At 38.6% G+C, this 57,671-nt stretch carries 56 protein-coding genes, 1 rRNA gene, 2 pseudogenes and 1 riboswitch (1 of these 60 running past the window's edge); of the genes and pseudogenes, 36 read left to right on the forward strand and 23 right to left on the reverse strand.

Annotated features, from left to right (window positions below; translation table 11 throughout):
- Positions 1 to 19 precede the first annotated feature (19 nt).
- From rrf to rnd, 6 genes are all read left to right on the forward strand, one after another.
- A 5S ribosomal RNA gene (gene rrf, locus AC979_RS06170) occupies positions 20 to 135 on the forward strand.
- Between the two features lie 122 nt (positions 136 to 257).
- Complete coding sequence (locus tag AC979_RS06175) at positions 258 to 2,180, forward strand: ATP-dependent DNA helicase (protein ID WP_049373390.1); 1,923 nt, start codon at positions 258 to 260, stop codon at positions 2,178 to 2,180.
- A 2-nt stretch (positions 2,181 to 2,182) separates the two neighbouring features.
- The gene (tsaB, locus tag AC979_RS06180) at positions 2,183 to 2,893 is read left to right on the forward strand and encodes a tRNA (adenosine(37)-N6)-threonylcarbamoyltransferase complex dimerization subunit type 1 TsaB (protein ID WP_049373391.1); all 711 of its coding nucleotides are present in this window, start codon (positions 2,183 to 2,185) and stop codon (positions 2,891 to 2,893) included.
- Between the two features lie 20 nt (positions 2,894 to 2,913).
- Positions 2,914 to 3,456 (forward strand): Slp family lipoprotein, encoded by a 543-nt coding sequence (locus AC979_RS06185; RefSeq protein WP_049373392.1) that lies wholly within the window; start codon positions 2,914 to 2,916, stop codon positions 3,454 to 3,456.
- Positions 3,457 to 3,502: 46 nt separating this feature from the next.
- On the forward strand, positions 3,503 to 5,191 hold the full coding sequence (gene fadD / locus AC979_RS06190) for a long-chain-fatty-acid--CoA ligase FadD (RefSeq protein ID WP_049373393.1): 1,689 nt from the start codon (positions 3,503 to 3,505) through the stop codon (positions 5,189 to 5,191).
- Between the two features lie 69 nt (positions 5,192 to 5,260).
- The gene (gene rnd, locus AC979_RS06195) at positions 5,261 to 6,412 is read left to right on the forward strand and encodes a ribonuclease D (protein WP_049373394.1); all 1,152 of its coding nucleotides are present in this window, start codon (positions 5,261 to 5,263) and stop codon (positions 6,410 to 6,412) included.
- 87 nt (positions 6,413 to 6,499) lie between these two features.
- On the opposite strand, the pseudogene pta reads toward rnd, so the two are convergent.
- From pta to AC979_RS06205, 3 genes and pseudogenes are all read right to left on the reverse strand, one after another.
- Positions 6,500 to 7,552, reverse strand: a pseudogene (gene pta, locus AC979_RS06200) (phosphate acetyltransferase); the annotation flags it as partial.
- A 75-nt stretch (positions 7,553 to 7,627) separates the two neighbouring features.
- Positions 7,628 to 7,951 (reverse strand): annotated as a pseudogene (locus tag AC979_RS10640) (AAA family ATPase); the annotation flags it as partial.
- 64 nt (positions 7,952 to 8,015) lie between these two features.
- A complete protein-coding gene (locus AC979_RS06205) occupies positions 8,016 to 9,221 on the reverse strand; it encodes an acetate kinase (protein WP_049373396.1) in 1,206 nt (401 codons plus the stop codon).
- A gap of 221 nt (positions 9,222 to 9,442) precedes the next feature.
- Here AC979_RS06205 and yfbV point away from each other — a divergent pair, with 221 nt between their 5' ends.
- The 3 genes from yfbV (at position 9,443) to purF (ending at position 12,017) form a co-directional block, all read left to right on the forward strand.
- Positions 9,443 to 9,889, forward strand: coding sequence for a terminus macrodomain insulation protein YfbV (gene yfbV, locus AC979_RS06210; RefSeq protein ID WP_049365554.1), 447 nt, complete (start codon positions 9,443 to 9,445; stop codon positions 9,887 to 9,889).
- Positions 9,890 to 9,993: 104 nt separating this feature from the next.
- On the forward strand, positions 9,994 to 10,485 hold the full coding sequence (locus AC979_RS06215; protein ID WP_005696203.1) for a CvpA family protein: 492 nt from the start codon (positions 9,994 to 9,996) through the stop codon (positions 10,483 to 10,485).
- A 14-nt stretch (positions 10,486 to 10,499) separates the two neighbouring features.
- The gene (gene purF, locus AC979_RS06220) at positions 10,500 to 12,017 is read left to right on the forward strand and encodes an amidophosphoribosyltransferase (protein WP_049373397.1); all 1,518 of its coding nucleotides are present in this window, start codon (positions 10,500 to 10,502) and stop codon (positions 12,015 to 12,017) included.
- Positions 12,018 to 12,142: 125 nt separating this feature from the next.
- Here purF and dacB read toward each other — a convergent pair whose 3' ends face one another.
- A complete protein-coding gene (gene dacB / locus AC979_RS06225; RefSeq protein WP_049373398.1) occupies positions 12,143 to 13,582 on the reverse strand; it encodes a serine-type D-Ala-D-Ala carboxypeptidase in 1,440 nt (479 codons plus the stop codon).
- Between the two features lie 152 nt (positions 13,583 to 13,734).
- Between dacB and greA the strand changes: the two genes are divergently transcribed.
- Positions 13,735 to 14,211, forward strand: coding sequence for a transcription elongation factor GreA (gene greA / locus AC979_RS06230; RefSeq protein ID WP_005697514.1), 477 nt, complete (start codon positions 13,735 to 13,737; stop codon positions 14,209 to 14,211).
- A gap of 31 nt (positions 14,212 to 14,242) precedes the next feature.
- On the opposite strand, the gene yhbY is transcribed toward greA, so the two are convergent.
- Positions 14,243 to 14,542 carry a ribosome assembly RNA-binding protein YhbY gene (yhbY, locus tag AC979_RS06235; RefSeq protein ID WP_005696198.1) on the reverse strand — a complete coding sequence of 100 codons (300 nt, stop codon included), beginning with the start codon at positions 14,540 to 14,542 and terminating at the stop codon, positions 14,243 to 14,245.
- A gap of 166 nt (positions 14,543 to 14,708) precedes the next feature.
- Here yhbY and rlmE point away from each other — a divergent pair, with 166 nt between their 5' ends.
- The 9 genes from rlmE (at position 14,709) to bioD (ending at position 23,578) form a co-directional block, all read left to right on the forward strand.
- Positions 14,709 to 15,341: a 23S rRNA (uridine(2552)-2'-O)-methyltransferase RlmE gene (rlmE, locus tag AC979_RS06240; RefSeq protein ID WP_005697532.1), complete on the forward strand. Its 633-nt coding sequence runs from the start codon at positions 14,709 to 14,711 to the stop codon at positions 15,339 to 15,341.
- 96 nt (positions 15,342 to 15,437) lie between these two features.
- A complete protein-coding gene (gene ftsH, locus AC979_RS06245) occupies positions 15,438 to 17,336 on the forward strand; it encodes an ATP-dependent zinc metalloprotease FtsH (RefSeq protein ID WP_049373399.1) in 1,899 nt (632 codons plus the stop codon).
- 114 nt (positions 17,337 to 17,450) lie between these two features.
- On the forward strand, positions 17,451 to 18,278 hold the full coding sequence (gene folP / locus AC979_RS06250; RefSeq protein WP_049373400.1) for a dihydropteroate synthase: 828 nt from the start codon (positions 17,451 to 17,453) through the stop codon (positions 18,276 to 18,278).
- Between the two features lie 76 nt (positions 18,279 to 18,354).
- Positions 18,355 to 19,689 carry a phosphoglucosamine mutase gene (glmM, locus tag AC979_RS06255; RefSeq protein ID WP_049367663.1) on the forward strand — a complete coding sequence of 445 codons (1,335 nt, stop codon included), beginning with the start codon at positions 18,355 to 18,357 and terminating at the stop codon, positions 19,687 to 19,689.
- A gap of 70 nt (positions 19,690 to 19,759) precedes the next feature.
- Entirely contained in the window at positions 19,760 to 20,233 is a 474-nt protein-coding gene (gene sixA / locus AC979_RS06260) for a phosphohistidine phosphatase SixA (protein WP_049373401.1), read from the forward strand.
- Positions 20,234 to 20,413: 180 nt separating this feature from the next.
- Entirely contained in the window at positions 20,414 to 21,559 is a 1,146-nt protein-coding gene (locus tag AC979_RS10395; RefSeq protein WP_053085712.1) for a hypothetical protein, read from the forward strand.
- 300 nt (positions 21,560 to 21,859) lie between these two features.
- Entirely contained in the window at positions 21,860 to 22,405 is a 546-nt protein-coding gene (locus AC979_RS06270) for a histone (RefSeq protein WP_049373402.1), read from the forward strand.
- 69 nt (positions 22,406 to 22,474) lie between these two features.
- Positions 22,475 to 22,741, forward strand: a complete 267-nt coding sequence (locus AC979_RS06275; protein ID WP_049371326.1) for a YcgL domain-containing protein — start codon at positions 22,475 to 22,477, stop codon at positions 22,739 to 22,741.
- A 102-nt stretch (positions 22,742 to 22,843) separates the two neighbouring features.
- On the forward strand, positions 22,844 to 23,578 hold the full coding sequence (gene bioD, locus AC979_RS06280; protein ID WP_049373403.1) for a dethiobiotin synthase: 735 nt from the start codon (positions 22,844 to 22,846) through the stop codon (positions 23,576 to 23,578).
- A 54-nt stretch (positions 23,579 to 23,632) separates the two neighbouring features.
- Here the strand turns inward: bioD and can are convergent, their stop codons facing one another.
- Positions 23,633 to 24,325 carry a carbonate dehydratase gene (gene can, locus AC979_RS06285; RefSeq protein ID WP_049366615.1) on the reverse strand — a complete coding sequence of 231 codons (693 nt, stop codon included), beginning with the start codon at positions 24,323 to 24,325 and terminating at the stop codon, positions 23,633 to 23,635.
- Between the two features lie 128 nt (positions 24,326 to 24,453).
- Positions 24,454 to 25,857, reverse strand: a complete 1,404-nt coding sequence (asnS, locus tag AC979_RS06290) for an asparagine--tRNA ligase (protein WP_049373404.1) — start codon at positions 25,855 to 25,857, stop codon at positions 24,454 to 24,456.
- A gap of 140 nt (positions 25,858 to 25,997) precedes the next feature.
- On the opposite strand from asnS, the gene sohB reads away from it, so the two are divergent.
- Together sohB and AC979_RS06300 are read left to right on the forward strand one after the other, a co-directional pair.
- Entirely contained in the window at positions 25,998 to 27,053 is a 1,056-nt protein-coding gene (gene sohB, locus AC979_RS06295) for a protease SohB (RefSeq protein WP_049373405.1), read from the forward strand.
- 213 nt (positions 27,054 to 27,266) lie between these two features.
- Positions 27,267 to 28,124, forward strand: coding sequence for an OmpA family protein (locus AC979_RS06300; protein ID WP_049373406.1), 858 nt, complete (start codon positions 27,267 to 27,269; stop codon positions 28,122 to 28,124).
- Between the two features lie 65 nt (positions 28,125 to 28,189).
- Here AC979_RS06300 and AC979_RS06305 read toward each other — a convergent pair whose 3' ends face one another.
- Positions 28,190 to 29,053, reverse strand: a complete 864-nt coding sequence (locus AC979_RS06305; RefSeq protein ID WP_049373407.1) for a fructosamine kinase family protein — start codon at positions 29,051 to 29,053, stop codon at positions 28,190 to 28,192.
- Positions 29,054 to 29,252: 199 nt separating this feature from the next.
- On the opposite strand from AC979_RS06305, the gene pheS reads away from it, so the two are divergent.
- The 4 genes from pheS (at position 29,253) to AC979_RS06325 (ending at position 33,554) form a co-directional block, all read left to right on the forward strand.
- A complete protein-coding gene (gene pheS, locus AC979_RS06310; RefSeq protein ID WP_049365446.1) occupies positions 29,253 to 30,242 on the forward strand; it encodes a phenylalanine--tRNA ligase subunit alpha in 990 nt (329 codons plus the stop codon).
- Positions 30,243 to 30,317: 75 nt separating this feature from the next.
- Complete coding sequence (gene pheT, locus AC979_RS06315) at positions 30,318 to 32,708, forward strand: phenylalanine--tRNA ligase subunit beta (protein WP_049373408.1); 2,391 nt, start codon at positions 30,318 to 30,320, stop codon at positions 32,706 to 32,708.
- 13 nt (positions 32,709 to 32,721) lie between these two features.
- Positions 32,722 to 33,021, forward strand: coding sequence for an integration host factor subunit alpha (locus tag AC979_RS06320; protein ID WP_005697518.1), 300 nt, complete (start codon positions 32,722 to 32,724; stop codon positions 33,019 to 33,021).
- A 47-nt stretch (positions 33,022 to 33,068) separates the two neighbouring features.
- Positions 33,069 to 33,554 carry a C40 family peptidase gene (locus AC979_RS06325; RefSeq protein WP_049373409.1) on the forward strand — a complete coding sequence of 162 codons (486 nt, stop codon included), beginning with the start codon at positions 33,069 to 33,071 and terminating at the stop codon, positions 33,552 to 33,554.
- A gap of 42 nt (positions 33,555 to 33,596) precedes the next feature.
- On the opposite strand, the gene metF is transcribed toward AC979_RS06325, so the two are convergent.
- Entirely contained in the window at positions 33,597 to 34,487 is an 891-nt protein-coding gene (gene metF, locus AC979_RS06330) for a methylenetetrahydrofolate reductase (protein WP_049365449.1), read from the reverse strand.
- A 329-nt stretch (positions 34,488 to 34,816) separates the two neighbouring features.
- Between metF and rplM the strand changes: the two genes are divergently transcribed.
- The 4 genes from rplM to AC979_RS06350 all read left to right on the forward strand — a co-directional run bounded on the left by rplM (position 34,817) and on the right by AC979_RS06350 (position 36,968).
- Positions 34,817 to 35,245 carry a 50S ribosomal protein L13 gene (gene rplM, locus AC979_RS06335; protein WP_005628896.1) on the forward strand — a complete coding sequence of 143 codons (429 nt, stop codon included), beginning with the start codon at positions 34,817 to 34,819 and terminating at the stop codon, positions 35,243 to 35,245.
- A 16-nt stretch (positions 35,246 to 35,261) separates the two neighbouring features.
- Positions 35,262 to 35,654 carry a 30S ribosomal protein S9 gene (gene rpsI, locus AC979_RS06340; protein WP_005696173.1) on the forward strand — a complete coding sequence of 131 codons (393 nt, stop codon included), beginning with the start codon at positions 35,262 to 35,264 and terminating at the stop codon, positions 35,652 to 35,654.
- A gap of 229 nt (positions 35,655 to 35,883) precedes the next feature.
- On the forward strand, positions 35,884 to 36,522 hold the full coding sequence (sspA, locus tag AC979_RS06345; RefSeq protein ID WP_005696172.1) for a stringent starvation protein SspA: 639 nt from the start codon (positions 35,884 to 35,886) through the stop codon (positions 36,520 to 36,522).
- Positions 36,522 to 36,968 (forward strand): ClpXP protease specificity-enhancing factor, encoded by a 447-nt coding sequence (locus AC979_RS06350; RefSeq protein ID WP_049373410.1) that lies wholly within the window; start codon positions 36,522 to 36,524, stop codon positions 36,966 to 36,968. Before sspA ends, AC979_RS06350 begins: the two co-directional genes overlap by 1 nt.
- A 49-nt stretch (positions 36,969 to 37,017) precedes the next feature.
- Here the strand turns inward: AC979_RS06350 and trpA are convergent, their stop codons facing one another.
- From trpA to AC979_RS06400, 10 genes are all read right to left on the reverse strand, one after another.
- Positions 37,018 to 37,824: a tryptophan synthase subunit alpha gene (trpA, locus tag AC979_RS06355; RefSeq protein ID WP_049373411.1), complete on the reverse strand. Its 807-nt coding sequence runs from the start codon at positions 37,822 to 37,824 to the stop codon at positions 37,018 to 37,020.
- Entirely contained in the window at positions 37,824 to 39,020 is a 1,197-nt protein-coding gene (gene trpB / locus AC979_RS06360; RefSeq protein WP_049355740.1) for a tryptophan synthase subunit beta, read from the reverse strand. The genes trpA and trpB overlap by 1 nt, the downstream gene beginning before the upstream one ends.
- A 12-nt stretch (positions 39,021 to 39,032) precedes the next feature.
- The gene (locus AC979_RS06365) at positions 39,033 to 39,791 is read right to left on the reverse strand and encodes an SDR family oxidoreductase (protein WP_049373412.1); all 759 of its coding nucleotides are present in this window, start codon (positions 39,789 to 39,791) and stop codon (positions 39,033 to 39,035) included.
- A 23-nt stretch (positions 39,792 to 39,814) separates the two neighbouring features.
- Complete coding sequence (gene trpCF / locus AC979_RS06370; protein ID WP_049373413.1) at positions 39,815 to 41,239, reverse strand: bifunctional indole-3-glycerol-phosphate synthase TrpC/phosphoribosylanthranilate isomerase TrpF; 1,425 nt, start codon at positions 41,237 to 41,239, stop codon at positions 39,815 to 39,817.
- Complete coding sequence (locus AC979_RS06375) at positions 41,217 to 41,645, reverse strand: hypothetical protein (protein ID WP_152670489.1); 429 nt, start codon at positions 41,643 to 41,645, stop codon at positions 41,217 to 41,219. Before AC979_RS06375 ends, trpCF begins: the two co-directional genes overlap by 23 nt.
- A gap of 39 nt (positions 41,646 to 41,684) precedes the next feature.
- Positions 41,685 to 42,686, reverse strand: coding sequence for an anthranilate phosphoribosyltransferase (trpD, locus tag AC979_RS06380; RefSeq protein ID WP_049373415.1), 1,002 nt, complete (start codon positions 42,684 to 42,686; stop codon positions 41,685 to 41,687).
- 11 nt (positions 42,687 to 42,697) lie between these two features.
- Positions 42,698 to 43,084, reverse strand: a complete 387-nt coding sequence (locus AC979_RS06385; RefSeq protein ID WP_005629316.1) for a tautomerase family protein — start codon at positions 43,082 to 43,084, stop codon at positions 42,698 to 42,700.
- Positions 43,085 to 43,093: 9 nt separating this feature from the next.
- Positions 43,094 to 43,678, reverse strand: a complete 585-nt coding sequence (locus tag AC979_RS06390) for an aminodeoxychorismate/anthranilate synthase component II (RefSeq protein WP_005697516.1) — start codon at positions 43,676 to 43,678, stop codon at positions 43,094 to 43,096.
- Positions 43,679 to 43,690: 12 nt separating this feature from the next.
- Positions 43,691 to 45,241, reverse strand: coding sequence for an anthranilate synthase component I (gene trpE, locus AC979_RS06395; RefSeq protein ID WP_049373416.1), 1,551 nt, complete (start codon positions 45,239 to 45,241; stop codon positions 43,691 to 43,693).
- A 203-nt stretch (positions 45,242 to 45,444) separates the two neighbouring features.
- Positions 45,445 to 46,026 carry an FMN-dependent NADH-azoreductase gene (locus AC979_RS06400; protein WP_049373417.1) on the reverse strand — a complete coding sequence of 194 codons (582 nt, stop codon included), beginning with the start codon at positions 46,024 to 46,026 and terminating at the stop codon, positions 45,445 to 45,447.
- 260 nt (positions 46,027 to 46,286) lie between these two features.
- Here AC979_RS06400 and thrS point away from each other — a divergent pair, with 260 nt between their 5' ends.
- From thrS to rplT, 5 genes are all read left to right on the forward strand, one after another.
- Entirely contained in the window at positions 46,287 to 48,218 is a 1,932-nt protein-coding gene (gene thrS / locus AC979_RS06405; RefSeq protein ID WP_049373418.1) for a threonine--tRNA ligase, read from the forward strand.
- A 127-nt stretch (positions 48,219 to 48,345) separates the two neighbouring features.
- Positions 48,346 to 49,164, forward strand: coding sequence for a D-hexose-6-phosphate mutarotase (locus AC979_RS06410; protein WP_049373419.1), 819 nt, complete (start codon positions 48,346 to 48,348; stop codon positions 49,162 to 49,164).
- Between the two features lie 144 nt (positions 49,165 to 49,308).
- A complete protein-coding gene (infC, locus tag AC979_RS06415) occupies positions 49,309 to 49,851 on the forward strand; it encodes a translation initiation factor IF-3 (RefSeq protein ID WP_080351268.1) in 543 nt (180 codons plus the stop codon).
- Between the two features lie 198 nt (positions 49,852 to 50,049).
- Positions 50,050 to 50,247, forward strand: a complete 198-nt coding sequence (gene rpmI, locus AC979_RS06420; protein WP_005596065.1) for a 50S ribosomal protein L35 — start codon at positions 50,050 to 50,052, stop codon at positions 50,245 to 50,247.
- Positions 50,248 to 50,312: 65 nt separating this feature from the next.
- Entirely contained in the window at positions 50,313 to 50,666 is a 354-nt protein-coding gene (rplT, locus tag AC979_RS06425) for a 50S ribosomal protein L20 (protein ID WP_005596075.1), read from the forward strand.
- Between the two features lie 245 nt (positions 50,667 to 50,911).
- Here rplT and dxs read toward each other — a convergent pair whose 3' ends face one another.
- From dxs to xseB, 3 genes are all read right to left on the reverse strand, one after another.
- A complete protein-coding gene (gene dxs / locus AC979_RS06430; protein ID WP_049373420.1) occupies positions 50,912 to 52,765 on the reverse strand; it encodes a 1-deoxy-D-xylulose-5-phosphate synthase in 1,854 nt (617 codons plus the stop codon).
- 69 nt (positions 52,766 to 52,834) lie between these two features.
- Complete coding sequence (gene ispA, locus AC979_RS06435; protein ID WP_049373421.1) at positions 52,835 to 53,728, reverse strand: (2E,6E)-farnesyl diphosphate synthase; 894 nt, start codon at positions 53,726 to 53,728, stop codon at positions 52,835 to 52,837.
- Positions 53,729 to 53,731: 3 nt separating this feature from the next.
- Positions 53,732 to 53,974 carry an exodeoxyribonuclease VII small subunit gene (gene xseB / locus AC979_RS06440; protein WP_005696153.1) on the reverse strand — a complete coding sequence of 81 codons (243 nt, stop codon included), beginning with the start codon at positions 53,972 to 53,974 and terminating at the stop codon, positions 53,732 to 53,734.
- A gap of 167 nt (positions 53,975 to 54,141) precedes the next feature.
- Here xseB and thiI point away from each other — a divergent pair, with 167 nt between their 5' ends.
- Positions 54,142 to 55,593 carry a tRNA uracil 4-sulfurtransferase ThiI gene (gene thiI / locus AC979_RS06445; RefSeq protein ID WP_049373422.1) on the forward strand — a complete coding sequence of 484 codons (1,452 nt, stop codon included), beginning with the start codon at positions 54,142 to 54,144 and terminating at the stop codon, positions 55,591 to 55,593.
- A gap of 35 nt (positions 55,594 to 55,628) precedes the next feature.
- Here the strand turns inward: thiI and AC979_RS06450 are convergent, their stop codons facing one another.
- Positions 55,629 to 56,573 (reverse strand): gluconeogenesis factor YvcK family protein, encoded by a 945-nt coding sequence (locus tag AC979_RS06450; RefSeq protein WP_049373423.1) that lies wholly within the window; start codon positions 56,571 to 56,573, stop codon positions 55,629 to 55,631.
- Between the two features lie 157 nt (positions 56,574 to 56,730).
- Positions 56,731 to 56,872: riboswitch (molybdenum cofactor riboswitch) on the forward strand.
- Here AC979_RS06450 and moaA point away from each other — a divergent pair.
- Positions 56,861 to 57,671 carry the 5' portion of a GTP 3',8-cyclase MoaA gene (gene moaA / locus AC979_RS06455; RefSeq protein WP_049373424.1) on the forward strand. Its footprint extends 203 nt past the window's final position, so the window shows 811 of its 1,014 coding nt (coding positions 1-811); its start codon is at positions 56,861 to 56,863; the stop codon falls past the right edge of the window. It overlaps the preceding riboswitch by 12 nt.

The raw sequence follows: 57,671 nt of genomic DNA on the forward strand, positions 1-57,671 counted from the left end.
AAGTTATTAAAGGAATAATCCTGGCGGCGATAGAGCGGTGGTCCCACCTGACCCCATACCGAACTCAGAAGTGAAACGCCGATGCGCCGATGGTAGTGTGGGGCTTCCCCATGTGAGAGTAGGACACCGCCAGGTACTGAATATAGAACCCCGAGCTGAATGGCTTGGGGTTTTTGTTTTATATAAAACATTAGAATTCATATATAAATGAGTCTAATAATGATAAAATCTTCGCCTATTTCTAGATAGCAAGCATTATGAAAAAACAGATAAGTAAAATTTTTTCCAGTGATGGCGAATTGAGTAAGAATATCAAAGGATTTAACCCACGAGCAGAACAGCTCGAAATGGCTCAATCAGTAGGATATGCTATTCAAAATAAGCAACCACTTGTTGTAGAAGCTGGAACGGGTACAGGAAAGACTTTTGCTTATTTAGCACCGGCACTTATTGCAGGAAAGAAAACGATTATTTCAACCGGCTCTAAAAATCTACAAGATCAACTTTTTTCAAGAGATCTACCTGCCATAAAAAAAGCCTTAAATTATTCTGGAAAAATTGCATTATTGAAAGGGCGATCTAATTACTTATGTTTGGAACGACTGGATCAGGTTATCGCTCAAGGTGTGCTTGGGGATAAATCTGTTTTAGCCGATTTAAGTAAAGTAAGAAAATGGAATAATGCGACGAAAACAGGTGATTTGACCGAATGTATTGAATTGGCTGAAGATAGCCCAATTTTGCCTCAATTGACGAGTACGGCAGAAAGTTGTTTAGGAACAGATTGTCCTAACTACGCTGAATGCTATGTTGCACAAGCTCGTAAAAAAGCGCTAAATGCGGATCTTGTCGTAGTAAATCATCATCTTTTCTTTGCTGATATGGCGGTAAAAGAAAGTGGCTTTGGTGAGCTTATTCCCAATGCAGAAGTCATCATCTTTGACGAAGCACATCAACTTCCCGATATTGCAAGCCAGTATTTTGGTCAATCATTAACTTCTCGCCAGCTATTTGATTTATGTAAAGATATCAATATTGTTTATCGAACAGAATTGAAAGATATGCCGCAGCTTGGCAGTACTGCAGATACATTGCTTAAAGTTATTCAGGATTTTCGCCTTCTTCTTGGGGAAGGTAATCAGCGAGGAAATTGGCGTGAGCTATTTAAGCAAATTGCGGTTAAAAAATCGGTTGAATTATTACAAGAAAAAATTGAGTTTCTTTCTGAAGTTATCAAGATTGCATTAGGTCGCTCTCAGACTTTGGATAGTATTTTTGAACGCACTGAAAGTATCAAGAATCAATTAATTCGTCTTTGTGATACGGCCATTGTTGGCTATTGTTATTGGTACGAAAGTATGGGGCGACAATTTGGTTTGCATATTACGCCACTTACTGTCGCAGATAAATTTGGCGAACAGCTAAATAATAAAGAAGCCGCTTGGATTTTCACCTCAGCGACGCTTGAAGTTGGCGGCACTTTTAATCATTTCTGTCAGCGACTTGGTATTGAGGAAGCAGAACAAAAAATTCTTCACAGCCCTTTTGATTATCCTAATCAATCGCTACTTTGCGTGCCACGTTATTTACCAGCAACGAATCAAAATAATACGTTACAAGCTCTTGGTGAAATGTTGTTGCCTATCATTGAAGCGAATAAGGGGCGATGCTTTGTGCTTTGTACTTCTTATTTAATGATGAGAGGCTTGGCAGAGTATTTTAGAGAAAATAGTGAGCTTTCTATCTTATTACAAGGTGAAATGCCTAAAGCAAAATTACTCGAACAATTTATTCATGAAACCCACAGCGTGCTAGTTGCAACCTCGAGCTTTTGGGAAGGTGTGGATGTCCGTGGTGATGCGCTATCATTAGTCATTATTGATAAATTGCCTTTTACTGCGCCAGATGAACCTTTACTAAAAGCACGCATTGAAGATTGCCGATTGCAAGGAGGCGATCCATTTAATGATATACAGATCCCTGAAGCGGTTATTACGCTGAAACAAGGTGTAGGACGCCTAATTCGAGATGTGACAGATCGTGGTGCGGTAATTATTTGTGATAATCGTCTTGTTATGCGAAATTACGGTGAAACCTTTCTAAAAAGTTTACCTAATTCAACCCGTACCCGAGATCTCAACAAAGTGGTACAATTCTTACAAAATGAGAAAATGGATTAATAATGAAAAATATCACCTTATTAGCACTTGATACTTCAACAGAAGCCTGTTCAGTTGCACTTTGGCATAAAGGCGAAAAAACACATTTAGATGAATTAGCACAACGTACACACACAAAACGTATTCTTCCAATGGTTGATGAGTTGCTCGCTAATTCAGGTATCAATTTGAAGCAAGTAGATGCGTTAGCATTTGGACGCGGTCCTGGTAGTTTTACTGGTGTCCGTGTCGGCGCAGGGATTGCTCAAGGGCTTGCATTTGGTGCTGATTTACCTGTTATTGAGGTATCGAATTTAACAACAATGGCTCAGGCTGCATTTGAATTACATCAAGCTGAAAATGTGGCAGCGGCCATTGATGCGAGAATGAATGAAGTTTATTTTTCTCAAGTAAAACGAGAAAAAGTGTGGTCAGAATTGGGTGAATTTTTCCAATGGAACCCCGTTATTGAAGAACAAGTTTGTCAACCAGAAAAAGTACTTGAACAACTTTCAGATTTAACCGCTTATCGAGTCGGAACAGGTTGGGCTGCGTATCCCCAATTTAAAGACAGTGGTTTAGAAGGGAGTGATATTATTTTACCTTCTGCACAATATATGCTTGAGCTTGCTTTAACAGATTATGCTCAGAATAAAGTCATATCCGCCTTAGAAATTGAACCTGTTTATTTGCGTAATGAAGTAACTTGGAAAAAATTACCTGGGCGTGAATAATTTTCAAAAAGGAGTTGAAGATGAATAAAAAAACGATCTTAGTTTTGACCGCACTTTCGGCCACATTAGTGGGATGTGTCAATGCACCGAAAGGGCTGGAAAAAGAGCAGTTTACTTTAAAATCATTATCTTCAATTCAACAGAGTGATTATAGCTGTCAGTGCAAATCAATACGTTTGGGTGGAAAAGTATTAACCGCACAGGCCTTGCCGAATAAAACTAAAATTGAAGTATTAAGCTATCCAGTTTATGCAACCTCAGCAAAACCTATGATTGATGAACAGCCTAATGGACGTTTTATCACTTATCTTGATGGTTTTGTGGAGCCAGAAAGCTTAAAAGATCAATTTATTACAATTGGTGGTACCTTACTGAAAACAGAACAAGGCAAGGTTGATCAAGCCAACTATATTTATCCGGTTATTAAAACCAATCATTATCGTGTCTGGAAGCTTTCACAAAGTTATTATTATCCAGATGATATGTGGGATGATTGGGGCTTTTTCGGTAGACGACCGTATTATTGGTATGGCGAGCCTGAAATTCGCTATTATCTCTATTAACTACATGATAAAATTAAGAAAATTTTCCAAAGAATAAGGATAAAAAATGGAAAAAGTTTGGTTTCAAAATTATCCAGAAGGTTCACCTACCACGCTGGATACATCCAAGTATGATTCTATTCTCGATATTTTAGATAAAGCAATTCGTGAGCACCCAGACCGTCCCGCCTATATCAACATGGGGCAGGTTTTAACATTTCGTAAATTAGAAGAGCGTAGCCGTGCATTTGCCGCTTATTTACAAAATGAATTGAAGTTAGAACGTGGTGAGCGTGTTGCATTAATGATGCCGAATTTGTTGCAATATCCTATTGCGCTTTTCGGTATTTTACGTGCGGGTTTAGTTGTGGTAAACGTAAATCCACTTTATACCCCACGTGAATTAGAACATCAGTTACAAGATAGCGGCGCAACAGCCATTGTTGTGGTTTCAAACTTTGCTTCAACCTTAGAAAAAATTGTATTTAATACTAAAGTGAAGCACGTTATTTTAACAAGAATGGGCGATCAGCTTTCTTTTGGTAAGCGTAATTTGGTCAATTTTGTGGTGAAATACGTTAAAAAGTTAGTGCCAAAATATAAATTACCGAATGCCGTCACTTTCCGTGAAGTATTGAGTATTGGTAAATTTCGCCAATACGTTCGTCCTCAAGTAGATCGTGAAGATCTAGCTTTCTTACAATATACAGGCGGAACGACAGGTGTTGCTAAGGGCGCTATGCTGACACATGGCAATATTATTACCAATATTTTCCAAGCGAAGTGGATTGCAGAGCCATTTATTGGCGATCATGCTAAGCAACGCGTTGCCGTACTGGCTTTACCGCTTTATCATGTTTTTGCCTTAACGGTAAACTGTTTACTTTTCTTGGAGCTTGGCGTGACTGCGCTCTTAATTACGAATCCACGTGATATTGATGGTTTTGTTAAAGAGCTCAAAAAATATCGTTTTGAAGCGATTACAGGGGTAAATACCTTGTTTAATGCGCTGCTTAATAATGAAAATTTCAAAGAAGTGGATTTTTCACGATTAAAACTTTCTGTTGGCGGCGGTATGGCGATCCAACAATCAGTCGCAACACGTTGGCATGATTTAACCGGCTGTAACATTATTGAAGGTTACGGCATGACAGAATGCTCACCGCTAATTGCCGCTTGTCCGATTAATGTGGTGAAACACAATGGTACAATCGGTGTACCGGTTCCAAATACTGATATTAAAATTATCAAAGATGATGGCTCAGAAGCACAACTTGGTGAAGCCGGAGAGCTTTGGGTTAAAGGTGAACAAGTCATGCGTGGGTATTGGCAACGTCCTGAAGCGACAGCTGAAGTGCTTAAAGATGGCTGGATGGCAACGGGTGACATCGTCATTATGGACGAGAGCTATAGCCTCCGTATTGTTGACCGCAAAAAAGACATGATCTTAGTTTCAGGCTTCAACGTTTATCCAAATGAAATCGAAGATGTGGTGATGCTAAATTATAAAGTCGCTGAAGTGGTCGCTATCGGCGTGCCACACGAAGTGTCAGGAGAAACCATTAAAATCTTCGTTGTGAAGAAAGATGATAGCCTCACGCGTGATGAATTACGCCAGCATTGCAGACAACATCTCACAGGTTATAAAGTCCCGAAAGATATTGAGTTTCGCGATGAATTGCCGAAAAGTAATGTAGGCAAAATTTTACGACGCATACTGCGTGATGAAGAAATAGCAAAACGCGCGCAACATTAATTAAATCAGGGATATGTGTTCATATCCCTGTTTAGTCTGTACCTCTATTTGAAAATACATCCTATTACAATGATAAAAGAATGCCAAAATCAACCGCACTTTACGTTAATTCAAAATAATGAAGAACTGGCTCAGGTTTGTCAGTTAGCTCGTCAGCAAAGTGCGGTCGCTTTAGATACTGAATTTATGCGGGTATCGACCTATTATCCTAAATTAGGATTAATTCAACTTTATGATGGTGAACGTGTTTCATTGATCGATCCTTTATCCATCACTGATTTTTCACCTTTTGTAGAATTATTACGCGATCAGCAGGTGACAAAAATTTTGCATGCTTGTAATGAAGATTTATTGGTTTTCTTGCAAGAGTTTGATGCACTTCCACAACCTATGATGGATACGCAAATTATGGCTCGTTTTCTGGGTTTTGCTAATTCAGCGGGCTTGGCTAAACTTGTGTTGCATTATTTGGGCGTTGAAATGGATAAAGGGGCAACGCGTACAAATTGGCTAAAACGTCCACTTTCCCCCGTACAGCTACAATATGCTGCAGGGGATGTATGGTACTTATTGCCGGTCTATCAAAAAATGCAAATAGAATTAGCGCAATCACCTTGGCTTCAAGCCGTAATTGATGATTGCCAGCTTGCGATCTCGAAAACCAGTCAATTAGATGATCGCGATCCAAACAAAGCCTATTTAGAGATTCCGAATGTTTGGAAATTGAATCCGCTCGAATTAGCGCGTTTACAGCTATTGGCAAAGTGGCGACAAGAAACGGCAATGGCGCGAAACTTAGCCCTTTCTTATGTGGTGAAATCTGACAACCTTTGGAAAGTAGCAAAAAATAATCCTCGTAATACATCAGAAATGCTAGCGCTTGGATTATCTGAAAATGAAGTGCGTGTACGCGGCAAAAAGATGCTTCAATTGTTAGCACAAAGCCGCCGAATTTCCCCTTATGATTACCCTAAACGCTTAGTGCGTATTGTGGATGATCCTCGTTATAAAAAGGCAATTCGATTGTTACAAGAAAAAGCCTATGAACTGACCCCAAAAGGATTAACCCTCGATATTCTGGCGAGTAAACGAAATTTAGAAGATCTCATTAAATGGGTCTGGTTAAAAAATGAAGATATGGCAAAACAGCCCGATTTACTTTTAGGGTGGCGAAGAGAGATTGGCTTGAAGCTGGTTGAATACTTAAAATCCGTAGAGTAGTCATTAAAAACAATCCTAAAAATAACCGCACTTTGAGTTATCAAAAGTGCGGTTATTTTATTTAGTGTTTTACAACAAAGACTTTAATTAAGCTTGAGTTGCTTGGATTGCGGTTAATGCGATGGTGTAGATGATATCATCCACTAATGCACCACGAGATAAGTCATTAACCGGTTTACGCATACCTTGAAGCATTGGGCCTACAGCCACTAAATCTGCAGAACGTTGAACCGCTTTATAGCCGATGTTACCTGCGTTGATATCAGGGAATACAAACACGTTTGCTTGACCTGCTACTTTAGAGTTTGGTGCTTTAGACGCTGCTACATCTTTCATGACAGCTGCATCGTATTGTAATGGACCATCGATTAATAAATCAGGACGTTTTTCTTGTGCAATACGGGTAGCTTCTTTTACTTTCTCTACAGATTGACCTGAACCAGAAGTACCGGTTGAGTAAGAAAGCATTGCGACTTTCGGATTTAAACCAAATGCTTTTGCTGATTCAGCGGATTGAATTGCGATTTCAGCAAGTTGTTCAGCAGTTGGCTCTGGGTTTACTGCACAGTCACCATACACTAATACTTGATCTGGTAATAACATGAAGAATACAGACGAGATAATTGAGCTACCAGGTGCTGTTTTGATGATTTGCATCGGTGGACGAATGGTATTTGCAGTGGTGTGAACGGCACCAGAGACTAAACCATCTACTTCACCCGCTTCTAACATCATGGTACCTAATACAACGGTGTCTTCTAATTGTGCACGAGCTTGTTCTTCAGTTAAACCTTTAGATTTACGTAATTCAACTAAACGAGCAACGTAGTTTTCACGTACGTCAGCTGGATTGATGATTGTTACGTCAGCACCTAAAGTCACGCCTTGTTCTGCCGCAACTTTTTTCACAGATTCAGGATCTGCTAATAATACTGATTTTGCGATACCACGTTCTGCACAGATTGCCGCCGCTTTAACGGTACGAGGTTCATCACCTTCTGGTAATACGATGGTTTTGCCTGCTTTGCGTGCTAAATCAGTTAATTTAAAACGGAATGCTGCTGGAGAAATACGTGCTTCACGAGCAAGTGGTGCCGCGATTGCCGCAGCTAATGCTTGTGCATCTAAAGCTTTAATTTTGCCTGCTTGTGCACCAAATACACCTAAGATGTCAGTGTTATTCACGCCACCAAATTCTGAAGCAACGGCTTCTACTAATGTGCCTTCTTCATTGTTTGCCACTAAGATAATTTGTGCATCTAAGGTTTGCGCAATCGCAAAGTTTAAGCTATTTGCAAAAGGCGCTTGAGCTGAAGGTTGAACACCTTTAACAACCACTAAATTTGAATTTAATGCTTGGAAATCAGCAACGATTTTTTCTAATAACACGTCTTTTTGATTATTTGCGATTAATGCTTGAGCGGCTTTTACATCTTCTACTGCATTGAATACGACAGCGCCTGTTGTTTTAGCTGCATCTAGTGCTGCTGCTAAATTTGCTTCTGCGCTAGTTGGAATAAGAATAACTGCTTTAGTCATTTTGATATACCTTTTAATGAATGAAAAAACCTGCTGATTTCTCAGCAGGTTTGAAGGAAGTTGATTAGCCCGCTAAACGTGCTGTGTCTTGTGCAATTACTAATTCTTCGTTGGTTGGAAGAACGATCGCTTTGAATGCAGAGTCATCAGCAGTGATAACGCCTGATTTACCAAAGCGAGCAGCAAGGTTGCGTTCTTTGTCTAATTTGATGCCGAATAATTTTAAGTGGCCTAACGCTAATTCACGAACGTGAGCAGAGTTTTCACCGATACCACCCGTAAATGCGATGGCATCTAAGTGATCATCACCTAAAACGGCCATGTATGCACCGATGTATTTTGCTAAACGGTAGCTGTAAACATCTAATGCACGTTTTGCTTCTGGTTTAGATACATCGTCGTAGTTATCTTCTGCATAACGGCAGTCACTTGTTACTTCAGTTAAACCTAAAAGACCTGATTTTTTCACTAAAGTCTCTTCGATTTGATCCATTGACATGCCTAAGTTTTTGTATAGGTAGAAAACGATCGCAGGGTCGATGTCACCACAACGAGTTCCCATGACTAAACCTTCTAACGGGGTTAAACCCATAGACGTATCGATACATTTACCATGACGAACCACAGAAACAGAACCTCCGTTACCTAAGTGACAGATAATTGCGTTTACTTGGTCTGCTGGTTTGCCTACGTATTCCGCAACTTCGCGAGAAACGAAGTAGTGGCTGGTACCGTGTGCACCGTAGCGACGTACGCCATGTTCTTTGTAAAGTGAGTATGGAAGTGCATATAAGTATGCTTCTTCAGGCATAGTTTGGTGGAATGCTGTATCAAATACGACAACGTTCTTATCTTTTAAGTGTGGGAATGTTTTGAATGCTTCACGGATACCGATTAAGTGAGCCGGGTTGTGAAGTGGAGCAAATTGTGCTGCATCTTCAATACCTTTAACCACTTCATCTGTTACAACAACAGATTGGGTGTATTTCTCACCACCGTGAACGATACGGTGACCAATCGAGGTGATAGAGTTTTTAAGCTCATCAGTCATAATGTTTGACGCGATGAAGTTAAGTGCTTCTGTGTGCGCTGCACCAGCACCTAAATTTGCGCTACCTTTTTCACCGTTAAGTTTCCATTTAATACGAGCTTCAGGAAGATAAAATGCTTCTGCTAAGCCTGATAATTTTTCTTCACCTGTTGCAGGATCAAGGATTGCAAATTTTAATGAAGAACTACCACAGTTAAGGATGAGAACAAGTTTTGACATAGGAACCCTATTTTTGATTGAGGTTAATAAAAATCCATTCAAAAGAACGGACTACAAATCTTGCATAGAATACACCTTTTGGCGTATAAAATAAATTCACTAGAAGGGAAAAATACGATCTTTTATTAGAAAAGTTGAAAATTTCAACAGTTTCTAGTTAAGGATGACAATTAAACCTAAACTAGAGTATTATAAGTGCGGTTATTTTCTAGGATGTTTTTATGTCATCATTTTTTTCAACCTTAAAACGTGGGCAAATATATTTGCAAACGTGGCCATTAGAAGCGAAACTCGGCATTATTTTTCCCGAAAATCGCATTATTAAAGCCACAAAATTTGCACAGAAGTTTATGCCTTTTATGGCGGTATTTTCGGTGGTTTGGCAACAGCTTTATGCCAAGACGGATCTTACTGCATTAGCGATTGCTATTTTGACCGCACTTTGTGCGTTAGTGATGCCATTACAAGGTTTATACTGGTTGGGAAAACGTGCAAAATCACCGTTAGAACCGCAAAGTTCTCAGTGGTTTTATGAGATTAGTGAACGTTTAAGAAAACAACATGAAAGTTTGCCAACCGTGCAAGATAAACCGACATATCAGCACTTGGCAGAAGTACTACAAAAGGCACAGCAAAAATTAGATAAAGCATTTTGGCAGGAAATCTAGCCAATGGCTCCAAATTTAATTGACGCAAACGTTTTCCTTTTGTTGTTTTTTATGTAAAATACTGCGGTCGCAATGGCGGCCCTTTTTAATTGAGAGACTATTTAATGATTGATTACATTATCATTGGCATCATCGCATTTTCGATTATCGTGAGTTTATTACGTGGGTTTGTGCGAGAGGTTATGTCCCTTGCAAGTTGGGTCGTTGCATTTATTGTCGCTAGCCAATTTTATCCTTATCTTGCCACTTATCTTACTCAAATCGAATCTGACTACGTGCGTAACGGCACCGCAATCGGCATTTTATTTGTTTTAACCTTAATTGTAGGCGGCATTGTTAATTATGTGATTAGCCAATTAGTGGATAAAACAGGACTTACCGGAACAGATCGTGTTCTTGGTGCGGCATTTGGCTTAATTCGTGGGGCGTTAATCGTTGCTGCGATCTTATTCTTCTTGGATACCTTCACTAACTTTGAGCAAACCGATTGGTGGAAAGAATCAAAATTAATTCCTCATTTCGGCTTCATTATTGAATGGTTCTTCCAACAACTACAAGCAAGTTCTAGTTTTTTAAACTCAACTTTTAAACAATAAGGTAGTCAATCAGTATGTGTGGAATTGTCGGTATCGTTAGCCAAAATCCGGTTAATGAATCCATTTATGCAGCATTAACGTTATTACAGCATCGAGGTCAAGATGCGGCGGGGATTGTCACAATCGATGATGAAAACCGCTTTCGTTTGCGTAAGGCTAATGGTCTTGTAAGCGATGTATTCAGACAAGAACATATGTTACGTTTACAAGGTCATGCAGGCCTCGGACATGTACGTTATCCAACCGCCGGCAGTTCAAGTGTATCTGAAGCGCAGCCTTTCTATGTTAACTCACCTTATGGTTTAAGCCTTGTTCACAATGGCAACTTAACCAATTCAGACGAATTAAAAGATAAATTATTTAAAGAAGCACGTCGTCACATAAATACTAATTCGGATTCAGAACTTCTTCTCAATATTCTTGCAAATCATTTAGATAGAGTGAATAAATACCATCTCGATCCGCAAGATATTTTTAATGCAATTCGTGCGACACACAAAGATATCCGTGGTGCTTATGCATGCTTAGCGATGATTATTGGACATGGCATGGTGGCATTTCGTGATCCGTTTGGTATTCGTCCACTCGTGTTAGGTAAACGAGAAGAAAACGGCTCTGTAGAATATATGTTTGCCTCTGAAAGTGTGGCATTAGACGTCGCAGGTTTTGAATTAGTGCGTGATGTAGCACCAGGCGAAGCGATTTATGTGACCTTTGATGGCCAGCTTTATGCTGAGCAGTGCGCAGAAAGTGCGGTCTTAAATCCGTGTATTTTTGAGTATGTCTATTTTGCTCGTCCTGATTCAACAATAGACGGTGTGTCTGTTTATGCCGCACGTGTTCACATGGGTGAACATTTAGGTAAAAAAATTGCAAAAGAATGGGTTGAGGAAGCTGATAACATTGATGTTGTTATTCCAGTACCTGAAACTTCAACAGACATTGCTTTACAGATTGCGAAAATCTTAGGCAAACCTTATCGTCAAGGTTTTGTGAAAAACCGCTATGTCGGTCGTACATTTATTATGCCTGGCCAAGCACAACGTATTAGTTCAGTCCGTCGCAAGCTCAATACGATTAAAGCAGAATTTAAAGATAAAAATGTGTTATTAGTCGATGATTCTATTGTTCGTGGTACAACATCTGAACAAATCGTGAGTATGGCTAGAGCAGCAGGTGCGAAGAAAATTTACTTTGCATCCGCGGCACCAGAAATTCGTTATCCGAATGTGTACGGTATTGATATGCCAACAAAACAAGAGCTTATTGCCTATGGCCGTAATGTTGACGAAATTGCGAAATTGATTGGCGTAGATAAATTAGTTTTCCAAGATCTTGAAGCGCTGACAGAATCAGTACGCCAAGAAAATCCAGCTATTCAAGGCTTTGATTGTTCAGTCTTTACTGGTGAATATATTACGGGCGATATCACGCCAGAATACCTTGATAGCATCGCTTCTCAACGGAGTGATTCAGCAAAGAAAAAACGGGAAAAAGATGCAAGCAACCTTGAAATTCATAATGAAGGTTAATCGCGTTTAAGGTCGTAAAAAAGCACTAAATTCAATGAAGCGTTTAGTGCTTTTTCTTTTTGGTTAAATATAAAGAAAAATGACCACACTTGATGTATTCAAAGTGCGGTCATTTTTTATGCGTTTTAGTCTTTATAAAGATCGTTATAAAGTGCACTTTCAAATTGCATAAGTGGTGCTCGTTTGGTCTTACTTTCTAAATCACCGGTTGAATAGCCATTGATAAATTGAACGAAAGCCACTTTTTCACCTCGTGCATTGGTCATAAAACCGGCAAGGTTATAGACACCTTTTAATGAGCCAGTTTTAGCGATGACGTTTTTTACCAGTGGTGGATTAATTAAGCTACCACGCCCACTGATTGTGCCATCCACACCTGCAATTGGGAAAGTTTCCATTAAGTGTAATTTATCTTCGTTTTTGGCGATGTATTCCAAGACTGAAAGCATGGTTTTCGGTGCAACTAAATTATGACGAGAAAGACCCGAACCATCAGCTAAGATGCTGTTACCAAATTTAATGCCTTGTTTTTGCAATACGGATTTTACTGCTAATGTGCCTAATTGGAATGAAGCAGGGCGTTTATAGTAGTTGTAGGCTACTGCTCTAAATAAGGCATCGGCAATTTGATTATCCGATTTTTTCATCATTTTTTTCAATAGCTCAGGCAACGGTTTAGATAAATGCTGAGCAAGTTTTTGTCCTTGCTGTGGTTTTTGAGGTTGTTTTACCTGACCGCTAAATTCAATACCAAGACGTTTTAATTGACGTTGAATAATGGCAGCAGCGTAGGCATCTGGATCTTGCACGGCGAAGCTAAGCCCAAATGGTTTAGTTTGGCGTGCAATACAGCCTTTTACTTGATAGCGATTATTGTCGTGAACAACGACATCTAACTGGCAATAACCGGCTTCTTGCTGATCCACAATATAAACTTGCCCGAAAACTTGAATAGGGAATTGAGCAGGAACGTTAATTTTGACTGTTTCACCTACAGGTTGATTTGCATCTAGCTCGGCATAGAAACAGTTATTATCAATATTTGCTGCAGCAGGAGGGGAGTTAAAGCACATTGTAAGATCGTTCCAAATCCAACCTAACCCACGATCATGGCTCGCAAATACAGAGGTATCTAAAATAAGATCACCATTGATTTTCTGAATGCCTTGGTTTTTTAAATTAGCTAATAAGCTATAAAGTTGTCCACTGGTCAGATCAGGATCGCCAGTAAATTGCACAACAAGATCGCCTTCTAAAACATTATTCTGAATTTTTCCGTTACTTAAAAGTGAGGTTTCAAACTGGAAGGCATCACCTAATACTAATTTAGCCGCGACAGCTGTGAACACTTTTTGCGTACTGGCAGGCAACATAAATGTTGAACCATTGTAGTCTGCAATAATTTGATCTTTATTGAGGTTTTTGGCAATGATACTGGCAGAAGCACCTTCAGGTAGGTATTGGGTAATAGAAGCCACATTAACTTCAGCCATAGAGGAAAAAGAAAAGCCGAGTGTGATAAATGCCGCTTTAAGTGCGGTCGAAATAGAAGGTTTTTTAGTCATTTTTAGTTCTGTTATGGTTGCTATTTTTCTCAAGACGAATAATAATAAGCTCCGAACTCAATAGAGTAAATCATTTTTTATTTTTCATTGACTGCGGCAAGGTTGCAAGACGTTGTCGTGGTTTTGTTTTTACCAAATTTCAAGGAAAAAGAATGAAACAAATTCCAATGACCGTGCGCGGTGCGGAGCTATTACGTCAAGAATTAGATTTCTTAAAGAATGAGCGTCGCCCTGAAATTATCAAGGCGATTGCTGAAGCACGTGAGCATGGTGACTTAAAAGAAAATGCAGAATATCACGCAGCGCGTGAACAACAAGGTTTTTGCGAAGGGCGTATTCAAGAAATTGAAAGCAAACTTGCAAATTGTCAGGTTATCGATGTCACTAAATTACCAAATAACGGTAAAGTTATTTTTGGTGCGACAGTTGTATTAGTGAATACCGATACTGATGAAGAAGTCACTTACCAAATTGTGGGCGATGATGAGGCAGATATTAAGTCAGGTTTGATTTCTGTGAATTCACCGATTGCTCGTGGCTTGGTGGGGAAAGAGTTGGATGATACCGTGAATATTACCACACCAGGTGGAACGGTTGAGTTCGAGATTATTGAAGTAAATTACATCTAAAAAACATCCCCTCAAATTGAGGGGATAACAATTATTTACGAGGCAGCTGGATTTTACCTTCCTCGCTTGGTCGATAAAGCACCAAAATATGTCCGATGGTTTGAACGTTAGATGATTTGGTTTCACGAACAATCGCATCAATAATTAATTGTTTGGTTTCGCGATCTGCGCCAGCAATTTTTACTTTGATTAATTCGTGATGATTTAATGCATTATCGATTTCGGCTAATACCCCTTCGGTTAAGCCGTTACCGCCAAGCATGACGACAGGACTAAGGTGATGAGCAAGTCCTTTTAAAAATTGTTTTTGTTTTGTTGATAATATTGTCATAAGGAATCCTTTAAATAGATGAATATGAGTCAAAAAAAGACCGAAAAGAGCGGTCAGAAAAAATGTGGTTTTTCAGCACTTTTTGGTAAGTCTAGCCTTGAATTTGGCAGATTGTACCCAAATATAGACGAAACTACTACAAAAAATAGTACAAAAGAAAGAGATTATGGGAAAGAAAAAACGTTCGGCGAGTTCTTCTCGTTGGCTAAACGAACATTTTAAAGATCCGTTTGTTCAGAAAGCACATAAGCAAAAATTACGTTCACGTGCTTACTTTAAGTTAGATGAAATTCAACAAACGGATAAATTGTTTAAACCGGGAATGACTGTGGTGGATCTCGGTGCCGCACCAGGTGGTTGGTCACAGTATGTTGTGAGCCAAATTGGTGGAAAGGGCCGAGTGATTGCTTGTGATATTTTGGATATGAACCCAATTGTCGGCGTGGATTTCTTGCAAGGCGATTTTCGTGACGAAAATGTGCTGAATGCATTATTAGAACGAGTTGGTGAAGCAAAAGTTGATGTAGTGATGTCTGATATGGCGCCAAATTTTAGCGGCATGCCATCTGTTGATATTCCTCGTGCAATGTATTTAGTTGAACTGGCTTTAGATATGTGTAAGCAAGTTTTGGCGAAAAAAGGCAGTTTTGTGGTCAAAGTATTCCAAGGAGAAGGTTTTGACGAGTATCTGCGCGAAATTCGTTCACTCTTTAGTGTTGTAAAAGTGCGTAAGCCTGAAGCCTCTCGTGGGCGCTCTCGCGAAGTTTATATTGTAGCAAGTGGTTATAAAGGCGAATAGATAATTGCTTTGATAGCTTTTCATTGTGTCGGGGATGAGATAGTATCTCGTTTAATTTTAATTAACTTAAGAAAGGCAGGTTAAACCTTGAACGATATGGTCAAAAATCTAGTTCTATGGGTTGTGGTAGCAATTGTCATGATGACAGCTTACCAAAGTTTTAATTCCAATGGCGTGAGTGACTCAACAGATTACACAACCTTTGTGTATGATGTGAGTAATAGTCAAGTGAAAGAAGCGCGTTTTGATGCGAATGAAATCACAGTGACCAAAAATGATGGTTCTAAATATATGACCGTCATGCCACCGTTGGAAGATAAAAAGCTCTTAGATGACTTACTAAATAAAAAAGTTAAAATCGAAGGTACGCCTTTTGAAAAACGCAGTTTATTATCACAAATTTTAATTTCGTGGTTCCCAATGTTATTCCTTGTAGGGGTATGGATTTTCTTCATGCGTCAAATGCAAGGTGGCGGTGGCAAGGCCATGAGCTTTGGTAAAAGCCGCGCTAAAATGCTGAACCAAGATCAAATCAAAGTGACTTTTGCGGATGTTGCAGGTTGCGATGAAGCAAAAGAAGAAGTCGGTGAAGTAGTTGATTTCTTGCGTGAACCGAAAAAATTCCAAAACCTTGGTGGTAAAATTCCAAAAGGGATTTTAATGGTAGGGCCTCCAGGTACAGGTAAAACCTTATTAGCGAAAGCTATTGCGGGTGAAGCAAAAGTGCCTTTCTTTACCATTTCAGGTTCTGACTTTGTAGAGATGTTTGTGGGGGTTGGTGCTTCTCGTGTTCGTGATATGTTCGAGCAAGCGAAGAAAAATGCACCATGCTTAATCTTTATTGATGAAATTGATGCGGTAGGTCGTCAACGTGGTGCCGGCTTAGGTGGTGGACACGATGAGCGTGAACAAACCCTTAACCAAATGTTAGTTGAAATGGATGGTTTTGGTGGTAACGAAGGCGTAATCGTTATTGCTGCAACTAACCGTCCAGATGTACTTGACCCAGCATTAACGCGTCCAGGTCGTTTTGACCGTCAAGTTGTTGTCGGTTTACCGGATGTGAAAGGTCGTGAGCAAATTCTAAAAGTTCACATGCGAAAAGTTCCTGTAGCTGATGATGTTGATGCAATGACACTGGCGCGTGGTACACCAGGTTATTCAGGTGCAGATTTAGCGAACTTAGTGAATGAAGCGGCACTATTTGCTGCACGTAGCAATAAACGTACTGTATCAATGCTTGAGTTTGAAAAAGCCAAAGATAAGATCAATATGGGGCCTGAACGTCGTACCATGATCATGACGGATAAACAAAAAGAATCGACAGCGTACCATGAAGCAGGTCACGCCATTGTGGGTTACTTAGTGCCTGAACATGATCCGGTTCATAAAGTGACGATTATTCCTCGTGGCCGTGCATTAGGTGTAACTTTCTTCTTACCTGAAGGCGATCAAATTAGTATCAGCCAAAAACAATTAGAAAGTAAACTTTCCACACTATATGCAGGACGCTTAGCTGAAGATTTGATTTACGGTGAAGAAAATATTTCTACCGGTGCATCTAACGATATTAAAGTGGCAACCAATATTGCACGTAATATGGTGACCCAATGGGGCTTCTCAGATAAACTCGGTCCGATTCTTTATACCGAAGATGAAGGCGAAGTATTCTTAGGTCGCTCAATGGCGAAAGCAAAACATATGTCAGATGAAACGGCGCATGCGATTGATGAAGAAGTGCGTGCGATTGTAAATCGTAACTATGCGAGAGCAAGACAGATTTTGATCGACAATATGGATATTCTTCACGCCATGAAAGATGCGTTAGTGAAATATGAAACCATTGAAGAAGAACAAATCAAACAGCTAATGAATCGTGAACCTGTTACACCGCCATCTGGTTGGGAAGATAACAAAGACACGAGCCCGAAAGCTAAGCCGCAAGAAGAAACAACTGAAAGTGCGGTTAATCATTCAGAAGATTCTGAAGAGTAAGAATAAAGCCTTCCTAATTAGGAAGGCTTTTTTATTTATAATGTCATTCTTTTCATCACTATATTCCGTTATAATCTAGCCTTTAAAATTTGATTTAAAAATTGACCGCACTTTATGAAACTTTATGCTAATAACAAATGTCTAGATTTATCATTCCCGCAAATTATGGGAATTTTGAATTTCACGCCCGATTCATTTTCAGATAGCGGACAGTTTTTTAGTCTAGACAAGGCATTATTTCAAGTTGAAAAAATGCTGAAAGAAGGTGCAACGATTATTGATATCGGAGGTGAATCGACTCGTCCGATGGCAGATGAAGTGTCTGAAGCTGAAGAATTGCAACGAGTGATACCTTTAGTTGAAGCGGTACAAAAGCGTTTTGATTGTTGGATCTCAGTGGATACTTCTAAAGCTGTGGTAATGCAAGAAGCAGCGAAGGTCGGCATGGATTTAATTAATGATATTCGTGCTCTACGTGAACCTGGTGCACTCGAAATAGCAGGGGAGTTGAATTTACCAACTTGTATCATGCACATGCAAGGACAACCGCGCACAATGCAGACTAATCCGCATTATGATGATGTAGTCCAAGATGTTTATCAGTTTTTAGAAGCTCGGACTCAAGCTTGTTTAGATGCGGGAATTGCCAAAGAAAATATTATTTGGGATATGGGCTTTGGTTTTGGTAAGACTGTGCAGCATAATTATAAGCTTTTACAGCAGTTAGCTCACTTTTGTGAAAGTGGATATCCTGTTTTAGCAGGGCTTTCACGTAAATCGATGATTGGTGCTGTATTAGATAAGCCCGTGACTGAACGCATTGTAGGAAGTGTAGCCGGGGCATTAATTGCTGCACAAAATGGTGCGACTATTTTACGTGTGCATGATGTGGCTGCAACAGCTGATGCCTTAAAAGTATGGCAAGCTACACAAGAAGCGTAAGCAACTAACAGATTTTATATGTTGTGGAATAAATGATTTCTGTAACATCATTATTCAAATTTAATAAGGAATAAATATGGCAAATCGTAAATATTTTGGTACTGATGGTGTCCGTGGAAAAGTGGGTACATATCCAATCACACCTGATTTCGCATTGAAATTAGGTTGGGCAGCAGGTAAGGTTTTAGCTTCTCAAGGTTCTCGTACGGTATTAATCGGGAAAGATACTCGTATTTCAGGTTATATGCTGGAATCTGCACTTGAAGCAGGTTTGGCAGCAGCGGGCTTAACTGCTGCATTTACTGGTCCTATGCCTACACCAGCCGTGGCGTATTTAACCCGTACTTTCCGCTTGGAAGCAGGTATTGTCATTTCGGCATCTCATAACCCTTACTATGATAACGGGATTAAATTCTTCTCTTCACAAGGTACAAAATTACCAGACGATATTGAGGAAGCGATTGAAGCCATGCTTGATCAGCCAATGGATTGTGTGGAGTCTGCTGATTTAGGTAAAGCAAGCCGTATCAGTGATGCTGCAGGACGTTATATTGAATTTTGTAAAAGTACTTTCCCTGCCCACCTTGGTTTAGATGGTTATAAAATTGTGGTGGATTGTGCAAATGGTGCGACTTATCATATTGCGCCAAATGTATTACGTGAGTTAGGCGCAGAAGTGATTGAAATTGGTACAGATCCTAACGGAATCAATATTAATGAGAAATGTGGAGCAACCGATGTAAAAGCGTTACAGGAAAAAGTGCTTGAAACAAAAGCAGATGTTGGTCTTGCTTATGATGGTGATGGTGACCGTATTATGATGGTGGATCACTTAGGTAATAAAGTAGATGGTGACCAAATCCTTTTCATTATTGCTCGTGAAGCTTTACGTTCAGGTCAGCTAAAAGGTGGCGTAGTGGGCACATTAATGAGTAATATGAGCTTAGAGATTGCTTTAAAGATGTTAGGTGTACCTTTTGTGCGTGCTAACGTTGGCGATCGTTATGTGTTAGAAAAAATGGTAGAACATAACTGGACGCTAGGCGGAGAAAACTCTGGCCATATCATTATTGCTGATAAAAATACGACAGGTGATGGTATTATTGCATCACTAGCTGTATTAAGTGCAATGGTTCAACATCGTTTATCTTTAAACGAGCTTGCAAGTGCGGTGAAATTATTCCCTCAAGTACTCATTAATGTTCGTTTTGCTGGTGGTGATAATCCATTAGAAAGTGAAGCGGTAAAAGCGGTAGCTGCAGATGTGGAAAAACGTTTAGAAGGCAAAGGTCGAATTTTACTGCGTAAGTCTGGTACTGAGCCTCTTATTCGCGTCATGGTCGAATGTGAAGACGGTGTACTTGCAAAACAATGTGCAGAAGAAATTGCAGAAGCAGTGAAAGCGAATTAATAAAGTGGGGGCTTGCCCCCATTTTTGATCTATAAAATTTATTTTTTATTATTTTTAGGAAAGCCAATACATGAAAATTTTTATTATGCGTCATGGAGAAGCAGAAGTTATTGCTTCATCAGATGAGTCGAGACATTTAAACGACTACGGACGCAAACAATCAATATCACAAGGTCAATGGCTTAAAACCCATCTAAATTCAACCGCACTTTCAGTTCAGAAAGTGATTGTCAGTCCTTATGTAAGAGCACAAGAAACGTTTGAGCTTGTAAATTTAGCCTTAGGTAATACGCTTAATGATATTGAAATTTGGAGTGGGATTACACCTTATGGTAATGCTACATTGGTAGCTGATTATCTATCTGTTTTGCAAGAAGAAGGTACTGAAAGTGTTTTACTCGTTTCTCATTTACCTTTAGTAGGCAGTATTGTTTCAGAGCTTTACGGTAAGCGAAATCCAATTAGTTTTTACCCTTCAACGATTGTTCAAATTGAGTGGAATGGTGAAAAAGGCACCATTGAAGCTTTCCATTATCCAAAATAGAATGGCTAAAATACGAAAAACAAAGTTTATATGATTTACTTTTTAAAAGCAGTCAAAAATAAGCAACACCTAAAAATGTATATTTTTAGGTGTTTTTTTAAAATTTTTTTGATAGACTGAAAATGAGCTATAAATGAATAGCTTAAATTAAGCCATCATAATGACACAAGGGGAGTAGCTATGAACAATAAAATCGGAGATAAAGCAACTGAAGTAAAAGATACGACAGTGAATGCTGCAACACAAGTTAAAGATGCATTATTTGCAGCGGCTAACTATATTAAAGATGCTGTGACACATAAAGCGTCTGAGGCAAAAGAAGTGGTTGAAGACAAAGCTACTGAAGTGAAAGATGTAACTGAAGATAAAGTATCTGAAGTAAGAAAAGCAGTTTCTGAAGCAAAGGAAGCAATCGATGATAAAGCTACTGAAATGAAAAAAGCAATCGATGACAAATTTTCTGAAGTAAAAAGAGCCGTCGAAGATAAAGCATCAGAAGTGAAAAAAACAGTTTCAGAAGCTACAGATGAAGCGGCAGATAAAGCAGCAGAGCTAAAAGATGCAGCTGAAGACAAAGTTGCTGAAGTGAAAGATGCGGCTGAAGATAAAGCAAAAGAAGTAAAAAAAGCAGTTTCAGAAGCAAAAGATGAAGCTGCAGATAAAGCATCTGAGCTAAAAGATGCAGCTGAAGATAAAACTGTAGAAGCAAAAGAAGCGGCTTCAGAAGCAAAAGATACAGTTGTAGACAAAGTAGTTAAATTCAAAGATGCAGTTGTAGATAAAGTTGCTGAAGTAAAAAATGCAGTTTTTGAAGCAAAAGATGAAGCTGCTGATAAAGCGGCTGAGTTAAAAGATGAAGCTGAAGATAAAGCTGCTGAAGTGAAAGATGCGGCTGAAGATAAAGCTGTAGAAGCAGAAGAAGCGACTTCAGAAGTAAAAGATGCGGTGGAAGATAAAGCATCAGAAGTGAAAAAAGTAGTTTCAGAAGCAAAAGATGAAGCTGCAGATAAAGCATCTGAGCTAAAAGATGCAGCTGAAGATAAAGCTGTAAAAGCAAAAGAAGCTGTCGAAGATAAAGTTGCTGAAGTAAAAGATTCGCTTTCAGAGGCAAAAGATGTAATGTCTTCTAAAGTTGAAGCTGCAAAAGATGCCACAGTAAGCGCGGCAGTACAAGTTAAAGATGCTGTGGTTGCAGCAGCTAACTATGTTAAACATGTTGCGGAAAATAAAATGACTGAAGCAAAAGATGCTGTGTGCTCTAAAGCAGAGGAAGTAAAAAATGTAGATTCTGAAACAAAAGATCAATCTGCAGCCGTAAAAAAGTAACTGAAAAGTAAAAGCAATAGTTAAGGATTATTCAAATTAACTGAGTGGGATTGTTCAAAAAAAACACAAAAAAGTGATTTTTTATCTTTACAAAAAATAAAATTTTTATAATGAACTTTTTTACAAATCTTTTAATTTCATTGGGTTATAGTTGTTTTAGAGAGATTTTATAAAAAACTATATCTTTAGAAATGTAAATTTTTTTGAAAGATGTTTTATTTTAAGTTTTTTTTACGTAAACTAGATCACACAAAGCAGATAGCTTTGGATTAATTCTTAATTATAAAATGGAGAATGACAATGAAAAAATCAGTATTAGCCGTATTAGTATTAGGTGCATCTTTAGCCGTAACTGGTTGTTTCGATAAACAAGAAACAGCTCAAAAAGTTGAAGCAGCAAAAGATGCAACAGCAAATGCAGCAACACAAATTAAAGATGCAGCAAAAGAAGTTGCAACTGATGTTAAAAATGCAGCAATTGACGCAAAAGATTCAGCTGCAAATAAAATGGCTGAAACAAAAGAAGCAGTAGCTGATAAAGCTTCTGAAATGAAAGATGCTGCTGCAAATAAAATGGCTAAGGCAAAAGATGCAGTGTCTTCTAAAATGGAAGAAGTAAAAAATGCAGCTTCTGAAGCAAAAGATGCAGCAGCAGATAAAGCAGTTGAAATGAAAGATGCTGCAGCAAATAAAATGGCTGAAGCAAAAGATGCGATGTCTTCTAAAATGGAAGCAGTAAAAAACTCAGCTTCAGAAACAAAAGATGCGGCAGCTGATAAAGCGGCTGAAGCAAAAGATGCAGCAGCAAATAAAGCAGCTGAAGTAAAAGAAGCTGTGACTAAATAATTAAACTTTCGTAAAATAAAACCTATCAGAGATTATCTGGTAGGTTTTTTCTTTTTGGAGCAATATGAAATGTTATGTGCAATTTATAAAAGTAAACGTAAACCAGGCTGCTATCTTTATATTTCCAAACGAGATGATTTTTCAGCTGTACCGGATATATTAATGCAGAGTTTTGGTAAGCCTCAATTTCTTATGCCTTTCAATTTGAGGGGGAGTAAACCGCTTGTTCATGCAGATAAAGATGAGGTTATGGGGAAAATTACTCAGCAAGGATTTTATCTTCAAATGCCAAAACAAGATGATGGCTTGTTTAATAGTTTGAGTGAGATCAAATAAGCCTTTTATTTTTTCCTAAAAATATCCAAATCTTGCTTTATCTCAATATTTTCCTCAAAAAACTCCTTTAGAATTGACCGCACTTTTAAAAGGAGAATAAAAATGAGTAGTTTCTTTGTGGCAGGTACAGATACTGACGTGGGTAAGACCACCGCCTGTCGTGCCATTATTCAGGCATTACAAGCAAAGGGCGTGCGAATTGTGGGTTATAAGCCGATTGCTTGTAGCTGTGAAGAGGGGATTTATCCTGTCGAAAATCAGTCTAATGAATCCCAAACAGATTATGATGCTGAAAATAATTCAGACGTGTTAGCTTTAATGGATGCAACGAATGAGCCAGTATCTTATCAAGAAGTAAATAGCTATACTTTTGCTCATTCCTTGCCGATGCTGACTCGAGATAAATCACGCATTAAATTAAGTAAGATTAATCAAGCCTTAACGATATTAGTTCAAAAATATCAATCTGTTGTCGTGGAAGGTTCATTTGGGTTACTCACACCAATGGCAGAAGGTAAGAGTTTTGCTGATTGGGTTGTTGAGCATAAAATGCCTGTTGTGTTGGTTGTTGGTATCAAAGAAGGCTGTATTAACCATGCATTGCTGACAGCTCAAGTGATTAAACAGCTTGGCGTTCCTTTATTAGGCTGGATTGCAAATCGAATTAACCCTTGTTTAGGGCATTATAAAGAGGTGGTAGATATTTTAGAGGCTCAGATTGATGCGCCTTTGCTAGGTAAAATCCCTTATATTCATAAGCCAGAATCCCAAGAGTTAGGACATTATTTAACGAATATTGATCGTTTGATGTATATGCAAACAGAGCTAGTTAAATAGTAAGTTTGAAATAAAAAGTGCGGTTAAATTTCATTAGATTTAACCGCACTTTTTTTATTCTTCGTTTTCTGGAAGTTCTTTTTTCAGGATATCTTCTTCCGCGAGGCTAGATAGGCGAGCAATTGCATTACGGTAAGAGATTTCAAGGGTTTCTCGGCTTGTTGCAATAACACCTTGATCTACTAAGAATCCATCATTTACATCATATACCCAGCCATGTAGGGAGAGTTTTTGTCCACGTTCCCAAGCGCTTTTTACGATAGATGTGCGTCCTAGGTTATAAACTTGCTCTGCAACATTTAATTTAGTGAGCATATCTGAACGTTTTTCTGCTGAAAGATTGCCTAATAGATGCCCGTGTTTAAACCAAATATCACGAATATGGAGCAACCAGTTATTGATTAACCCTAGATCGTGATCTTGCATCGCTGCTTTAATACCACCACAATTTGTATGACCGCAAATAATAATATGTTCAATTTTGAGTACATCAACGGCATATTGTACAACTGAAAGGCAGTTAAAATCCGTATGAATAACTTGGTTAGCAACATTACGATGAACAAATAATTCGCCCGGTTCAAGATTTGTGAGTTTTTCAGCAGGAACACGGCTATCAGAGCAGCCAATCCAAAGATAATGAGGTGTTTGGTGATCGGCAAGTTCTTTAAAATAAGTGGAATTTTCTTCTTTCATTCTTTGCGCCCAGCTATAGTTGTTTGCAAAGAGTTGTTTAATTTTGTCCATTTCTACTTTCCTTAATATGATGTATTTGAAAGATTGATTCAAACACAATAAATAAAATAGGGGATAAATTTATCGCCTAAAATGATGACCGCACTTTAAAGAAAGTGCGGTCAATTTAAACAATATTTTTAGAAATTTGCATTTCTTGGTGCACGAGGGAATGGAATCACATCGCGAATATTTTGTACGCCAGTTACATAAACAATTAAGCGTTCAAAACCAAGACCAAAACCTGAATGTGGTACAGTACCATATTTACGAAGATCACGATACCACCAGTAATCTTCAGGATTTAGGCCCATTTCTTCCATACGTTTATCTAATACGTCTAAACGTTCTTCACGTTGTGAACCACCGATGATTTCACCAATTCCAGGCGCGAGAACATCCATTGCAGCTACAGTTTTGCCATCGTCATTTAAACGCATATAGAAGGCTTTGATATCTTTCGGATAGTTTTTCACGACAACAGGTGATTTGAAATATTCTTCTGCTAAGAAACGTTCATGTTCAGAAGATAAATCGATCCCCCAAGAAACAGGGAATTCGAATTTCTTACCTGATTTTAATAACACGTCGATCGCATCGGTATAGTCGATTTGAGCAAAATCAGAGTTTACGAAGTTTTCTAAACGAGTAATCACATCTTTATCTACGTGTTTTTCAAAGAATTTTAAGTCATCTTTACGTTCAGCAAGCACAGCGCGGAACACGTATTTCAACATGTCTTCTGCTAATTTCGCATTGTCAGCAAGCGTTGCAAACGCCACTTCAGGCTCAACCATCCAGAACTCAGCAAGGTGGCGAGTTGTATTTGAATTTTCAGCACGGAATGTTGGACCAAAAGTATAGATTTTGCTTAACGCACAGGCATAAGTTTCACCGTTTAATTGGCCTGAAACCGTTAAAAATGATTCTTTCCCGAAGAAGTCTTGGCTGAAATCAACTTTACCATCTTCGCCACGAGGAAGATTTTCTAAATCAAGCGTTGAAACACGGAACATTTCACCCGCACCTTCAGTATCTGATGCAGTAATTAATGGGGTAGCCACCCAATAGAAACCTTGCTCATGGAAGAAACGATGAATCGCTTGCGCTAAACAGTGACGAACACGCGCTACAGCACCGATAATATTGGTACGAGGACGTAAGTGAGCTACTTCACGTAAGTATTCAATTGAGTGACGTTTTGCTGCCATTGGATAAGTATCAGGATCTTCTACGAACCCTGTCACTTCTACTTTTTCAGCTTGAAGTTCAACAGCTTGACCTTCAGCAGGTGACTCAACAATGGTGCCGGTTACGATAACAGAACAGCCCGTTGTTAAGCGTAATACTTCACTTTCATAATTTTCAATATCGTTATTGACGATGACTTGAATAGGATCAAAGCAAGAGCCGTCATAAACAGCGAGGAAGGAAAGACCTGCTTTAGAATCACGACGGGTACGAACCCAGCCACGTACGGTAACTTTTTCGCCAATAGCGACTTTACCTTGTAACACATCGACAATGGATGCAACTTTAGACATATAAACCTCTGTAATTCATTATAAATTAGGCAATAAAACTGCGTTAGTTTACCTTAAATCGCAAAATTTTCCATAAAAAGTTAGTGTAAATCGGGCTTGCACAGTAAAATAACGCCTTCACTTTATTTTAGGAGAAAACTATGTGGTCTGATATTTTGACCGGCTATGGCATTTTTATTTTAGAGATTTTAACGATTTTACTTGTGATTGCTGCTATTGTCGCAATGATCATTTCAGCAAAACAGCGTAATGCAACACATCATGGTGAATTGGTCGTGACAGATCTTTCGGAAGAATTTAAGGAAACAATAAAGCATTTACGCGATTTCCAGCTTTCAGAAGAAGAACTTAAACAAGCAGAAAAAGCGGAGAAGAAAGCGAAAAAGCAAGAGGCAAAGGCGTTAAAAGCGAAATTAAAAAATGGTGAGAAAGAAACGCCTAAACCTTGTGTTTATGTGCTCGATTTTAAAGGTGATATTTCTGCATCAGAAACAACCGCACTTCGAGAAGAAATTTCGGCGATTATTAATGTAGCAAAAGCCGATGATGAGGTCTTACTACGTTTAGAAAGTCCTGGAGGTGTTGTTCATGGTTATGGTTTGGCCGCCTCGCAGTTAGCTCGCTTAAAACAAAAAGGGGTTAAATTAACGGTTGCAGTTGATAAGGTTGCTGCAAGTGGTGGGTATATGATGGCTTGTGTGGCAGATAAAATTGTTTCCGCACCTTTTGCGATCATCGGTTCTATTGGTGTTGTAGCTCAAATTCCCAATATTCATCGTTTATTGAAAAAACATGATGTCGATGTTGATGTGATGACAGCAGGAGAATTTAAACGCACCGTTACAGTATTAGGTGAAAATACTGAAAAAGGAAAACAGAAATTCCAAGCAGAACTTGAAGAAACTCACCAATTATTTAAACAATTTGTGGCTCAAAATCGACCGCACTTAGATGTGGATAAAGTCGCAACTGGTGAGCATTGGTTCGGTCAGCAAGCGCTAGATCTTCAGTTAGTCGATGAGTTAGCAACCAGTGATGATATTATTCTCGAAAGAATGAAAGATAAGTCTGTGATCTCCGTGAAATATAAAGTGAAAAAGCCACTTTTACAAAAAATAGGTAAGCAAGCTGAAGAGAGTATTGAGGGAATTATCCATCGAAATTTGACAAAAAATGGACAGGATTTTATTCAATAAGAAAAAAATTTACTTATTTGACAACTCTTTACACAACTTTACAAAAAAGTTCCATAAAAAATCATTTTTTAATGTTTTTTTATTTACAAGTTAAAGAATTATGACTACCATACGCCATGAAACTTTTTATAGTTTTATTTGTAAAATTTATAAAGTTTAGTTGTGTAGGTTCTTCTTGCAAGGATTGCACCTTAACAGTAAAAAGGTAAAGAAATGAAATTATCTCGTATTTTATTATCTGCAGTAGCAGTAGCGACAGTTGCTGCTTGTGGTAACTTAAGCAAAGTTACAGAAGCTGGTACTCCAGAATATAAAGAAGTTGATGGTCAACAAGTACCACAACTCGTATGGCCTAAGATTGATAAAGCTGGTTTCAACCATGACGGTAGCCAATTTGGTTCATGGCCAAACTGGGATAACGTTCGTATGATCGAACGTGGTATGAACAAAGACCAATTATATAACCTAATCGGTCGTCCACACTTCTCTGAAGGTTTATACGGTGTTGAAGAGTGGGATTATGTGTTCAACTATCGTGAAAATGGTGTTCACAAAATTTGTCAATACAAAGTATTATTTGACAAAAACCACAATGCTCAAAGCTTCTTCTGGTATCCAAATGGTTGTAACGGCAACTCAGCATTTACTTTAAGTGGTGACTTCTTATTCGACTTCGATAAAGATACTTTAACTCCACGTGGTAAAGAAGTTGTTGATAACGTTGCTGCACAATTAAAAGAAACTGGTGCTAAAGAAGTTAAAGTTGCAGGTTATACTGACCGTTTAGGTTCTGATGCTTACAACTTAGATCTTTCTCAACGTCGTGCTAACCGTGTTAAAGCTCGTTTAATTCAAGATGGCGTAACATCTGAAATTACAGCTGTTGGTTACGGTAAAGTACCACAAGTTAAAGCTTGTAACGGTTACAAACACGCAAGTAAAGCTGAGAAAGACTGTTTACGTCCAAACCGTCGTGTAGAAATCACTGCTTCTGGTTCTGTATTAAAATTACAAGAAGGTGGTCAAGTTAACGGTGGAACTCAAGGTCCAGCACCTCTTTATCAAAAATAATAGATAGAGAAGATAGAAAGAGCGTAATGAAAATTACGCTCTTTTTTTATCTGATGTTTAAGAAATTATTCAAGTAGAAGTTCTTCAATCAATTTAGTGGTTAAGTTGATATAGCTTCCATTAAAACGATGGCTGAAATTTAGCAGGTAATATAGCTGATAAAGGTGTTTTCTTTCTTCAAAACCTTCTTTGTCAAGTGGGAAAGTGCGGTCATAAATTTCATAGAATTCAGCTGAGAAAGGTTGGAAAAGCTCACTGAATGCTAAATCACACTCTCTATCACCCCAGTAGCAAGCAGGATCGTAAGTAAAGGTTTGATTTCCTACAATAGCGGTATTTTCAATCCATAAGTTACCATGTAACAAAGAAGGTTTAGGATTATGTTTTGAAAGTTTGTGTTTTACTTTTTCAATAATTAAATCAATATCACCAAAGTCTAAACCTTTATCTTTGCAGAGTTGTAATTGCCATCCAATACGCTGTTCTGCAAAAAACTTCGCCCAACTTCCATTCCATTTATTTGGCTGATACTCAGGACCAAGCCAAGTATCAAAATCTAATCCATAGTTTTTAGTGCCAGACACTTGATGGAGTTTTGCTAATTCTTCAGCAAAATGTGGCGTTGCATTGGTTTGTTGAGTAATAGGAAGCGCTTCTAATAATAAGAAACTATGGTTTTGAGAACAGCCTATACCATATACTTGCGGAAGTCGGATTGTATTGGTTTTGCCTAGTAGGTTTAATTGGTCAGCTTCTGCACGAAACATTGAACGATAGGACCGTTCATTCACTTTAACAAAGACTGGTTGGATTCCATCCGTAATGAGCCAAGTTTCATTTACTTCGCCACCAGGCACTTTGTTTTTTTCTTTGATGTTATAGTAAGCACCAAATTGATCAGCTAAGACTTGAGAAATTGATTTCCACATAATACGCCTCCTAGACATGGTCGATTCTTCTTCATTCTAACGAAAGCGTTAAAAATTACTGTGATATATCTCAAAAAATAGCAAAAATTTTTGTCATTTTTCACCTGAAACATCAATTCACCAATAAACGCGTGATTTTTTAATGAGTTAGTATTATCATTAGGTGTATTTTAGTTAGAAAAGATAATCAGGGGAAACTATGCAACATCTGAAAGATCTTGTTGAGAAAGCAAAATCGGCGATTGAACAAATCGAAAATAAAAGTTTAACCACATTAGATGAAATTCGTGTGGAATATTTTGGTAAAAAAGGGCATTTTACCCAACTTATGCAGGAATTGCGTAATGTTGCAGCGGAAGAGCGTCCTGCAATGGGCGCTAAAATCAATGAAGCGAAACAAGCGGCATTAGATTTTTTAAATGCTAAAAAAGCAGAATGGGAACAAGCTGAACTCAATGCGAAATTAGAAAAAGAACGTATTGATGTGAGCCTTCCAGGTCGTAAAACAGAAACGGGTGGTTTACACCCAGTGACTATTACCATCAATCGCGTAACAAAATTCTTTTCAGAGTTAGGTTTTTCTGTGGAAACCGGTCCCGAAATCGAAAGTGATTATTACAATTTCGATGCATTAAATATCCCTAAACATCACCCAGCACGTGCTGATCACGATACATTCTGGTTTAATCCTGAATTATTACTTCGTACACAAACCTCAGGTGTGCAAATTCGTACCATGGAAAAAATGCAGCCACCTATTCGTATTATGGCGCCAGGTCGAGTATATCGTAACGACTACGATCAAACGCACACACCAATGTTCCATCAAATTGAATTGCTTTATGTAGATAAAAAAGCAAACTTCACCGAGTTAAAAGGTTTATTACACGATTTCTTACGTGCATTTTTTGAAGAAGATTTACAAGTTCGCTTCCGTCCTTCTTATTTCCCATTCACTGAACCTTCTGCAGAAGTCGATGTAATGGGGAAAAATGGTAAATGGTTAGAAGTATTAGGTTGTGGTATGGTGCATCCTAATGTGTTACGTAACGTAGGTATTGATCCAAATGAATATTCTGGCTTCGCTGTAGGCATGGGGGTTGAGCGTTTAACCATGTTACGCTACAACGTCACAGATTTACGTTCATTCTTTGAAAACGACTTACGTTTTTTAAAACAATTTAAGTAATTAACCGCTAGGTTAAATTGACGATAATGATTAATTTAGAACGTAACACGTTCATCAATAAAGGATACAGAGATAATGAAATTTAGCGAAAATTGGGTGAGAGAATGGGTTAATCCATCAATTTCAACAGAGCAGTTATGTGATCAAATCACGATGCTTGGTTTAGAAGTTGATGGCGTTGAAAAAGTAGCAGGCGACTTTACTGGAGTGGTTGTAGGTGAAGTTGTTGAATGTGCTCAGCACCCAGATGCAGACAAATTACGTGTCACTAAAGTAAATGTTGGTGGCGACCGTTTGTTAGATATCGTTTGTGGTGCACCAAATTGCCGTCAAGGTTTAAAAGTGGCATGTGCAACTGAAGGTGCGGTATTACCTGGTGATTTTAAAATTAAGAAGACTAAATTACGTGGCCAACCCTCAGAAGGGATGCTTTGTTCATTCTCTGAATTAGGCATTGATGTAGATGCAGATGGTATTATTGAGCTACCGTTAGATGCACCAGTGGGTACAAATCTACGTGAATATTTAGATTTAGATGATAAAGCCATTGAAATTAGTTTAACGCCAAACCGTGCAGATTGTTTAAGTATTGCAGGTGTTGCACGTGAAGTTGGTGTGGTGAATAAACAAGTTGTTAATCAACCGCACTTTGATGCCGTACCTGCAACGATTTCAGATAAAGTTCAAATTGAATTAAAAGCGCCAGAAGCATGCCCTCGTTATTTATTGCGCGTGGTGAAAAATGTCAATGTTAAAGCGCAATCACCAATTTGGTTACAAGAAAAATTACGTCGTTGTGGTATTCGTTCTATCGATCCTATTGTAGATATTACCAACTATGTTTTACTTGAATTAGGTCAACCAATGCATGCTTTTGATGCATCAAAAGTATCTCAACCTGTTCAAGTACGTTTAGCCAATAACGGCGAAGAACTTGTTTTATTAGATGGTACAACCGCAAAATTACAACCGAATACTTTAGTGATTGCAGACCAAACTGGTCCATTAGCAATGGCAGGTATCTTTGGTGGTCAAGCTAGCGGTGTTGATGCTGAAACAACAAAAGATGTAATTTTAGAAGCAGCATTCTTTGCACCACTAGCGATTGCGGGACGTGCAAGACAATACGGTTTACACACTGATTCTTCACATCGTTTTGAACGCGGTGTTGATTTTACGCTACAACGTCACGCAATGGAACGTGCAACAGCATTGTTACTTGAGATTTGTGGCGGTGAAGCAGGCGAAATTTGTGAAGTGGTGAGTGAGCAATATTTACCAAAAGTCAATGAAGTCACTTTACGTCGTGAAAAATTAGATAGCTTATTAGGACATCATATCGAAACTGAAACCGTGACCGAGATTTTTGAGCGTTTAGGTTTTGCGGTGAAATATGCTAATGGTGTTTGGACTGTAACTTCAGCAAGCTGGCGTTTTGATATTGAAATCGAAGAAGATCTCATTGAAGAAGTCGCACGTATTTATGGCTATAACAGCATTCCAAATAATGCACCATTAGCACATCTTCGTATGCGTGAGCATAAAGAGTCTGATTTAGATTTAAGCCGAATTAAAACCGCTCTTGTGGATGCAGATTATCAAGAGGCGATTACTTATAGCTTCGTTGATCCAAAAGTACAAACTTTACTTCATCCAGAAATTGAAGTACTTGTATTACCAAATCCAATTTCAGTTGAAATGTCAGCTATGCGCGTTTCATTGTTAAGTGGATTACTCGGTGCAGTACTATACAACCAAAATCGTCAACAAAACCGCGTGCGTTTATTTGAAACGGGATTACGTTTTGTTCCTGATGCCAATGCAGAATTTGGTGTGCGCCAAGAATTTGTTCTTGCAGGTGTGATTACCGGTACAGCAAAATCAGAATGTTGGACAGGTAAAGCAGAAACGGTTGATTTCTTTGATCTTAAAGGTGATTTAGAAAGTATTCTTTCTCTTACCGAAGTGGGGAATCGAGTTAAATTCGTGGCAAAAGCATACAGTGCCTTGCACCCAGGTCAATCTGCTGCAATTGAATTAGATGGAAAAGAAATTGGTTTTATTGGAACTATTCATCCACTTATTGCTCAAAAACTAGGATTAAATGGCAAAGCGGTTGTTTTTGAAATTTTATGGGATGCCATTGCAAATCGTCGTGTGGTTCAAGCCAAAGAGATTTCAAAATTCCCTGCGAACCGTCGTGACTTAGCTTTAGTTGTTTCAGATAATGTCCCTGCAGGCGATATTATTGATGCATGTAAACAAGCCGGCGGAGAAAAATTAACACAAGTCAATTTATTCGACGTATATCAAGGCATTGGCGTTGCTAGCGGACATAAGAGCTTAGCAATTAGTTTAACCATTCAAGATAATGAAAAAACGCTTGAAGATGATGAGATTAATGCGGTAATCTCTGCTGTATTAAACGAAGTTAAACAACGCTTTAATGCGGAGCTTAGAGACTAAACAGGAGACTAACATGGCAACGATTACAAAAATTGATATTACTGAATACTTATTAGATAAGTATCAATTACAAAAAGCGGAAGCTAAAGCATTAGTGGAAGACTTTTTTGAGGAAATTCGTTTATCGTTAGAATCTGGTGGCGAAGTGAAATTATCCGGTTTTGGTAATTTTGAACTTCGTAATAAAGCTTCCCGTCCAGGGCGTAATCCAAAAACAGGTGAAAGTATTCCTGTTTCTGCGCGCCGTGTAGTGGCATTCAAGCCAGGGCAAAAATTACGTGCTCGCGTGGAAAATACCAAGCCAAAACAATAGTAAGAAAAGTGCGGTCGTTTTTGACCGCACTTTTGTCAGGATTGAACATGAATAAGATTAAATGTGCTTTTTTAGTCGTAGGAAGTTTTTTGCTTTTTGCTTGTTCAAGTGGTGTTCGTGAAGAATATGCCATGAACTATAAAGGTCAGATTGGAGATCCGATTATAGCGATTGCCATGTTAAGTGAACAACAATACGAATGGGCGGGTACACCTTATGTGTTAGGTGGGCAGTCTCGTGGTGGTATTGATTGTTCTGGTTTTGTGCAAAAGACCTTTATTGATCGTTTTAATATCAACCTTCCTCGAACTACGAAAGATCAAGCGGGTTACGGAAAACTTGTTCGTAAAGAAGATATCCAAACAGGCGATTTAATTTTCTTTAAAACGGGACGCGGACCAAATGGCTATCATGTGGGGATTTATGTGAAAGAAGATAAATTTTTACACGCTTCAACTAAAGGTGGCGTCATTTATTCTTCGATGAATAGCCCTTATTGGAAAAAAGCTTTTTGGCAAGTTAGACGAGTATAGTGGAAATAAAAAAGTGCGGTTAATTTTAACCGCACTTTTCTTTTATGGATTTGCTGTAGGGCGAATACCTAATGTATGGCAAATCGCATAAGTGAGTTCACTACGATTTAATGTGTAGAAGTGGAAGTCATTCACGCCTTCACGAGAAAGGATTTTTACCATATCCATTGCCACACTCGCCGCGACGAGATTACGAGTAGTAGGATCATCATCTAATCCTTCATATGCTTTAGCCAACCATGCTGGAATTTTTACATTCGTGAATGATGCCATTTTTTGCAGTTGTTTGAAATTAGTAACAGGCAGAATACCTGGAACAATTTCAGCCTCAATACCAATGGATGCACAGCGATCACGGAAGCGAAGATAACTGTCAATATCAAAGAAGAATTGAGTAATGACATGATTCGCACCTGCATCAATTTTACGTTTCAAATTGATTAAATCTGCTTGTGCTGATTTTGCTTCAGGATGAACTTCAGGGTATGCTGCAACTGAGATATCAAAGTCAGCTACGGAGCGGAGTAGTTCAACTAAATCAGCCGCATAGAAAGGTTTTTTCGCATAGCCTTTGGGCTCATCGCCGCGTAAAGCCACAATGCGACGAATACCGCTATCCCAATAATCTTTTGCAATTTCTTTTAATTCTTCTGGTGTGGCATCAATACCCGTTAAATGTGGTGCAGCTTCTATACCTGTTTCTGCTTTAATGGCTTTCACGATGCTATGTGTACGATCACGTTCACCTGAGTTGGCGCCATAGGTGACGGAAACAAATTTAGGATTTAATACTTTTAAGCGATGGATGGAATCCCAAAGCATGCTTTCCATTTTTTCATTTTTAGGCGGAAAGAATTCAAAGGAGACATTAATTTTTTTGTTAGTATCAGCAAGATGTTGATTTAAAGTGTTAATTTCGTTTGCGTAGCTCATAGCATGCCTTCTTACGTTTTTTATTAGAATGGACTTATCATAAGATAAGAAGTAATATGCGTCAATTTCAATGATTTCATCAAAATAATGAATGAAATTAATGATTGTTTGTTGTGCGTTGTATTTTAAAAGAAAATCAATTTATTTGCACAAAAAGTTAGCATTTTTTCTAAAAATAGGTATAATACGCCGACCCTGTAAATGCACGGATTCCCACCGTGCATTATTTTATCGAGATCACACTCGAAGGGGTGGAGATTAAGATTAATGGTTGTGTTTCAATCAATATGGAACACTGGGTATCAAACTTATATTTTGGTAATTAATTAATGAAAACTTTTGTAGCAAAACCGGAAACAGTAAAACGTGACTGGTATGTGGTAGATGCGACAGGTAAAACTTTAGGTCGTTTAGCTACTGAATTAGCACGCCGTCTTCGTGGTAAACACAAGGCTGAGTACACTCCACACGTAGATACTGGTGATTACATCATCGTTATCAACGCAGACAAAGTGGCAGTAACTGGTCGTAAAGAAACAGATAAACTTTACTACTGGCACACTGGCTATGTAGGTGGTATCAAACAAGCGACTTTCAAAGAAATGATCGCTCGCCGTCCTGAAGCGGTGATTGAAATTGCGGTTAAAGGTATGTTGCCAAAAGGTCCATTAGGCCGTGCAATGTTCCGTAAATTAAAAGTGTATGCAGGTGCAGAACACCAACACGCAGCACAACAACCACAAGTATTAGACATTTAATCACGAGGTTTAGGAAATGGCAGAGAATCAAAACTACGGCACTGGTCGCCGCAAAAGCTCTTCAGCTCGTGTATTTATCAAACCGGGCAGTGGTAAAATCACTATCAACCAACGTGAATTAGACGTATATTTCGGTCGCGAAACAGCTCGTATGATCGTACGTCAACCGTTAGAATTAGTGGAATTAACTGATAAATTAGACCTATACATCACTGTTAAAGGTGGTGGTATTTCTGGTCAAGCGGGTGCAATCCGTCACGGTATCACTCGTGCATTAATGGAATATGATGAGACTTTACGTCCTGCTCTTCGTGCAGCTGGCTTCGTTACTCGTGACGCACGTCGCGTTGAACGTAAAAAAGTTGGTTTACACAAAGCACGTCGTCGTCCACAATACTCCAAACGTTAATTTTTATTATCGTTTCAAGAAAGCAGAGAGCAATCTCTGCTTTTTTTATATCTGTAAAAAACAAATTAATTTAAAATTACCGCTCTTTGATTTCTTGCTTCTTGTTTGTAATCAATTGATTTTAAAAAGAAAATAAGAAAATATTGGCAATTTGGCTCTCGGTTATGTTAAAATAATCGCCCACTTTTAGTAGAAGTATATAGATTATTTTGGATCTTCGGAGGAATAAATGTCCAATGCATCAAGTAAACGTTCAGTAATGACTCTTTTTTCAAATAAAAATGACATTTACTGCCATCAGGTAAAAATTGTCTTAGCTGAAAAAGGTGTTGCTTACGAAAACGAAGAAGTTGATTTGCAAGCATTATCAGAAGATTTAATGGAATTAAATCCTTACGGCACATTACCAACATTGGTGGATCGTGATTTAGTATTATTCAGCTCACGCATTATTATGGAATATCTTGATGAGCGTTTTCCACATCCTCCACTTATGCCAGTTTATCCCGTTTCTCGTGCGAAAAGCCGTCTTTTAATGTTACGTATAGAACAAGATTGGTATCCGACATTAGAAATTGCTGAAAAAGGCACGGAAGTTGAACGTGAAGAGGCGTTAAAACAGTTAAAAGAAGAATTGTTAGCGGTATCAGTTATCTTCCAACAAACCCCTTATTTTATGAGTGAAGAGTTTGGCTTAGTCGATTGCTATGTTGCACCATTATTATGGAAATTACGCAATATGGGTGTTGAATTTAGCGGTACTGGAAGTAAAGCAATCAAAGGCTATATGGATCGTGTATTTAGCCGTGATTCATTCTTACAATCTGTAGGTGAAGCTGCACCTAAAAATTTAATGGATGATAAATAATGATCCATACACCTTCTCCAAAACGTCCTTATTTACTAAGAGCCTATTATGATTGGTTAGTGGATAACGATTTCACCCCATATTTAGTGGTGGATGCTAATTATTATGGTACCAATGTGCCTGTGGAATACGTGAAAGATGGGCAAATCGTCTTAAATCTTTCAGCGGGGGCGACAGGGAATTTGCAATTAACGAATGATTTTATTCAGTTTAATGCACGTTTCCAAGGTGTAGCTCGTGAGTTATATATTCCAATGGGCGCCGCTTTAGCCATTTATGCGCGTGAAAATGGTGATGGCGTGATGTTTGAGCCAGAAGAAATTTACGATGAATTAAATCGTGAGCCAACATCAGAACAGCCATTAAGTTTTGCAGAAGCGGTAGATAAGCCTAAGGCTGAAAAGAAACTACAGAAATCAGCATCTCATTTACGAATTGTGGATTAATGAAAGAAAAACAAAAGTGCGGTTAATTTTAACCGCACTTTTTTATTTATTATTTTGTTGCTGCTTTCATATTGCGAACAAACTCGGCGAGCTCAGATAAGCATTGAGCCTGATTATCTAAATTTCGCTCAATAATTTTTACAGTTGCAGAACCTGAAATTGCGCCGGCTGCACCCAGTTGAAGCGCTTCTTTCACTTGAGCAGGTTGAGCAATACCAAAACCTTGTAGAATTGGTGGAGCCTTATGGGCTTTAAGTTGTTCTACGAGTGTATCTAAGTTCGCAGCGTGAGCTTGGTTTTCCGCACTTGTTACACCTGCACGAGAAACTAAATAGGTATAACCTTCGCTATTTTCAGCAACGCCTTGTACCGTTTTGGCATCAGCATTTGGTGGGCAAATAAAGACAGGTTGAATGCCATGCTTTTTAGCGGCTTGAATATAGTCTTCTTTTGCCAATAGTGGAATATCTGCCACTAAAACCGCATCTACGCCGACTTCTGCACAACGTTGATAGAAATTATCTAAGCCTTTCGCAAAAATTAAATTCGCACAAAGGAGTAAGCTAATCGGAATTTCTGGATATTTTGACCGCACTTTAGCGAGTAATTTAAAGCTATCCTCAGTGCTATGGCCCGCATTGAGCGCACGGTTATTAGCCGCTTGGATAACGGGACCGTCTAATAGTGGATCAGAAAATGGAAAGCCTAATTCCAACGCATCTGCGCCATTTTCGACTAACGTGCAAATAATCTCAAAAGAGCGATCAAATGTTGGATCGCATAATGTCACGAAAGGTACAAAAGCCCCTTCTTTTTTCGCTGCAAGCTCTGCAAATTTAGTTTCAAAACGGCTCATTATTGCATTCCTTTTTCTTTTAAAACTTTATCAACGGTGAAAATATCTTTATCACCACGACCAGAGAGATTCACCACTAAAATTTGTTCTTTATTCGGTTCTTGATGAATCATTTTTAATGCGTGTGCTAATGCATGCGAACTTTCCAATGCAGGAATAATCCCTTCATGTTTTGCTAACGCTTGGAAAGCATTTAATGCTTCATCATCTGTAATACTTGGGTATTCTGCACGACCAATACTTTGCAAGTAAGCATGTTGAGGCCCAACAGAAGGGAAGTCTAATCCAGCAGAAATAGAGTAGGATTCTTCCACTTGACCATCTTCAGTTTGCATTAAAGGTGATTTCATACCGAAATAAATGCCCACTTTTGCATGACCTAATGGTGCACCATGTTCACCACTTTCAATGCCGTGACCAGCAGGTTCCACACCAATTAAGCGCACACCTTTTTCATCAATAAAATCAGTAAACATACCAATCGCATTCGAACCACCACCGACTGCAGCGATGACAGCATCCGGTAAGCGCCCTTCTTTTTCTAAGATTTGACGTTTAGTTTCTTCACCAATCATTTTTTGGAATTCACGCACAATCGTTGGGAATGGATGAGGGCCTGCTGCGGTACCTAATAAATAATGGGTGTTTTCATAGTTGGCTGACCAATCACGCATTGCTTCACAGCATGCATCTTTCAATGAGCAAGAGCCTTTTTGAACAGGAATCACTTCTGCGCCCATTAAACGCATACGGAATACGTTTGGTGATTGACGTTCTACATCTTTCGCCCCCATATAAACACGGCAAGGCATATCTAACATTGCACAAGCAAGAGCTGTTGCTACACCATGTTGGCCGGCACCGGTTTCGGCGATAATGCGTGTTTTACCCATGCGTTTCGCTAATAAAATTTGACCTAACACTTGGTTGGTTTTATGGGCACCACCGTGAAGTAAATCTTCACGTTTTAAATAAATTTTTGCTTTTGTACCTTTGGTTAAATTACGGCAAAGGGTAAGTGCGGTTGGTCTGCCCGCATAATTTTTAAGTAAATCTTGAAATTCACGTTGGAATTCAGGATCGTCTTTTGCTTCAACAAAGGCTTTTTCTAGCTGTTGTAGTACCGGTACGAGAATTTCCGGTACATACATTCCGCCAAATTCACCGAAATAAGGATTTAAAAGGGTTTCTGACATAATATTTCCTTGTTATTTTTGAATTCTTGCGACATTAAGTGGTGCAAAGGTTTGTGCAGTAGGCATCACTTCAATGCGATTAATATTGACATGTTCAGGTTGTTGATTGAGCCATAACACAATATTAGCAATATCTTGTGGACTGACATATTCCACATTTTCATAGAGTTTTTGTGCTCGGGCATCGTCACCTTTAAAGCGAACATTCGAAAATTCAGTTCCACCACAAAGACCAGGCTCAACATTGGTCACGCGAATTTGTGTTCCAGCAAGATCGGCTCGAAGATTTAAACTAAATTGTTTGATAAAAGCTTTAGTGCCACCGTATATATTGCCACCTGGATAAGGATAAGTCCCCGCAATTGATCCTAAATTAATAATATGGCCTGAATTGCGTTCTACCATTTGTGGTAAAACAAGACGAGTGATAGTGACGAGACCTTTAATATTGGTATCAATCATTTGCATCCAATCGTCTAAATTCGCTTTATCTGCACTTTCTAAGCCTAATGCTAATCCTGCATTATTCACCAATAAATCAATGGATTGCCAATTAGCGGGAAGGGAATGGAAAGCATCTTCTGTTGCCAGGCGATCTGAAATATCAAAGGCAAGAAAATGGAAATTTTCACTTAATTCTTGCTGTAATTGTTCTAAACGAGCTACACGGCGTCCTGTGCCAATTACACGATAGCCATTTTCAATGAGTGTGCGACAAATTGCCGTACCAAATCCGGCAGTTGAGCCGGTTACTAACGCTGTTCTTTGCATAATGCTTCCCCTTAGCAATCAGATTAATTTGATAAAATCTTATTAAAAACTGACCGCACTTTTTCGCTATCTTTCACGCCAGTGGCAGTTTCTACACCAGAATTGAGATCAACCCCTAAGCAACCTTGCTTAATAGCTTGTTCAATATTGTCAGGTGAAATGCCACCAGCCAAAATAATTTTGTGTTTCAAGTTTTCAGGAATGAGTGACCAATTAAAGGTTTTTCCTGTGCCACCTTGTTGATTAGCAGATTGGCTATCGAAAATATAGCGAGTGATATTTAAATCATCAGTAAAATCAACCGCACTTTGTGCTTCAGTATTCACCGAAATGGCTTTCCAAATTTGTATTTCTTCAGGCAGTTCGTGACGAAGTGCGGTAATAAATTCAGCGGTTTCTGAACCGTGTAGCTGAACGGCATAAAGTTGCAATTGTTTAGCGATTTTTACAATAAAATCAATTTCTTGATTCTGGAATACGCCCACAAAACGAAGTGGTGATGCTGTCACTAATTCTTGGGCTTGACGTAGGCTCACACAGCGTTTTGAATGTTCGACGAAAATTAAGCCGCCGTATAATGCTCCGTTTGCGTAAACCTCTTTGACATCTTGCGTGCGAGTTAAACCGCATACTTTATTTTCTCCAAAAATCACTTCACGCACAGCATTATTTAAATCAGCACTGCCCATTAGGCTGCTACCGATTAAAAAGCCATGTGCCACTTTTTGCAAATCACGAATTTGACTGTGATTATAAATCCCTGATTCGCTGATAATACGTGCATCAGTAGGAATGCGATCGGCATATTTTTGTGTGAGTTTTACCACGCGGTTTAAATCAACGGTGAGATCGTGAAGATTACGATTATTAACACCGATAATTTTTGCACCTAATGCAAGGGCACGCTCAAACTCTTCTTCGTTGCTGGTTTCCGTCAATACGCCCATGCCGAGAGAATGCGCCAGATCAGCGAGTACGTGATAGGTTTCATCATTCACCACTGAAAGCATCAATAAAATAGCATCAGCTTGATAGTAGCGCGCAAGATACACCTGATATTCGCTGATCATAAAATCTTTGCACAATACAGGTTGTGAGACAACGTCACGTACTTGCGGCAAATAGTCAAATTTACCTTGGAAGTATTTCTCATCCGTTAGCACAGAAACAGCTGAAGCATAATGTTTATACACATTGGCGATTTCATCTAAATTAAATTCACCACGAATTAATCCTTTAGAAGGTGAAGCTTTCTTGCATTCCAAAATATAAGCGGGCTTTTGAAGGGTGCCTTTATCCAACGCATCATAAAAAGAGCGGTCAGATTTTTGAATGTTTTCTTTAAATTGTGAAAGCGGAAATTCAGCTTCCTTTGCTTTAACCCATTGCGCTTTGTCTAAGACTATTTTTTGTAAAATTGTTGGTTTATTTTTTAAGTTTATCTTCATTTTGGATACCGATATATTGTTCAATTATTTCCAAGGGATATGTTAAGTATCTCGTGATAACAGCTCCATATAAACCTGCAATAATTGCAAATAATATTGTTTTGTATTGTTCTTGTAAGGTTTGAATATTAATCAAGAACATCTGTATACAAAGAACAGATAAATACATTAAAAATAATGTCAATCCTTTATCAGCCTTATCTTTTAGCTTAAATGGTCTCTCTAGGAGTGGGATTGAGGTTAATGGAATAAATAAACAAGCGACATTAAATAATATGATTAATTCAATGGTTATAACACTATTTGTTGAGCAATATATTGAGATATATAATATTATTGCAAATAGTGAGATTGTGAATAATGAATAATATTTTTTTCTTGAATTATAATATTCTTCATCTGTCATATATCGCTCTTCCTTAGTGTAAGAGAACATAAATTTTACCTAGTATTTTGTCAAATGTTGTAATGTCTCAAACGCTTTGCCTGATGCAAGGTGAGCCAATACATTTTGAACATTTTGTTTTAAGTCATCATGACCAAATAATTTCAACAATAATGCCACATTTGCAGCCACTGCATTGGCATGTTCCCCTTTGCCTTTACCTTGTAAAAGTGCGGTTAGATATTGGGCATTCTCTTGCGGTTCGCCACCACGTAAACTTTCTAAAGATTGTGTTTTTAAACCAAAATCTTCTGGGGTTAAAGTGAAGTAGTCAATTTTGCCGTTTTTAATTTCAGCGACTTGGGTTTCACCATGTACGGCGACTTCATCAAGACCCGCACCATGAACCACAAAAGTATGTTGATGGCCTAATGCAACAGCGGTTTCAGCATAGGTTTTCACTAATTCAGGTGCATACACGCCAAGCAAATGATAAGTTGGGCGAGCAGGGTTAATTAATGGACCTAAAATATTAAAAAGTGTACGCGTTTTTAATGCCGCGCGAACAGGGGCAACATGTTTAAAACCACTGTGATATTGTTGAGCAAATAAGAAACATACCCCAATATCATCAAGCGCTTGACGAGCTTGTTCTGGTGTAACGTTGACATTCACACCGAGTGCGGTTAATACATCACTGGCACCTGATTTGCTCGATACACTGCGGTTCCCGTGTTTGGCTACTTTAGCACCCATAGAGGCTGCAACAATGGCACTCGCAGTAGAAATATTAATCGTATTTTGGCCATCACCGCCAGTACCCACAATATCCGCAAAAGGGTAGTCTGGACGAGGGAATGATTTGGCATTGTTCAAGGATGCCGATACCGCACCACTTAATTCCTCAATGGTGGCACCACGTACTTTTAACGCAATCAGCATGGCAGCGATTTGTTCGTTATTTAGTTCACCTTGCATAATGGCATTAAAAATGACCGCACTTTCTTCTTTATTAAGTATTTTTCCGCTGTAAAGTTGTTCTAATAATTGAGCCGTTTGCATAATCTCATCCCTTATACGTAAATATCGTAATCTAAATCGCGAGCTTCATCGCCAGTCATACCACGGAACCCCCAACAATGCGCCGGTTGTTCTTTAATCGTAATTTCAACGTTGTGAGATTTAATACCAATTTTGTATTCCAGTTCACTGAAAAGCATTTTGATTAAACGTTTTTTCGTGCCTTCCATACGACCTTGCATAAGATTAATTTCAATAACGGTGTAATCATCGTTACGATCGATAGGATAAAGAAAATCTTCTTTATCTAAACATAAAAAACGAATCGCATGCTTTCCGCGAGGAATGTCTAAACCAAGGTTTAAACAGTTATAAATTACTTCAGCAATATCTTGACGACGAGGTGCAAGCACTTCTTTTAATCCATATACGGTAATCATTTTTCTTCCTTAATCTCTGTTTAATAACCATTCCACAGATTGTTGTAATAATTTTGAACCTTGCACAGTAAGGATGCTTTCTGGGTGGAATTGGAAAGCACAAATTGGCAAGGTTTTATGACGAATTGCCATCACGATACCATTGTAATCGGCATTGACAATAAATTCGTCAGGCAGATTTTTACCCATCAAAGAGTGATAACGAGCCACAGGCATTGGGTTGGCAATATCTTTAAACATGGCTTGGTTATCGTGTTGAATGCGCGATACTTTACCATGTAATACTTCGCCTGCATGTACAACCTCTCCACCAAAGGCTTGAATAAGCGCTTGGTGGCCCAAGCAAATCCCGATAATTGGCACATCATTTTTTAAACGTTCAATGAGCGGGAGTAAGATACCAGCTTCTGCCGGGGTACCTGGTCCTGGAGAGAGCGCAAGAATTGTATCGGGTGTATTTAATGCTTCTTGCACCACTTGTTCTAAATTGGTGTCATTACGATAAATTTTTACGTTATGTCCAAGCACACGGAATTGATCCACTAAGTTATAAGTGAATGAATCAAAATTATCTAAAAAGAGAATATTAGCCATAATTTATCGTCCTTATTTTGCTTGGGTATTGATTTGTTTGATTGCTTTAAGCACTGCAGCCGCTTTATGGCGAGTTTCATCCGCTTCCATTTGAGGATCAGAATCCAATACTTCGCCACAGCCTGCTTGAATATGGGCAATGCCATTTTGAACAAAAGCAGAACGAATCACAATACAGGTATCAAAACGACCGTCAGATGTAAGATAGCCAACCGCACCGCCATAGCTGTGGCGTTTTTGCTGTTCAAATTGATAGATTAACTGCATGGCTTTAATTTTAGGCGCACCAGTTAGTGTTCCCATATTCATACAAGCTTGATAAGCATGTAAGGCGTCAAGTTCAGGACGAAGTTTACCCACTACGCGAGAAACCAAATGCATGATGTGCGAATAGCGATCTACTTGCATTAATTCAGCGACTTTACGTGTACCGCTTTGGCATACGCGAGCAATGTCATTACGCGCTAAATCCACCAACATTAAATGTTCGGCTTGCTCTTTATGATCAAGGCGTAATTCTAATTCCAAACGTGCATCTAATTCTGGATCAATATTACCATGTGCATCAAAACCACGCGGGCGAGAACCTGCAATTGGATAAATTTCTAATTGGCGATTGTCTGGCGCATATTTCAACGCACTTTCAGGTGATGCGCCAAATAAAATGAAATCCTCATCGTTCATATAGAACATATAAGGACTTGGATTGTTAAGCTTTAATTGTGCGTAGCTCGCAAGGGTATTCGGACAAGCTAATGAAAAACGGCGGGATGGCACGATTTGGAAAACATCACCAATATTAATATGATGTTTTAACGCTTTAACGATACCTGTAAATTCAGGATCTTCAAAGTTGGTGCTGACCTCATCACTTGCTGCTTTAATGGAAAGTACGCCATCAATATTTTTTAATTTTTGTGCAATAGAAAGTGCTGTTTTCGCGACTTCCACTTGTTCTTCTTGACTAAAACAGAAGCTTTTTAAGGTAGCTTGTTGGCTTTGATGATCGATGGTAATTAAGTTTTCTGCGAGATAGAAACTGTAATCAGGGCAGTGAATACCATCATCTTTTAATTCAACACCTTGCATTGGAATAAAATTTGCCACCAAGTCATAAGCAAATAAACCACCCAAAAAGACTGGCGTACTGCTATGTTGATAATGGTTAGAAATGACACGAAGTCCATCAAAAATGGTTGCAGCTTGTAATTTACTGTCTTCATCTAATTGATTATCGAGCGGTGCAAATTGCACAGAAAATTCATCATCAAAATTGACCGCACTTACAGTACCGAGTTGGCTTAATACGGGATGAATTTCTTTTAAAACTTGTTTTCCGTTCGCATTCAGTGCTCTAAATGTCACTTGATTGCCTAAACAAGTGATTTTAACGGCCGCATTAATTAGAATAAGACTTTGTAAGCTATTTTTGCTACCAATTTCGGCAGAGTCGAGGAGAAGAGAATTTGAGTTCTGTTGGCATAATGTATTAAAAATTGCGGTGGTGTCGGCATGATAGGGAACCGGTTGAGAGGTCACCGCAATAAATGGGGTATTTTTCATAATGAATCCTTTATTCTGAACTTTTGCACTATTAAACTAGTACACGATACATAAGTCAAGAAAATAATCAAAAAATTGGCGTAATTTTACAATATTTTTTTAATTTTTAACCAACAAGATTAGAAATAGAGATTTTCTGTCAGAAAAAAAGCCATTTCGAGGCATATCTCAAAATGGCTTAATAGAGGGAATAGATTCAGAGATTAGAGAGAAGCAACAATCTCATCAATTTTATTTCTTGCTGAACGCTGTGCTTTTTCAATCGCTTCAGCACCTAATCCGATACCTTTTGCATAAGCAAACTGAACATCGGTAATGCCAACAAAACCTAAAATCGCTTTTAAGTAATTCGTCACATTGTTGTTTTCATCATACATGCCACCAAAGCTCGCTAATACAATCGCTTTTTTGCCTTGAAGTAAACCTTCAGGGCCATTTGCGGTGTATTGGAAAGTTACACGAGGGCGAGCGATAAAATCAAAATAAGATTTAAGTTGTGTTGGGATGCCTAAGTTATACATTGGTGCACCAATTACGATGATATCCGCTGCTTTTAGTTCAGACACTAATTCATCAGATAAGGCTAAAAGAGCATTTTCTTCCGCTGTTTTAGGTTCACCACGTACTGCAGTTGCCGCTGTTGCATCAAAATGGGGAAGGGGGTGCGCCGCTAAATCACGTACTATAATATTGTGGCCTTTTAATTTTTCAATGGTGTAGTCGGCTAATTTATTGCTTTGAGAGTTATCTGCAAGGATGCTTGATTTTAATACTAATACGTTCATAGAGTTTCCTTTAATTTGTGTCTATCAAAAGTGCGGTCATTTTATCGGAAATTTTGAATAGATAAAGTAACTATTAGGAAAATCATTGTTTACTCATTGGAAAGAATTAAGCGAGATATTAACAAGCGTGGTGGAAAGTGCTAAAATTCTCCGCCGCACTTGGTTTGCTCAATAGTGGGAGTGAATGAAAGTGCGGTTTGTTTTTAATCATTATTTGCATGTTGCCTTTCGTATGGGCGACCACTGTAGAAGGAAAAATTATGCCTATTATTACTTTACCGGACGGTTCTAAACGTGAATTTGATCGTCCAGTTTCTGTGTTAGAAGTGGCTCAAGATATCGGAGCCGGTCTTGCCAAAGCAACCATCGCTGGCCGTGTAAACGGTGAACGTCGTGATGCCTGTGACATCATCAATGAAGATGCCAACCTTGAAATTATTACGGCAAAAGATGAAGACGGTTTGGAAATTATTCGTCACTCTTGCGCACACTTGCTTGGTCACGCAATCAAACAATTATTCCCAGATGTCAAAATGGCAATCGGTCCAACGATTGAAAATGGCTTCTATTATGACGTGGATTTAGACCGTTCTTTAACGCAAGAAGACATTGATGCTATCGAAAAACGTATGCTTGAATTGGCGAAAACCAATTATGACGTCATCAAAACTCCGGTAAGCTGGCAAGAAGCAAGAGATACTTTTGAAAAACGCGGTGAGCCATACAAAATGGCTATTTTAGATGAAAACATCGAACGTACCGCAACGCCTGCGCTTTATCATCACGAAGAATACATTGATATGTGTCGTGGACCACATGTGCCTAATATGCGTTTCTGTCAACACTTCAAATTAATGAAAGTGGCTGGTGCGTACTGGCGTGGTGATAGCAAAAATAAAATGTTACAACGTATCTACGGTACGGCTTGGGCTGATAAAAAACAATTAGCGGAATACTTAACGCGCTTAGAAGAAGCCGCAAAACGTGACCACCGTAAAATCGGTAAAGCGTTAGATTTATATCATATGCAAGAAGAAGCACCGGGTATGGTGTTCTGGCATAATGATGGTTGGACAATTTTCCGTGAATTGGAAACCTTCGTACGTACTAAATTAAAAGAATACGATTATCAAGAGGTGAAAGGTCCGTTCATGATGGACCGTGTGTTGTGGGAAAAAACAGGTCACTGGCAAAACTACGGCGATTTGATGTTTACTACACAATCAGAAAACCGTGAATATGCGATTAAACCAATGAACTGTCCAGGACACGTTCAAATCTTCAATCAAGGTTTAAAATCTTACCGTGATTTACCAATCCGTATGGCGGAATTTGGTTCTTGTCACCGTAATGAGCCATCGGGTTCTTTACACGGTTTAATGCGTGTACGTGGCTTCACTCAAGATGATGCACACATTTTCTGTACTGAAGACCAAATTGAAAGTGAAGTAACCAGCTGTATCAAAATGGTTTACGACATTTACAGCACTTTCGGTTTCCAAAATATTCAGGTGAAATTATCTACTCGTCCTGAAAAACGTATCGGTGCTGATGATATGTGGGATCGCGCAGAAGCAGGTCTTGCGGCAGCATTAGCGCATAACGGTCTTGAATATGAAATTCAAGAAGGTGAAGGTGCATTCTATGGACCGAAAATTGAGTTTGCATTACGTGACTGCTTAGATCGTGAATGGCAATGCGGTACCATCCAATTAGACTTTGCATTACCTGGTCGTCTAAATGCGTCTTATGTGGCAGAAGACAATGATCGTCGTACACCGGTTATGATTCACCGTGCGATTTTAGGTTCGATTGAACGTTTCATCGGCATCATTACTGAAGAGTATGCGGGTTTCTTCCCTGCATGGTTAGCACCAGTTCAAGCGATTGTGATGAACATTACAGATAGCCAAGCAGACTACGTGCAAAAAGTCGTGAAACAACTTTCTGATGCTGGATTACGCGTTAAAGCTGATTTACGTAATGAAAAAGTCGGCTTTAAGATCCGCGAACACACCTTACGTCGCGTACCTTATATGCTTGTTTGCGGTGATAAAGAAATCGCTGAAGGCAAAGTGGCAGTACGTACCCGTAAAGGTGCTGATTTAGGTACTTTCACGATTGAAGAATTTGCTGAAATCTTAAAATCCCAAGTAAGACAACGTGAGTTGAAATTGTTGGGTGAAGAGTAATTGACTCTTTAAAATCTTAATTAAAAATGACCGCACTTTGATGTGCGGTTTTTTTATATTTACGATATAAAAATAGACTCAAGTATCTCTTTCTTCTATATAATAGCCTTATCACAAGGAGGCGAATATGACAGCTCAAATTCAACAATTAACACCAGAATTAACGTTAGAACGTATCAATGAAATTCCTGTTTTAACCTTAAATCACTCTGTAGGTTCAGCTCGAATTGCACTACAAGGGGCACAGCTATTAAATTGGCAGCCTAAAGGGGTAGAGCAGGATGTCTTTTGGTTAAGTGAGATTGAACCTTTCACACAAGGTGTGGCAATTCGCGGCGGTGTACCACTTTGTTACCCTTGGTTTGGTGGTGTTAAACAACCTTCACACGGTACAGCGCGTTTACGTTTGTGGCAATTGAGTGATTATGATCTGCAAGCGAATAAAGTGCGGTTAGAATTTTCGCTCTTTTCTGAATATGGTGTGATTGAAGCCAAAATGAAAATGGAATTTACCGATAAATGCACAATGACCTTAACGCATTTAGGTCAAGAACCTGCTCAAGCGGCATTACACAGTTATTTTAATATTGGTGATATTTCACAAATTGAAGTCCAAAATTTACCAAGCCGTTGTTATGACTCATTACAAGGTAAACATACTGATGTTCCTTCAACTCGTAAAATTGAGCAGGGCGTCGATTGTATTTATACATTAGAGGAAGATAAAACATTCTTGGTGGATAAAGCATTTAATCGACGTATTCAAATTATCCATCATCATGCCGATTCAATTGTGCTATGGAATCCTTGGGAGAAAACACCAAGTGCAATGAAAGCAGATGGATATCGAAATATGGTGTGCATTGAAACTGCGAGATTAGAGAAATTACTTCAATTTGGTGAAAGTATTTCTGCTGAAATAAGTACTTTACCCGATGATATTTAAAGGAATAGAAATCCTTGTTGCATAAACGTGGCAAATACTATAAAATTTTGCCCGTTTTTTGTTTGTTTTTATAGCAAATGATTTAATAAATCTTCTGTTTGAAGGCAGTCGATTTTTTCTTAAATAAATAGAAGGAATAACATTATCAAAACCGTAAAAAAAGCTCCGGCAGCTAACCGCCCGAATCGCATTAACGATGAAATTCGAGTAAAAGAAGTTCGTTTGATTGACCAAGATGGTGAACAAGCGGGGATTGTATCAATTCAACAAGCCTTAGACATGGCAGAACAAGCAGCGCTTGATTTAGTTGAGATCAGTCCGAATGCCGAACCACCGGTTTGTCGTATTATGAACTACGGCAAGTTCCTCTATGAGAAGAGCAAAACTGCAAAAGAACAGAAGAAAAAACAAAAAGTCGTACAAGTGAAGGAAATTAAATTCCGTCCAGGTACTGACGAAGGTGACTATCAAGTTAAATTACGCAGCTTAATCCGTTTCTTAGAAGATGGTGATAAAGCGAAAATTACCGTACGTTTCCGTGGTCGTGAAATGGCTCACCAAGATATCGGTTTAGACGTGTTAGAGCGTGTTAAAAACGATTTGGCTGACATTTCAGTAGTGGAATCAGCACCAGGTAAATTAGAAGGTCGCCAAGCAGTAATGGTGTTAGCTCCTAAGAAAAAATAATTTTTTATTTAGATCTAATCTAGATAATCGAATTTTCACTTCGGTGAGAATACAACTGCACATTGGGCAAACTACGCAGCCTAATTGCTTTTGGAGAAGGGCAATTCAATTTGCCATATTGGAATAATTAGTGCCTACAAGTAATCTTCGGATTCGCCTAATTATGTGTTTAACTTAAAATGCGGAGTTATTTTAACAATGCCTAAAATTAAAACAGTACGTGGTGCTGCTAAGCGTTTCAAAAAAACAGCTTCTGGCGGTTTCAAACGTAAACAATCTCACTTACGTCATATTTTGACTAAAAAGACAACTAAACGTAAACGTCATTTACGTCATAAATCAATGGTTGCGAAAGCAGACCAAGTTTTAGTAGTAGCTTGCTTACCATACGCATAAGCCGTTATTTAAGCAAAACGTACGATTAGTTAAATTAGTTAAAATATTACATAGGAGATTAAATAATGGCTCGTGTAAAACGTGGTGTTATTGCAAGAGCACGCCATAAGAAAGTTCTTAAGGCTGCTAAAGGTTATTATGGTGCACGTTCACGCGTGTATCGCGTTGCTTTCCAAGCGGTGATCAAAGCTGGTCAATACGCATATCGTGACCGTCGTCAACGTAAACGTCAATTCCGTCAATTATGGATTGCACGTATCAACGCTGCGGCTCGTCAAAATGGTTTATCTTACAGCAAATTCATCAACGGCTTGAAAAAAGCGTCAGTTGAAATCGACCGTAAGATCCTTGCTGATATCGCTGTATTCGACAAAGTAGCGTTTGCTGCATTAGTTGAAAAAGCAAAATCTGCACTTTAATTTTTTTAAAGTTTAGATTCAAAAATTAGGACGCTGAAAAGCGTCCTTTTTTTATAGACTCTAAAAAAGAAAAAACCGCTACTCAAAACTTGAATAGCGGGGAGGTCTTAATTTATAAGAAACTTCAAAAAGATAACTGCAATATGCAGTGCACTAGCAATGTATCAGACTGTGTGTTTTTGAAATAGTTCGATATTTTTGAAAAAATTTTTAAAAATATCAAAATTAAACCAAAATGAACGAATTTAGCCCTTTATAAAGGCAATAATTTGCTCTTCAATCCCTTTTTCATCTAATTTAATTTCAGCAAGTGCTTCTTGTTGTGTGCCTTGCGGAATAAAAATATCAGGTAAACCAAGCTGTAAAAGTGCGGTTGTTTTTCCATGAGAATTTAGCACTTCGGAAACAGCAGAACCTGCACCACCTTGAATTGCATTTTCTTCCAATGTCACAATGACGTCATGGGTATCTGCCATTTCTAGAATACGAGCTTCATCAATTGGTTTCACAAAGCGCATATCGACAACTGTCGCATTGAGTTTTTCTGCCACAGATAAAGCGGCAGGTAAGAGTGTGCCAAAATTCAGAATCGCGATTTTTTCACCTTGACGAACCATTTTTGAATGACCAATTTCTAATTCAGCAAGTGGGGTTAATTCTACGCCGATTGCATTTCCACGCGGATAACGTACCGCAGCAGGTTTACCACATTTATAACCCGTGTAAAGCATTTGGCGACATTCGTTTTCATCACTTGGTGTCATGATGATCATGTTCGGAATGCAGCGCATAAAACTTAAATCAAACGCACCTTGGTGAGTTTGACCATCCGCACCTACGATACCTGCACGATCGATGGCAAAGAGAACAGGTAAGTTTTGAATAGCAACATCGTGAATAAGCTGATCATAAGCACGTTGTAAGAAGGTAGAATAAATTGCCACAACAGGTTTATAACCGCCAATTGCAAGACCGGCTGCAAAGGTAACAGCATGTTGCTCAGCGATGGCCACATCAAAATATTGTTGTGGGAATCGTTCTGAAAATTCTACCATGCCAGAACCTTCACGCATTGCTGGGGTAATACCGACTAATTTATCGTCTTGTTCTGCCATTTCACATAACCAATCGCCAAAGATTTTTGAATAGGTTGGTTTGGCATTTGATTTAGGCAGTTGTCCACTGATTGGGTCAAATTTGGGTACACCATGGAAGCCAATTGGATCTTTTTCTGCAGGCTCGTAACCTTTCCCTTTTTTGGTTTTAATGTGTAAGAATTGGGGTCCTTTGAGATCGCGCATATTGCTTAAAGTAGCAATTAATTCATCAATGTTATGCCCGTCAATTGGTCCAATATAGTTAAAACCGAGCTCTTCAAAGAGTGTACTTTCTGGAGAGAACATTACACCTTTCATGTGTTCTTCGGTTTTCTTCATAAAGTTTTTAACGGTCGGTACTTTATCTAAGATTTTTTTACTGCCGTCACGAACGGTTGAATATAATGAGCCAGAGAAAATACGTGCAAGGTGATTATTTAATGCGCCGACATTTTCAGAAATCGACATTTCATTATCATTTAAAATGACCAACATATCAGTATGCAAAGAACCCGCATGATTTAAGGCTTCAAATGCCATACCCGCAGTGATTGCACCATCACCAATTACACAAACAGTTTTGCGACCTGCATTTTCACGTTCTGCCGCAACAGCAATCCCTAGTCCTGCACTGATAGAAGTAGAAGAGTGACCAACACTTAATACATCAAATTCACTTTCTTCACGCCAAGGGAAAGGATGAATGCCGCCTTTTTGGCGGATGGTGGACATTTGATCACGACGACCTGTCAAAATTTTATGTGGATAAGCTTGATGGCCCACATCCCAAATTAATTGATCAAAAGGGGTTTTGAAAATGTAGTGTAGTGCAACAGTCAATTCAACAGTACCAAGACCTGATGCCAAATGACCACTAGTTTGACTAACGGACTCCAACAGATAACTCCGTAATTCCTGACAAAGCTGCGGAAGCTGCTCTTTATTCAACAGACGCAAATCTTCCGGCGAATTAATTAAGGATAAAAGAGGATAGTTGTTCATATATTCGTTAGTCCTAAAATGTGAAAAAAGTGACCGCACTTTGAGAAATTAAAGTCAGTGTTGTCACCATTAACTTTTACGATTGACAATAAATTCAGCTAATGCACGCAATGCAGTGGTATCAAAAGGTAAATTGTCTAATTCATGTAAGGCAGTTTGATAGAGTTCTTGCGCTTTTTGTTTCGCGCCCTCTAATCCTAACAGCTTTGGATAAGTGCTTTTATCTAAATCTAAATCAGATCCCACCGGTTTACCGATTTCCGCACTGTCGCCTTCAATATCTAAAATGTCATCTTGTACTTGGAAAGCTAAACCAATAGCTTGTGAATAACGTTCTAGTTGTTGCTCTAATTCTTTGTTTTGAAAGTGAGGAGAGCAGATAAAACCCATTTTTAATGCGGCCGTTAGCAATGCACCCGTTTTATTGCGATGAATAAGCTCTAATTCATCTAAATTAACTTGTTTATGCTCAGAAATTAAATCTAAACTTTGCCCTAAACACATACCTTGTACGCCAGATGCTTGAGCCAATACCTTCAATAATTGCAATTTTTGTTCAGAAGAAAGAGAAGGGGCTTCAGTAAGAATTTCAAAGGCAAAAGCTTGTAATGCATCGCCAGCTAAAATAGCCGTAGCTTCATCAAAAGCGATATGACAGGTTGGTTGACCACGACGAAGTTCATCATTGTCCATTGCAGGCAAATCATCATGGATTAAAGAATAAGCATGAATAGCTTCAATGGCTGCGGCCGCGTAATCCAAAGCGGACATTTCTGCGCCCAGCATTTTTCCCGTTGCATAGACAAGGAAAGGACGAACGCGTTTACCACCTAGCAATAAACCATATTTCATGGCATCACGCAAAGGGGCATTATAAGAGTCAATTTCTTCAAATTGATTGGCTAAAAACTGATTAATACGATCTTGAACTTGTTTGAGTTCAGTGCCGAATTGATAACTCATGAATTACTCGTCCCCTTGATAATCACTTAATGGGGCGGTTTCGCTTTTTTGTAACAAAATTTGAATGCGTTGTTCTGCTTGTTGTAAGCGTTCTTGACCAAGTTGAGCCAATTTAATGCCGTTTTCAAATTCTTTCAGCGCATCTTCCAATGGTAATTCACCGCTTTCAAGTTTTGTCACAATGGTTTCTAATTGTGCAAGTGTTGTTTCAAAATCTGGTTCAGCATTTGCTGGTTTACGCGCCATTAAATTATCCTTTTCAGATGAATAAATTGCTCCGTATTGTACTTGATTTTTATAGGGATGTTAAAAACTTATTTCAAAGTGCGGTCAGTTTTTCGTGAGAATTTGAACTTTGTGGGATCTGGAATTTAGCGTACAATACGGCCATTTTTTATTATTCACAGATTATTATGAAATTTATCGTTAAACTTTTTCCTGAAATTATGATTAAAAGCGAAACCGTGCGTAAGCGTTTCGCAAAAATTTTGACCTCTAATATCCGCAATATTTTACAGAAATATGATGAAGAAACAGCGGTTGTTCGTCATTGGGATTACATCGAAGTGCGCTCAAAAAATGAAGCCAATCGTGAAGAGTTAATTGCGCTTTTACAACGCATTCCAGGTATTCATCATTTTTTAGAAGTGGAAGAAAAACCGTTTACCGATTTACATCATATCTTTGAGTTAACCTTAGCGGATGTTGCAGCTCAACTTGAAAACAAAACCTTTTGTGTACGTGTAAAACGCAAAGGGAAACATGATTTCAGTTCCATTGAAGCTGAACGTTACATCGGTGGTGGTTTAAATCAGCATATTGAAAGCGCAAAAGTACGCTTAAAAAATCCTGATGTGACTGTTCGTATTGATATTGAAGATGACAAAATGATGCTGGTGAGAGCTCGTCATGTTGGTCTTGGTGGTTATCCAATTGGGACGCAAGAAGATGTGCTTTCATTGATTTCAGGTGGCTTTGACTCAGGCGTATCCAGTTATATGCTTATTCGCCGTGGTTCTCGTGTGCATTATTGTTTCTTCAATTTAGGTGGTGCAGCCCATGAAATTGGCGTGAAACAAATGGCTTACCATATTTGGAGTCGTTATAGTTCATCCCATAAAGTCCGTTTTATTGCCATTCCTTTTGAAGGCGTAGTGGGCGAGATTTTAGAGAAAGTCGATAACGGCCAAATGGGCGTCATGTTAAAACGAATGATGGTTCGCGCTGCAAGTAAAGTTGCACAACGTTTTGATATTCAAGCCATTGTTACCGGCGAAGCACTCGGGCAAGTATCTAGCCAAACTTTAACCAATTTACGTTTAATTGATGAAGCATCTGATGCTTTAGTATTACGTCCACTTATTACCCATGATAAAGAACAGATTATCGCGATGGCGAAAGAGATCGGTACCGATGATATTGCTAAATCAATGCCGGAATTCTGTGGGGTGATTTCTAAAAATCCAACGATTAAAGCGGTACGTGAAAAAATTCTTGAAGAAGAAAATCACTTTGATTTTGGTGTGCTAGAAAGTGCGGTTGAAAATGCACAATATTTAGATATTCGTCAAATTGCAGAAGAAACTGAGAAAGAAGTGGTGGAAGTAGATACCATTTCAGTGCTTGGTGAAAATGATATTATTTTAGATATTCGTAGCCCTGAAGAGACAGATGAAAATCCATTTGAATCAGATGAGCATCAAGTGATGCAGTTGCCGTTTTATAAATTATCTTCACAATTCGGCTCATTAGATCAAAGTAAAAACTATGTGCTTTACTGTGAACGAGGCGTGATGAGCAAACTTCAAGCGCTTTATTTAAAAGAAAATGGTTTCACGAATGTGAGAGTTTTCGGGAAAAAATAAGCCAAAAAATGACCGCACTTTAACGTGCGGTTTTTTTATTCGTAATCTAATTCACCCACTAATTCATCGATAGCTTTAGCAAGTAACGTTCTATCATGACGATAGCTAATATCATCTGCATTCAAGCGTTTAGCTAAGATTTTAACGGAAGAAATGGTGGACAAATCGACCGCACTTTTTTCGCGATAAGGTGTAATGACACCATCAATAATGGATTCACCAACAATTTCATGAATTTTCTGAATACGATCAGCCAGTGAAAGCTGAGAGGCGGCGCCAATTTCTACCCCTAAGTTATCAATAAAAATCATTTTCGCTTTGCTATTACGCAGGGCAGTAGCTAATTCAGGTAGCAATAGCGGAGGCATAATACTCGTCATGAAACTTCCTGGACCAAGTAAAATGACGTCCGCTTGCTCTAATGCTTGGATGGCTTCTTGTGCAGCTTTAACCATCGGCACTAAGAAAAGTGATTGAGGTAATTCTGTTAAATTATCTATACTCATTTCACCGACAATACTGGAGCCTGAACCTAAACTCGCCGCAAGGTGAACAGGTTCTTCTGACATGGGAATAATGTGAGATTTTACTTTGAGTAATTCACGAATTAAGTTAATGGCTTCAATAGGGCGAATATGCATATCTTCTAAAGCTTTAAGCATTAAATTGCCTAAATTATGACCAGAAAGCTCACCTTCGCCAGTAAAACGGTATTCAAATAATGCAGAGGCCGTGCTCGGTTCAATAATGATTTGATTTAAGCAATTACGCAGATCTCCCCATGCAATACCGCCTTGTTCTTGACGAATGCGACCCGTTGAACCGCCATTATCTGTGGTGGTGACAATACCGGTTAAACGCTCTTTCATAAAACTAAGCGCCGATAATACACGCCCTAATCCATGACCACCACCAATGGCAACAATATGTTTGATTTCGTCTAAATATTCATGACGGCTGTGACGAGATAAATCAGACATTTTTCTTCCTTTTTTACCTATAAATTATTATAAAAAATAATGTTATATATTTTCTTATATAAGTTAATTCTGTTATTTTTATCAATATAGTCGGGTTATTCTACCAAATTATTGCTATTAACCGCTTGCTTTTATTACAATACCAATACAATTTATTTTTAACGCATAACTCCGAGCTTGTTTAGCCTAAGTTTCACAGGAAATACGGCGACAAGCCAATAACGCGGTACGTTATTCAGGGATACGCTGGAAACGGTTTATCCTCTCCATATTTAGAAAGGTGTAAAATGCAATCCATTCCTATTAAAAACGTAGGAGAGTCTCGCTTAGTCGATCCTTTCCAACGCCAATATTACTATCTACGACTGTCGATTACCGATCAGTGTAATTTTCGTTGTACCTATTGTTTGCCTGATGGTTATCAACCTGAAGCTAATAAGCCAAGTTTCTTAACTTTAAAAGAAATTACCCATCTTGCCCAAGCATTTGCTGAAATGGGCACTGAAAAAATCCGTTTAACGGGTGGCGAACCGACTTTACGCAAAGATTTTATTTCTATTGCTGAAAGCATCGCTAACATTGATGGAATCCGTCAATTAGCCGTTACGACAAATGGCTATCGCATGGCAAAAGATGTGGCTGATTGGAAGAAAGCAGGAATTACATCTATTAACGTCAGTGTCGATAGCTTAGATCCAAAAATGTTCTATCAAATTACGGGTATCAATAAATTTGATGACGTGATGCGTGGTATCGATCGTGCATTTGAAGTGGGTTACAACAAAGTCAAAGTCAATTCAGTTTTGATGAAAAATTTGAATGACAAAGAGTTTGAGCAATTCCTTGTTTGGGTGAAAGATCGTCCAATTCAAATGCGCTTTATCGAACTCATGCAAACGGGCGAAATGGATAGTTTCTTTGATAAATTCCATCTTTCAGGACAGGTATTAGCGGATAAATTGCTGCAAAACGGTTGGCAATTACAACACAAATCCCATACTGATGGTCCTGCTAAAGTCTTCACACATCCTGATTATGCAGGCGAAATTGGCTTAATTATGCCTTATGAGAAGAATTTCTGCGCAAGCTGTAATCGTC

The organism is Parahaemophilus parainfluenzae (assembly GCF_001053575.1).
In the GTDB taxonomy this organism is placed as follows: domain Bacteria; phylum Pseudomonadota; class Gammaproteobacteria; order Enterobacterales; family Pasteurellaceae; genus Haemophilus_D; species Haemophilus_D parainfluenzae_S.

Bases quoted from the DNA above. Each gene is read 5' to 3' on its own strand.
- AC979_RS06175 (WP_049373390.1), top strand. From the start codon at position 258: ATGAAAAAACAGATAAGTAAAATTTTTTCCAGTGATGGCGAATTGAGT.
- tsaB (WP_049373391.1), top strand. From the start codon at position 2,183: ATGAAAAATATCACCTTATTAGCACTTGATACTTCAACAGAAGCCTGT.
- AC979_RS06185 (WP_049373392.1), top strand. From the start codon at position 2,914: ATGAATAAAAAAACGATCTTAGTTTTGACCGCACTTTCGGCCACATTA.
- fadD (WP_049373393.1), top strand. From the start codon at position 3,503: ATGGAAAAAGTTTGGTTTCAAAATTATCCAGAAGGTTCACCTACCACG.
- rnd (WP_049373394.1), top strand. From the start codon at position 5,261: ATGATAAAAGAATGCCAAAATCAACCGCACTTTACGTTAATTCAAAAT.
- AC979_RS06205 (WP_049373396.1), bottom strand. From the start codon at position 9,221: ATGTCAAAACTTGTTCTCATCCTTAACTGTGGTAGTTCTTCATTAAAA.
- yfbV (WP_049365554.1), top strand. From the start codon at position 9,443: ATGTCATCATTTTTTTCAACCTTAAAACGTGGGCAAATATATTTGCAA.
- AC979_RS06215 (WP_005696203.1), top strand. From the start codon at position 9,994: ATGATTGATTACATTATCATTGGCATCATCGCATTTTCGATTATCGTG.
- purF (WP_049373397.1), top strand. From the start codon at position 10,500: ATGTGTGGAATTGTCGGTATCGTTAGCCAAAATCCGGTTAATGAATCC.
- dacB (WP_049373398.1), bottom strand. From the start codon at position 13,582: ATGACTAAAAAACCTTCTATTTCGACCGCACTTAAAGCGGCATTTATC.
- greA (WP_005697514.1), top strand. From the start codon at position 13,735: ATGAAACAAATTCCAATGACCGTGCGCGGTGCGGAGCTATTACGTCAA.
- yhbY (WP_005696198.1), bottom strand. From the start codon at position 14,542: ATGACAATATTATCAACAAAACAAAAACAATTTTTAAAAGGACTTGCT.
- rlmE (WP_005697532.1), top strand. From the start codon at position 14,709: ATGGGAAAGAAAAAACGTTCGGCGAGTTCTTCTCGTTGGCTAAACGAA.
- ftsH (WP_049373399.1), top strand. From the start codon at position 15,438: ATGGTCAAAAATCTAGTTCTATGGGTTGTGGTAGCAATTGTCATGATG.
- folP (WP_049373400.1), top strand. From the start codon at position 17,451: ATGAAACTTTATGCTAATAACAAATGTCTAGATTTATCATTCCCGCAA.
- glmM (WP_049367663.1), top strand. From the start codon at position 18,355: ATGGCAAATCGTAAATATTTTGGTACTGATGGTGTCCGTGGAAAAGTG.
- sixA (WP_049373401.1), top strand. From the start codon at position 19,760: ATGAAAATTTTTATTATGCGTCATGGAGAAGCAGAAGTTATTGCTTCA.
- AC979_RS10395 (WP_053085712.1), top strand. From the start codon at position 20,414: ATGAACAATAAAATCGGAGATAAAGCAACTGAAGTAAAAGATACGACA.
- AC979_RS06270 (WP_049373402.1), top strand. From the start codon at position 21,860: ATGAAAAAATCAGTATTAGCCGTATTAGTATTAGGTGCATCTTTAGCC.
- AC979_RS06275 (WP_049371326.1), top strand. From the start codon at position 22,475: ATGTTATGTGCAATTTATAAAAGTAAACGTAAACCAGGCTGCTATCTT.
- bioD (WP_049373403.1), top strand. From the start codon at position 22,844: ATGAGTAGTTTCTTTGTGGCAGGTACAGATACTGACGTGGGTAAGACC.
- can (WP_049366615.1), bottom strand. From the start codon at position 24,325: ATGGACAAAATTAAACAACTCTTTGCAAACAACTATAGCTGGGCGCAA.
- asnS (WP_049373404.1), bottom strand. From the start codon at position 25,857: ATGTCTAAAGTTGCATCCATTGTCGATGTGTTACAAGGTAAAGTCGCT.
- sohB (WP_049373405.1), top strand. From the start codon at position 25,998: ATGTGGTCTGATATTTTGACCGGCTATGGCATTTTTATTTTAGAGATT.
- AC979_RS06300 (WP_049373406.1), top strand. From the start codon at position 27,267: ATGAAATTATCTCGTATTTTATTATCTGCAGTAGCAGTAGCGACAGTT.
- AC979_RS06305 (WP_049373407.1), bottom strand. From the start codon at position 29,053: ATGTGGAAATCAATTTCTCAAGTCTTAGCTGATCAATTTGGTGCTTAC.
- pheS (WP_049365446.1), top strand. From the start codon at position 29,253: ATGCAACATCTGAAAGATCTTGTTGAGAAAGCAAAATCGGCGATTGAA.
- pheT (WP_049373408.1), top strand. From the start codon at position 30,318: ATGAAATTTAGCGAAAATTGGGTGAGAGAATGGGTTAATCCATCAATT.
- AC979_RS06320 (WP_005697518.1), top strand. From the start codon at position 32,722: ATGGCAACGATTACAAAAATTGATATTACTGAATACTTATTAGATAAG.
- AC979_RS06325 (WP_049373409.1), top strand. From the start codon at position 33,069: ATGAATAAGATTAAATGTGCTTTTTTAGTCGTAGGAAGTTTTTTGCTT.
- metF (WP_049365449.1), bottom strand. From the start codon at position 34,487: ATGAGCTACGCAAACGAAATTAACACTTTAAATCAACATCTTGCTGAT.
- rplM (WP_005628896.1), top strand. From the start codon at position 34,817: ATGAAAACTTTTGTAGCAAAACCGGAAACAGTAAAACGTGACTGGTAT.
- rpsI (WP_005696173.1), top strand. From the start codon at position 35,262: ATGGCAGAGAATCAAAACTACGGCACTGGTCGCCGCAAAAGCTCTTCA.
- sspA (WP_005696172.1), top strand. From the start codon at position 35,884: ATGTCCAATGCATCAAGTAAACGTTCAGTAATGACTCTTTTTTCAAAT.
- AC979_RS06350 (WP_049373410.1), top strand. From the start codon at position 36,522: ATGATCCATACACCTTCTCCAAAACGTCCTTATTTACTAAGAGCCTAT.
- trpA (WP_049373411.1), bottom strand. From the start codon at position 37,824: ATGAGCCGTTTTGAAACTAAATTTGCAGAGCTTGCAGCGAAAAAAGAA.
- trpB (WP_049355740.1), bottom strand. From the start codon at position 39,020: ATGTCAGAAACCCTTTTAAATCCTTATTTCGGTGAATTTGGCGGAATG.
- AC979_RS06365 (WP_049373412.1), bottom strand. From the start codon at position 39,791: ATGCAAAGAACAGCGTTAGTAACCGGCTCAACTGCCGGATTTGGTACG.
- trpCF (WP_049373413.1), bottom strand. From the start codon at position 41,239: ATGAAGATAAACTTAAAAAATAAACCAACAATTTTACAAAAAATAGTC.
- AC979_RS06375 (WP_152670489.1), bottom strand. From the start codon at position 41,645: ATGACAGATGAAGAATATTATAATTCAAGAAAAAAATATTATTCATTA.
- trpD (WP_049373415.1), bottom strand. From the start codon at position 42,686: ATGCAAACGGCTCAATTATTAGAACAACTTTACAGCGGAAAAATACTT.
- AC979_RS06385 (WP_005629316.1), bottom strand. From the start codon at position 43,084: ATGATTACCGTATATGGATTAAAAGAAGTGCTTGCACCTCGTCGTCAA.
- AC979_RS06390 (WP_005697516.1), bottom strand. From the start codon at position 43,678: ATGGCTAATATTCTCTTTTTAGATAATTTTGATTCATTCACTTATAAC.
- trpE (WP_049373416.1), bottom strand. From the start codon at position 45,241: ATGAAAAATACCCCATTTATTGCGGTGACCTCTCAACCGGTTCCCTAT.
- AC979_RS06400 (WP_049373417.1), bottom strand. From the start codon at position 46,026: ATGAACGTATTAGTATTAAAATCAAGCATCCTTGCAGATAACTCTCAA.
- thrS (WP_049373418.1), top strand. From the start codon at position 46,287: ATGCCTATTATTACTTTACCGGACGGTTCTAAACGTGAATTTGATCGT.
- AC979_RS06410 (WP_049373419.1), top strand. From the start codon at position 48,346: ATGACAGCTCAAATTCAACAATTAACACCAGAATTAACGTTAGAACGT.
- rpmI (WP_005596065.1), top strand. From the start codon at position 50,050: ATGCCTAAAATTAAAACAGTACGTGGTGCTGCTAAGCGTTTCAAAAAA.
- rplT (WP_005596075.1), top strand. From the start codon at position 50,313: ATGGCTCGTGTAAAACGTGGTGTTATTGCAAGAGCACGCCATAAGAAA.
- dxs (WP_049373420.1), bottom strand. From the start codon at position 52,765: ATGAACAACTATCCTCTTTTATCCTTAATTAATTCGCCGGAAGATTTG.
- ispA (WP_049373421.1), bottom strand. From the start codon at position 53,728: ATGAGTTATCAATTCGGCACTGAACTCAAACAAGTTCAAGATCGTATT.
- xseB (WP_005696153.1), bottom strand. From the start codon at position 53,974: ATGGCGCGTAAACCAGCAAATGCTGAACCAGATTTTGAAACAACACTT.
- thiI (WP_049373422.1), top strand. From the start codon at position 54,142: ATGAAATTTATCGTTAAACTTTTTCCTGAAATTATGATTAAAAGCGAA.
- AC979_RS06450 (WP_049373423.1), bottom strand. From the start codon at position 56,573: ATGTCTGATTTATCTCGTCACAGCCGTCATGAATATTTAGACGAAATC.